Consider the following 57671-nt stretch of genomic DNA (forward strand, 5'->3'; position numbering starts at 1 on the left):
ATTCAGCAGGAGTGCCAAGATTCTCAATGTGTTTCAAGCGAGGTAGGAGACCTGCACCGTTTGCAATTTGGATTGCTAGACCAGGGCGAGCGTTTAGCTCTAGAACCATTGGACCTTCTTCTTTGTCCAATACCATGTCGGTGCCCATGTAACCTAGACCTGTCATTTCCCAAGCACTGGACGCAAGCTCTAACAAGCGCTCCCAATGAGGCACTTGCAGTGTCGACAGGTCTTTACCCGTATCTGGGTGATGAGTCACTGGTTGGTCAAATTGCACCGCGCGAATGGCTTTACCAGTAGCAATGTCGATACCGACACCTACCGCGCCTTGGTGAAGGTTAGCCTTACCATCCGATGCTGCTGTAGAGCAACGCATCATCGCCATAACAGGGTAGCCCTTAAATACGATAATACGTACGTCTGGCACACCTTCGTAACTGAAGCCGTCGAAGCAGTCATCAAACTTAATTAAGTTCTCAACCACAGCTACATCGTTCTTACCACCAAGGGAGAAAAGACCCGCAAGTGCGTTACTGATGTGACGCTCAACTTCTTCTTTATTGCAGGTAGCACCCGATGGCTTTGTATATACGCCATCTTTGTGCGAAGTGATAACCAAGATACCTTTACCACCACTGCCTTGAGCTGGCTTGATTACAAAACCGGGCCAGTTCTCAACCATCTTGTGAATCTTTTTCACTTCAGCTTGGCTGGCGATCACGCCAATAAGAGCAGGCACAGTCGCGCCTGCTGCTTCAGCGATAATTTTGGTTTTGAGCTTGTCATCCACCAAAGGGTATTTAGAACGATCATTGTAACGACCAATGTAACTGTGGTTACGCTTGTTCATCCCCATAATGCCTTTATGGCGGAGTTTTGCTGGCGAAGTAAAACGTTCAAACATCGTTTAGTCCTCCGCTAGTGGTTTAAAGCGACGTAGCTCAGTTAGACGGTAACCCGTGTATGTACCTAGTAGTAGAATACCTGCCAGTACAATGAGCTGTAGGCCGATAAAGTTAAACGTTAGGTGCTGGATGTAGGTGTTGGTCATTGCCAAGTAAACCAGTACCGCGGTCAGTAGTGAGCCACCACCTTGAAGGGCAACTTCTTTCGCGCCTTCTTCTTCCCATAGAATCGACATACGTTCGATCGTCCATGACAAGATGATCATTGGGAAGAAGGTAATGGTTAGACCCTCAGTCAGACCAATCTTGAATGCCACAACGGTAAACACAGAGATGATCATGATTACTGTGATGATAACCGCGGATATCCTTGCGACCAGAAGTAAGTTTAGCCTCGATAAGTAACTTCGGATGATCAGACCCGTACCGACAATCAGTAGGAAGCCGACGATACCTGTTACAAGTTGCGTTTGTACAAAGGCAACCGCAATAAGAACTGGCATGAAGGTACCGGATGTCTTAAGACCGATGATAACGCGCAGGAATACAACAATAAGAGCACCAATTGGAATCAGCATGATGGTCTTAAACATCGCCTGCTCTTCAAGAGGTAGGCTGTGGATAGACAGGTTCAATAGACCGTCAGCTTCCACTTTGTTGTTGGTTGCTTCTTGCGGTGTAAGCTCCTGCTTGATCATAGAGAAGTGAACTTGGCTGTTTTTGCCGCCCACTAGGTCAAGTAGCGAAACATTCGATTCATCCCAAACAAGCAGGTTAGGCTGCGCTGCAGCTTGCTCAGAGTTTGGTGAGAAGAGTACCCACTTATCGCCAGACCAAACTTGAACCATAGGTTGAATCGTTTGACGGCGACGTCCATCTTCCAGCTCGATAACGCCAACGGTCTTACTCTGTACGCCAGCGGTAAGCAGAATTTTGTGCAGAGCATCGGTACGATCAAAGTCATTTAGAATCAGTGCTGCGTTTTGGCTATCTGGATCGTTCAGTGTTTTGATCAGCTCACGAGCGAATGTCTCATTGTCTGCTGAACGGCTCATTGCACGCTCAATCAACGCATTTGCTGCCGCTTGTTGAGGTGCTGAAAGGGTTGGTTTGGCAATTTCACCGGTTGGTGGCTGTTCATCCACTTTTGCTTGTGGATCAACCAAGAATTGGGCTTTGTAGTAAATGGTTTGTGCGCCAGTTGCTTGGCGGATAGACCATTCAGCACGACGACCTGAATCAGAGTTTACGTAAGAAACACCATAACCAGGAGATGACGCCGACTCACCGATTAAGGTGTAGCCTTTTTGTGTATGAGGAGCAGCGAGAGAAGCTTTAACTTCACCGCCATTTGCATTGAACTCAATGCGGGCTTCAACATCCCAAACTTGACGCGTTTCACCTGGAGTCCATGGAACGCCGTAATTCTGATGTCTGAAAACACTCAAAGCGATGCCCGCAACCACCAAAAGGATGATTGACAGGTAAAACGGTATTCTTGACGTCATAATCTACCTTATTATTTTTTATCTTCTTCCGTTTGAATATATTTACGACTCACATCGACGAGTGCGATGTCGCGCATAAATTCTCTTCCTAGTAACACAGGATGGTTCATTTGAGAGCGATCTGCCAACGTAAATTGCGCTTTTTCATGAATTTTTCCAACGCGCACCCAAAGTTCAACTACAGCACGACGCTCTAGTTCTTCATTGGTTGCTTGACGGATTTTCACGTAGCGAATAATTGGTGCTTCAATCCAAATATCTTTCTCTTCATCTGACTTGGTATTATCAGCTAGGTGGAAACGCACCCAGTTTTTGCCATTTCTTTCGAATTCTTCGATATCAACAGCGTTCAGTGAAGATGTTGCCGCGCCGGTATCTACGCGAGCGTCGAACGTTTGTTTGATTGAATCGATCGTCACTCGCTCAATTGAGCCAAGGACAATGTCATGGGTAGGAGTTGCTTGAACGGGAGCAGGAGCTTGAACAATGATAGGTTCTTTAGGCTTTCTCACTTCGTCCATTGCTTCTTTACGGAAGGTATTGAGTTCGCCATTTAACTTATCCACTTGGTCTTCCAAACTTTCGATGTAATCCGACTGGTTACTAAGTTGAAGCTCTAAGTTGGTAACGCGAGTATTGAAATTCGTTTCTGAAGCCTGAATAGCAGCTAACGTTTCTTGGTGGTACTGTTCGCCTTTGGTCAAAGTACATCCAGATAGTAAGGCGATGGCAACAACCGGAGTCAATCGTATAAACATTGAAAACCTTGGGATTGGAGTAAGTTGTTTGTTTTTTAAGAGTTTAGCGTTATCGCCAAAGGCTCACAAGCAAGAATCTGCTTCAGACTCTTACAGAATGAGGAATAGTGACGAAAAGCCAAAAAATTAAGGACGCAAGACGCATCCTTAATTAGATTTGAAGAGAGGTTAATGTCTTAATGGAGGGAGTGAGTTAAGACAATGTCAGAAATCTCAGTTAATTATGGCTTGGTTGCGACAAGCACCGCACGGCGAGGTGCAGGGTAGCCTTCAACGGTTTTGCTTGGGTCGTTTGGATCTAGGTAATCCGGCAGTGAATTGTGCGTCATCCAGTCGGTCGTACGCTGCTCATCTACAGACGTTACGTTCTCATCTACAATACGCACATCTTTAAAGCCAACCAGTTCTAGCCATACTTTCAGTGCTTTCGCTGACGGGAAGAAGTACACGTTACGCATTTGCGCGTAGCGAGACGTCGGAACCAATACAGCGTTCTCATCGCCTTCGATAACGAGTGTCTCTAGAACAAGCTCGCCACCTGATACTAACTGGTCTTTTAGCTGCACCAAGTGATCCAGTGGAGAGCGACGGTGGTAAAGGACGCCCATACTAAATACAGTGTCGAACGCTTCTAACTTTGGTAGTTGTTCAATCCCTAATGGAAGAAGGTGAGCGCGTTGGTCATCGCCCATTAACTTACGAATCGCTTCGAACTGAATTAGGAACAGATGAGATGGGTCGATACCAACCGTTAGGCGTGCTCCTTCACCCAGCATGCGCCACATGTGGTAGCCGTTACCACAACCTACATCGAGCACGCTGCGGTTTTTTAGTGGTGAGATGTGCGGAAGAACGCGATCCCATTTCCAGTCACTGCGCCATTCAGTATCGATATGAATACCGTGCACTGTGTATGGACCTTTACGCCATGGGTGGAATGTACGCAGTAGGCTTTCTAGCTTTTTCAGCTCACCTTCATGGAAAGGCGTATCGTTGCTGATGGTTACTGAGTTTTTGATGTCCACTTGGTTTGGTGCACCTTGTGGGATCTTGTTCAGCGCTTTCAGCCAGCGACCAAAGTCACCGTGCTCAGCGTTTTGCCAATCTGTTAACTGTTGAGGTAATACGTTTAGCCACGGCTGAAGACGAGTGTCTTGAGCGATTAACTGATAAAAATTAGCAAAATTAAACATAGTTTTTCACTGAGTTTATGGAGTCAGCAGACCCTAGGTAAAAGTTAAATGTGTCATTCCCTACAGTGAGGGACGAACGTGATAGGGAATCTCGGTTTTTATCGTTTTTGATAAGAGATCCCCAACTCGCTCGTTCCTCGCTCTTGAGGATGACGTCCTAATGAGAGCGAACTGTGTCGCGAAGCTTATTTAATCGCAAACATCGAGCCGAAGTTAAAGCACTGGAACCAAACGTCGTAGCTTGAGAAACCAATTTCTGCGAAACGCTCTTTATGATCTTTTTTGGAATCAGGGCGCATCACGTTTTCAATCGCGCTGCGCTTTTGGCTGATCTCAAGTTCGCTGTAGCCATTTGCACGTTTAAAGTCGTGGTGAAGGTCAATCAACAGCTCGTTAGAGACTTCATCTTCAAACACAAACTTTTCAGACAGAATCAAAATGCCGCCTGGGCGCAGACCTACATAGATTTTCTCTAGTAGAGCATAGCGGTCTTCTGGAGAAAGGAATTGCAGTGTGAAGTTTAATACCACAACCGACGCGTTCTCGATTTCGATATTACGAATATCCGCTTCTACTACATCAACTGGCGTATCACTGCGGTATGCGTTGACGTGAAGCTTACAGCGTTCAACCATCGCAGGAGAGTTGTCCACTGCAATGATTTGGCAACCTTCTTGTTTGATATGACGACGCATAGACAGCGTAGCAGCACCCAAAGAACAACCTAGGTCGTAGATGTTTGAGTGAGGCTTAACAAAACGCTCTGCCAACATACCAATTGCAGAAATGATGTTGCTGTAACCCGGCACCGATCGCTGAATCATGTCAGGGAAAACTTCCGCCACGCGTTCATCGAACGTGAAATCCCCAATTTTATCGATTGGAGCCGAAAAAATAGTATCTGGATTGCTCTTAGGGTTCATAACCAAATCTCTGCATACAAGCCGCCTGAAATGTCAGGCATCAAAAAAGGCGCGTATTTTATGGGAAATTCGCGCCTCTGTCATTTGCTTAATTATAAGCTTGTCTAAAACATTTGTATTTGCGAGTTGCCATCGTTGGCAGGAAATACAGACAAATTTGGCAGTGAGAGCTTAAGTTGTAGCTGCTTATATAGCTTTTCAGCCAGTTCTGGTGCTAAGACGTTATCTGGTGTGTGAATCATCAAGTACGGTTGAATGCCTTGTTCAATCCACATCGGCAGCTTCTTCAACCAAGGTTCGAAAAAGCGCAGGTTGTCGTCCATGTCTGGATGACCGATAAAACGAATCATCGGGTGTTTGGCGGTTGCGATTGCATGAACCGGAACGCGAGGCTTTTTCTGGTGGGCATCGATTACCGCTTCAGTCGTCGGCTGCGCGGCGAATACAGGGCGGCTGTCCATAATAATTCGGTCAATGCCGCTCTCTAACAGCCACTGATTCAACGCACGTTCTTCTTCACCTTTGGAGAAAAACGCCATGTGACGAACTTCCACCCCAAGCGGGAAATTCGGCGGAAAGCTGGCACAGAACTTCTTTAATCTATCGAGGTGTTCTGGACCAAATGCCGCAGGGAGCTGAATCGTCCATTGTCCAACACGTTCATGAAGCGGTTCCATGATCGTCATAAAGTCACGTAACTGCTCGTCGCAACCTCTGAGCATCTGTTCGTGAGTAATGGCTTTTGGCAACTTAAAGGTGAATTTGAAATCGTCGTGAGTCGCGGCTTTCCAGTTTTGCACCGTGTTGAGCGTCGGTGTGGCGTAAAAGGTGGTGTTGCCTTCTACGGTGTGGAACACCTGCGCGTACTTTTCAAGTCGCTCTGCGGGTTTGGTGCCACTGCCATAAAAGCTTTGCTGCCACTGGTTGTGCGACCACATGGTCAATCCAAGTCGAAGGGGTAAATTATCCATATCTCTGCTTTACGTTTTTTCCTGAGTCCACTTTACGAGAGTTTTGCTGAAATGGGTAATTTCACGCTATAATCCCCACCAATTTTTTCGCTTTGGTGCGCTTTTGAACATTTGTTGTACTAAAAACCACCAATGAATGATAAAACACACTTAATTGTATGTTGAGTAGTCGATTTTCATAGGCTTTCAGCGTATAAATGGATCTTTACTCTGCTCGGCAATGAGGCTGACAGAGCGTAGTTAACAATATTTGAGAGATTGGGAATTTCATTATGCGTACCCATTACTGTGGTCACCTGAACAAGTCCCTTGCAGGACAAACTGTAGAACTTTGCGGCTGGGTTAACCGTCGTCGTGATTTAGGCGGTCTTATTTTTATCGATATGCGAGATCGCGAAGGTATCGTTCAGGTAGTTGTTGATCCAGATATGGCAGATGCGTATGAAGTGGCTAACACACTTCGTAATGAATTCTGTATCAAGCTAACTGGTGAAGTTCGTGTTCGTCCAGAAAGCCAAGTAAACAAAGACATGGCAACAGGTGAAGTTGAGATCCTTGCAACAGGTCTTGAAATCATCAACCGTTCTGACGTTCTGCCTCTAGACTTCAACCAAAAGAACTCTGAAGAGCAACGTCTGAAGTACCGTTACCTAGATCTACGTCGTCCAGAAATGAGCGACCGCATCAAGCTACGAGCTAAAGCGTCTAGCTTTGTTCGTCGTTTCCTAGATGACAACGGCTTCCTAGATATCGAAACACCAGTACTAACAAAAGCGACACCAGAAGGCGCTCGTGACTACCTAGTACCTAGCCGTGTTCACAAAGGCAGCTTCTACGCGCTTCCTCAGTCTCCACAGCTATTCAAACAGCTTCTAATGATGTCTGGTTTTGACCGTTACTACCAAATCGTTAAGTGTTTCCGTGATGAAGACTTGCGTGCTGACCGTCAACCAGAATTCACTCAGATCGATATCGAAACGTCATTCATGACGGCTGATCAAGTTCGTGCAACGACTGAGAAAATGGTTCGTGAAATGTGGCAAGAGCTACTGAACGTTGACCTAGGTGAATTCCCAGTAATGCCGTTCAGCGAAGCGATTCGTCGTTTCGGTTCTGACAAGCCAGACCTACGTAACCCACTAGAGCTAGTAGATGTTGCTGACCTAGTAAAAGACGTTGAGTTCAAAGTATTCTCTGGTCCAGCAAACGACGAGAAAGGTCGCGTTGCAGTTATCCGTGTTCCAGGTGGTGCTGAGCTTACTCGTAAGCAAATCGATGGCTACGCAGAATTCGTAGGTATCTACGGTGCGAAAGGTCTAGCATGGATGAAGGTTAACGACCGTGCAGCAGGCATGGAAGGTATCCAGTCTCCTGTAGCTAAATTCCTAAGCGAAGACGTGATCAACGGTATCCTAGATCGCACTCAAGCGGAATCTGGTGACATCATCCTATTTGGCGCAGACAAAGCTAGCATCGTTGCTGAAGCACTAGGTGCACTTCGTCTTAAGCTTGGTAAAGACCTAGGTCTAACGAAAGAAGGCACTTGGGCTCCGCTATGGGTTGTTGACTTCCCAATGTTCGAAGAAGACGACGAAGGTAACCTACACGCGATGCACCACCCATTCACATCACCTCTAGGTGTGACTGCGGAAGAGCTAAAAGCGAACCCAGCAGTAGCGAACTCAAACGCATACGACATGGTTCTAAACGGCTACGAAGTAGGCGGTGGTTCTGTACGTATCCACAACGCAGAAATGCAAGCAGCGGTATTCGATATTCTAGGTATCGATGCAGAAGAGCAGCAACTGAAATTCGGCTTCCTACTGGACGCTCTGAAATTCGGTACGCCTCCACACGCAGGTCTTGCATTCGGTCTAGACCGTCTAGTGATGCTGCTATGTGGGACAGAGAACATTCGTGATGTTATCGCGTTTCCTAAAACAACTGCGGCGGCGTGTCTACTAACAGACGCACCAAGCCTTGCAAACCCAGCGGCTCTAGAAGAGCTAGCGATTGCAGTAACAGTTGCGAAAGAAAAAGACGCAGAATAAGCGCACAACAATTAAAGAAAAAACTCCCGCACCTGCGGGAGTTTTTGTTTTAATGGCAACTATTCTCATACTTACAGTGAGTTATTGATTAGGACTTTTCATGTCAATTATTTTGGGTATTGACCCAGGCTCTCGTATTACCGGTTACGGCGTGATTCGCCAGCAAGGTCGTCATTTGCAATATCTAGGCAGCGGCTGTATTCGCACTTCTGAAAAAGAGTTGCCAGGTCGTCTCAAGCAAATCTACGCAGGCGTGACGGAAATCATCACCCAGTTTCAACCTGATGTGTTTGCCATCGAACAAGTGTTTATGGCGAAGAACGCTGATTCTGCACTAAAGCTAGGGCAGGCGCGTGGTAGTGCAATTGTGGCGGCTGTGAATGCGGATCTTCCGGTGCATGAGTACGCGGCTCGTCTCATTAAACAAGCGGTAACAGGCACTGGTGGCGCAGACAAAGTTCAGGTTCAACATATGGTTCAACACATGCTTAAATTGCCAGCCAAGCCTCAAGCCGATGCCGCCGATGCGTTGGGTGTTGCCATTTGTCACGCTAACACCAATAAGACACTAGTGGCGCTCGCAGGTAAAGCAACCAGTGCAAGAAAAGGTCGTTACCGTTAGGCGTATTCTCGTATTAAAAATGAGACATCTCAGACAGATTTATGGATTGGATTTGTTGATAAAATGTTACAAAATTATAGTGGTCAGAAGTCTAATAAGGAATCAATCAAGGAAGATTGAACATGAATCCAGCCACGCTGTGGCGCAGTGCATTTATGCCGCGCCAAACTCAATGGACAAGAACACAACAACGTCAAGCAGACATCCTCTCTCTATTTACCTTCATCGCTTTCCTCGTCGGTATCTACAGCCTGATCAAATGGTCCAAACATGGATATGAAAGCCTAATTTTCACCTCAGTACTCTTAATCGCACTCGAACTAATATCCGCCTTTAGCCTGAGGTGGTTCAAACAACCAGCATTGTCGCTCAATCTTGGTTTTGTTGGCATGTCAGTGCATGCACTCAACATCATCTATCAAAGTGGTGGCGTGGTCGATTCTACCCAAACTTACTGGGTGCCTTTGTTAGTCGTCGCTTTCTTTTTATCTGGCACTCGTATTATGGCAATCTCTTGGAGCGCGTTAGTGATAGTGCTTTCTGCGGTAATGACGTATCAGCATGTATCTGGTTTTGGTTTTCCCCAACTCGTGTTGTCAGAATCTGCGCAGCGTGTGGAGATATGGTCAGGTACCGTGTTACCGCTGGTGGTGATTTGTATTGCGCAAGCCTTTACCGCCAAGCAGCGAGACATCGCGATTGAAAGTGCAGAGAAAGCTAAAGCAGAAAGTGAGTTGGTGGCACAAAAGGCGACAGAAGGGGAGCTACGTTTAGCAGAGGTGCTAGAACAGGCGAATCAAAACTCAAGTGAGTTGAAACAAGTCTCCCAAGTGTTGGATGAACAATCATCGCAATTGGATGCTCAAGTGAACGCCCTTAATGTAAACAGTGAATCCCAAGCCAGTGCAGCCGAGCAAATGAGTCAGCAAGTGCATCACATGACGACTGGGATTGAAGAGTCCAGCAAGTTTGTCGAAGAGCTGCGCGAGAAGAGTGAGGGCGTTCATCAACAAGCTGAGAAAAGCTCGGAATTATTGGAGGACTCTACCCAAGCGATCAGCCAGATCATTACCAGTCATGAAGACATCATGAAAGTGGCGGACTTGATTACGTCGGTTGCGGAACAAACCAACTTGCTCGCTCTGAATGCTGCTATTGAAGCGGCGAGAGCGGGTGAGCAGGGCAGAGGTTTTGCGGTCGTTGCGGACCAAGTTCGAGAGCTTTCGGCTAAGAGTAGTCAGTCGGCAGTGGAAATTCGTAACTTGCTTGATCGCAGTGAGCAAGAAGTGAAGCATGGTCAAAGCGTTGTGACGTCGAGTACAGAGCGAATGAACACCATTATTCAGCAAGTTACCACCATCTCTCACGATGTGCAGAGTTTGTCTGGCATCATGGCGACGCAAATGACGGCTTTAAAAGAGTTAGATGAAGCCAGCAGTGAAGTTGCTAACGGCGTAGTGAACACCAAAACCATTGCCGAAACTGTCGCGCAATACGGCAACGAGCTGAACGGGCAAGTGGTCGCGGTGCGCAATCTGACTCAACAGCTTGATCAAGTTGTCTCAAAAATTTAACCCCACCGAATAAAGGACTGGATGTCTATCCAGTTCTTTATTATCCTGTCGCAAATTCATTTCCAAAGAGTATTTATAGTGATTGGACGTCTTCGCGGCACTCTGCTTGAAAAGCAACCACCTGAAGTTTTAATTGAAGTTAATGGCATTGGTTATGAAGTTCAGATGCCAATGAGCTGTTTCTACGAACTGCCAAATGTCGGCGAAGAAGCCATTATTTATACTCACTTTGTTGTGCGTGAAGACGCGCAATTGCTTTACGGTTTCAACACAGTAAAAGAACGTGCGCTTTTCCGTGAAGTGATCAAAGCGAACGGTGTTGGTCCTAAGCTAGGTTTAGGTATTCTTTCTGGTATGACAGCGAGCCAATTCGTTTCTTGCGTTGAGCGGGAAGACATTTCAACGCTTGTGAAGCTACCGGGTGTTGGTAAGAAGACCGCTGAACGCCTCGTCGTAGAAATGAAAGACCGTCTGAAAGGGTGGGGCGCTGGCGATCTGTTTACGCCATTTACGGATGCAGCACCTGCGGACTCTGGCTCTGCGGGTTCTAACAACGCAGAAGAAGAGGCAATCAGTGCGCTTCTTGCTCTGGGCTACAAACCGACTCAAGCGTCGAAAGTGGTTTCTCAGATCGCTAAACCGGATATGACCAGTGAGCAACTGATCCGTGAAGCACTAAAATCAATGGTGTAACGGAAAGCCCAAGGGAACAATATGATTGAAGCCGATCGTTTAATCGCTCCAGAAAATCCTTCGTTTCGTGATGAAGATGTTATCGACCGTGCGATTCGTCCTAAGAAACTGGCAGATTACCAAGGTCAGGATCACGTTCGTGATCAGATGGAGATTTTCATCAAAGCCGCTCAATTGCGAAATGAAGCGCTTGACCACCTTTTGATTTTTGGTCCTCCGGGCTTGGGTAAAACCACGCTTGCGAATATCGTCGCCAATGAGATGGAAGTGAACATTCGAACCACTTCTGGCCCAGTGCTTGAGAAAGCAGGAGACTTGGCGGCGCTGCTGACTAACTTAGAAGAAAACGATGTGCTGTTCATTGATGAGATTCACCGCTTAAGCCCGATGGTTGAAGAGGTGTTGTATCCAGCAATGGAGGATTATCAGTTGGACATCATGATTGGTGAAGGTCCTGCAGCACGCTCTATCAAAATTGATTTGCCACCTTTCACTTTGATCGGTGCAACGACGCGTGCAGGTTCTCTGACTTCGCCACTTCGTGACCGTTTCGGTATTACGCAGCGTCTTGAGTACTATAAAGTAAAAGACCTGCAAGATATCGTTCAGCGCAGTGCCGATTGCTTGGGCTTGTCGATGGAATCAGAAGGTGCATTGGAAGTTGCTCGCCGTGCTCGTGGTACACCACGTATTGCTAACCGACTATTGCGCCGTGTTCGTGACTATGCCGAAGTGAAAGGTAATGGTCATATATGTGCTGATACAGCAGACAAAGCGCTGAACATGCTTGATGTGGATGCAGAAGGCTTTGATTACATGGACCGTAAGCTGTTGCTTGCGATCATGGAGAAATTTGGTGGTGGACCTGTCGGTTTAGACAACATGGCAGCCGCGATTGGTGAAGAGAAAGACACCATTGAAGACGTTCTTGAGCCATATCTAATCCAACAAGGCTACTTGCAACGCACTCCTCGTGGTAGAATTGCCACAGATCGCGCTTATCTGCATTTCGGAATTGAAAAGTAAGATTCCATCGCTGGGCGCTTAGCGCTCAGCGTTTCACCAATGTTGACCAACCTCTCATTTATTAAATCTCTTCTAATACTAAATAGGTAATAGAAACTTATAGATTGTTAACTCTATGTTCTTGCCTAACTGATTATTTTCTCTCCTGATTACTCTCTATTAACATACTCATCGAATATCGATTGACCTGGATCAATGTGATGGATTTTTGTGCAAAATCAGCGCATAAAGATTGATGTATATCAAAGCGGTTTCCCGCCATAAACCTTTTGAAACAAACTGTTTTTACAAGTAATATTAGACCCAGCTATATTAGCTGATGCTTAACAATTAACTAACCAATGAAGCACATTTTTGCAACAAAGCGTTGTGATAATTCAACATTTTTCAAGTGTGAATAACACTTGTGTATGGATTGCAATATGTAGAGAGTGTCATTCAGCCGACACATAGGAGTTACCATGATTGACGTAGTTGATCTGTCGCGGTTGCAGTTTGCACTGACAGCGATGTATCACTTCCTATTCGTACCATTGACTCTTGGTATGGCCTTCCTTTTGGCCATTATGGAATCGATGTACGTAATGACGAACAAGCAAATCTACAAGGACATGACCAAGTTCTGGGGTAAGCTGTTCGGTATTAACTTTGCACTTGGTGTGGCTACCGGCCTTACCATGGAGTTCCAGTTTGGTACGAACTGGTCTTACTACTCCCACTATGTAGGTGACATCTTCGGTGCACCACTGGCGATCGAAGCACTGGTTGCTTTCTTCCTGGAGTCAACTTTTGTTGGTCTATTCTTCTTCGGGTGGGATCGTCTATCTAAACGTCAACACTTAGCGGTAACCTGGTTGGTTGCTCTGGGTTCTAACTTCTCTGCACTTTGGATTCTTATTGCGAACGGCTGGATGCAAAACCCAGTTGGCGCTGAGTTCAACTTTGAAACCATGCGTATGGAAATGGTGAGCTTCGCAGACGTTGTTCTAAACCCTGTAGCGCAAGTTAAATTTGTACACACAGTAGCGTCTGGTTACACATGTGGTGCAATGTTTGTTCTAGGCATCAGTTCTTACTACTTATTGAAAGGTCGTGATGTGGCGTTCGCTCGTCGTTCGTTTGCTATCGCAGCTTCTTTCGGTATGGCAGCAATCCTGTCTACTATCGTGCTAGGTGATGAATCTGGTTACGAGCTTGGTGAAGTTCAAAAAGTGAAGCTTGCAGCAGTCGAAGCTGAGTGGCACACAGAACCAGCACCAGCGGCGTTCACACTGTTCGGTTTACCAAACCAAGAAACAATGAACACCGATTACGCAATTAAGATCCCTTACGTTATGGGTATCATCGCGACACGTTCATTTGATGAGCAAGTAACAGGTCTGCACGACTTACGTGAAGAGCACGTTGACCGTATCCGTACTGGTATGTACGCATATGAATTGCTTGAAAAACTGCGTGCAGGCGACAAGTCTGAAGCAAACATGACTGCGTTTGACGAAGTGAAGGGTGACCTAGGTTATGGTCTACTTCTAAAACGTTACACAGAAAACGTTGTTGACGCGACAGAAGACCAAATCCAAGCTGCTGCAGATGATTCAATCCCAACAGTATGGCCGCTATTCTGGTCATTCCGTATCATGGTTGCGTGTGGCTTCATCATGCTATTCGTATTTGGTGCATCATTTATCCAAACATGTCGTCAGAAGATCGAACAGAAACCATGGATTCTTAAAGCTGCATTGTTCAGCATTCCACTTCCATGGATTGCGATCGAAGCAGGTTGGTTTGTTGCTGAGTACGGCCGTCAACCGTGGGCAGTAGGTGAAATCCTACCGGTACACGTTGCGGCTTCAGCACTAACAGCAGGTGAAATCTGGACTTCACTATTTGCAATCCTAGCGCTGTACACTGCATTCCTAATTGCAGAAGTATACCTAATGGTGAAATTCGCTCGTAAAGGTCCAAGCAGCCTGAAAACTGGTCGCTACCACTTCGAGCAAAACGCTGACTCTGTTGAAGACAAAGTTAGCCGCCAAGTAGAAGCGTAAGGTAAGGAGACAACAAGATGTTTGATTACGAAATCTTGCGATTCATCTGGTGGGTACTGATCGGTGTTCTACTAGTTGGTTTCGCTATTACTGACGGTTTCGATATGGGTGTAGGCGCGCTTGTACCTGTTATCGGTAAAAACGACACACAACGTCGTGTAATGATTAACTCAATCGCTCCGCACTGGGATGGTAACCAAGTTTGGCTTATCACTGCTGGTGGTGCATTGTTCGCAGCATGGCCTTTGGTTTACGCGACATCGTTTTCTGGTTTCTACCTAGCGATGATCCTAACTCTAGCGGCACTTTGGCTACGTCCGATTGGTCTTGATTACCGCTCAAAAATCGAAGATCCAAAATGGCGTAACACTTGGGATATCTGTATCTCAATCAGTGGCTTCGTTCCACCAATCATCTTTGGTGTAGCGTTTGGTAACCTTCTACAAGGTGTTCCATTCCAGTTGAACGAATTCCTAATGCCAACGTACCACGGTTCATTCTTTGGTCTACTAAACCCATTTGCTCTACTATGTGGTCTAGTAAGTTTGTTCATGATCCTGATGCAAGGTGCAACTTGGCTTCAAATGAAGACAACTGGCGAAGTACATACTCGTGCTCGTAATGTGGCTCAGCTAACAGGTCTACTAACTGTTATTGCATTTGTGGTTGCTGGTTTCTGGATCCAAAGCATCGAAGGCTACGTTATCGTAGGTGGCATCGACACTGCAGCGGCTTCTAACCCTCTAAACAAAGAGGTTATCCGTGAAGCTGGTGCGTGGATGAACAACTTTGAAGCTTACCCACTACTATGGGCTGCACCTGTACTGGGTGTTGCTATGCCGCTACTAGCTGTATTGGCATCTCGCCTAGAGAAGTGTGGTATCGCGTTCCTAACGTCAAGCCTTGGCAACGCTGGTGTTATCTTTACTGCTGGTATCGCAATGTTCCCATTCGTAATGCCTTCAGACCTAATGCCAAGCCAAAGTCTGACAATGTGGGATGCAACTTCATCTGAACTGACTCTGAACCTAATGACAGGCGTAGCGTTTGTTATGGTTCCTATCATCCTTGCTTACACGTCTTGGACTTACTACAAGATGTTTGGCCGCTTGGATGACCAGTTCATCGAAGAAAACAAAAACTCACTATACTAAGGAGCTATTACTATGTGGTATTTCGCATGGATTCTAGGTGTACTACTTGCTTGTGCATTCGGTATCATCAACGCTCTTTGGTTAGAGCACTCAGAAATGATGGATAAAGACAGTGAGTAATCTCGCTGACAAGGTAGCGAAACTTCACGCACCAATGGACAAGACTCTGCTAAGAGTCTTGGCCTTAATCCTTGGCTTTATGCATGTAGGGTTGGTGATGTGGGATCCGAACGCATACCATCGAGAAATTGGTGGCTTTAATGCGTTTATCGCACCAGCGCTGATTTGGGCAGTGTGCTCAAGCATGGTATATGGTGTGGGCTTCAAGCCAAGAAATTGGTACTGGCAGGTGCTGTTCAGTCCTTATTTCTCGCTCGCTATCTTAATTTATCTAACTGCACTGTATTTCATGTAAGCGTTACAGACTGAAATAAAGTCGGTTACTAAATCATCGAATAAAAGCCAGACTCATAGTCTGGCTTTTATTTTTTCTACAAATTTCAAAAATATTCCCTTAGCTCAGTACCAATTGCTGTCGCTTCAGTTATAGTAATTGCTTTAAAGAATTGAATATATTGGTACTCCCTTGCAAGGCACATCAAATTCCTTCCGCTGGCCAATCACGGTGTATTACGAAGACACTGATGCGGGCGGCGTCGTCTATCACTCAAATTATTTAAAATTCTTTGAACGTGCGCGTACTGAGTTATTGCGTGCAAAAGGCATTTCTCAAAATCTGTTGTTGGAACAAAATATAGGTTTCGTTGTCCGACACATGGATATCGATTTCAACCAAGGGGCTAGATTGGACGAGCATTTGACCGTTCTTACCCGAGTGTCAGAAATAAAACGTGCGTCTCTGCAATTCTGTCAAGAGTTAGTCAATGATGAAGGCAAAACATTGTGCAAGACAATTGTTAAGGTAGCATGTATCGATAATAAGAAAATGAAACCAATAGCTATCCCATCTTTTATCAATTCGGAGCTAACAAATAGTGACTGCTGATATTTCCATTTTAGATCTCTTTCTTCAGGCCAGTCTGTTGGTAAAGCTTGTGATGCTGACACTACTCGGTATGTCTGTCGCATCTTGGGCAATGATCATCAAGCGCAGCAAAGTGTTGTCTCAAGCATCGAAAGATGCCGAGTCATTTGAAGACAAATTCTGGTCAGGTACTGATCTTTCTCAGCTTTACCAAAAGGTAAAAGCCCGTAAAGATGACATTACTGGCACAGAAGAAATCTTCTACGCAGGTTTTACAGAGTTTGCACGTCTACGCAAAAGCAATGCGAATTCTCCAGCTTACATCATGGAAGGTACGGGTCGTGCGATGCGTGTCTCCGTTGCTCGTGAAGTCGATGAACTGGAAACGAGCCTACCATTTCTTGCCACAGTTGGTTCAATTAGCCCGTACATTGGTCTATTTGGTACTGTTTGGGGCATCATGCACGCCTTTATTGCACTAGGTGAAGTGAAGCAGGCGACACTTTCTATGGTGGCTCCTGGTATCGCAGAAGCACTGATTGCAACTGCTATGGGTCTATTTGCCGCTATTCCAGCAGTAATGGCTTACAACCGTCTAAGCAACAAAGTAAGTAAGTTAGAGCACACTTACGCGACTTTCTCTGAAGAATTCCACAGCATCCTGCACCGTCAAGCGATGGCGGGTAGAGACAGCGCAAGTAAGGAATAAGGCATGGCGGGTTACCAACCTAAAAAGCGTAAAATGACAGCAGAGATCAACGTCGTGCCATATATCGACGTCATGCTCGTATTGCTGATCATTTTTATGGCAACCGCTCCATTTGTCACCCAAGGTGTTGATGTAGATCTTCCACAAACATCGACAGCTGAATCGATGCAAGATATAGCGGGTGATACAGACAGCAGCTTTATCATCATTGAAATTGATCGCGACGGGAATTTAGGTCTGAGCGTGAATGACGAAGAGGTTCAGCGCGGTCTATCACTACAAGACGTGATTGTACGAGTGAAAGCAGAACGCTCTATCAAGCCAGATTCACCTGTTGCGGTGGGCGGCGATGCGGCGACGCCATATGCTGACGTTGTACTTTTGCTTGACGAGTTAAGTCGTGCAGGCATCCCAAAAGTGGGTCTGATGACCGATATCAAGGAATAGACATCGTACATCTATGAAAGACAACAAGAAGAAACGCAAAGAATACACCAAGCCGATAGCGATATCGGTTGGTTTGCATGCGCTGTTAGTCGTTGCTCTACTTTGGGGTACAGATTTCACAATGTCTAAGCCGGAACCTACGGGGCAAATGGTGCAGGCAGTGGTCATTGACCCTAAACTTGTTCAACAGCAAGCGAAAGAGATTCGTCAGCAACGCGAAAAAGCGGCAAAGAAAGAGCAAGACCGTCTTGATAAGTTGAGACGTGAAGCTGAGCAGCTTGAGAAAAATCGCAAAGCAGAAGAAGAACAGATTCGTAAACTGAAAGAGCAACAGGCGAAAGATGCCAAAGCCGCTCGCGAAGCCGAAGCTGCTCGTAAGAAGAAAGAGCAAGAGCGTAAGGCAGAGGAAGAACGCACTCGTAAAGAAAAAGAACGTGCAGCAAAAGCAGAAAAAGAACGTAAAGCCAAAGAAGAGGCTGTACGTAAAGCTGAGCAGCAACGTATTGCTAAAGAAGCTGCCGCAGCAAAAGCGGAACAAGAGCGTGTAGCGCGCGAGAAAGCTGCGAAAGAAGCAGAAGAGAAAGCGCGTCGTGAACGTGAGGCCGCAGCAAAAGCAGAGCAAGAACGTATTGCGAAAGAAAAAGCCGCGAAAGAGGCCGCTGAAAAAGCGCGCAAAGAAAAAGAGCGTCTTGAGCGATTAGAGCGTGAGCGTAAAGAGCAAGAAGCAGCGTTGGATGACATCTTTGCTGGATTGGAAAGTGAAACAAGCGCAAACCAGCAGGCTCAAGGGCAATTTGTTGCTGATGAAGTCTCTCGTTATAGCTCTATCTATACTCAGCTTATTCAAAGCAAACTGCTAAAGGACGATTACCTATTGGGAAAGGAGTGTAGAGTTAACATTAAGCTGATTCCTACGGGTGCTGACATGATCGTTTCGTCAGTCAATGTGCTTTCTGGTGACTCTAGAGTATGCGCGGCTGCAAAGAGCGCAATCGCACAAGTGCCGAGTTTTCCAATATCTACTGATTCAACAGTTAACCAAAGGCTGAAGGACATTAACCTTACGGTCGCACTACAACAATAAGGGATAAGCCGTGATTAAACGCCTTTTACTAGGAATGTTTGTACTGCTTGGCAGTCTAACGAGTGTGGCTCATGCTGCACTAGAGCTGGTGATTACTGATGGTATTGATTCAGCACGACCAATTGCTGTTGTTCCATTCAAATGGGAAGGCAGTAAACCTCTTCCAACTGATATTTCAGCTGTGATTGCTTCTGATTTGCAACGCAGTGGTAAATTCAGCCCTGTACCAACGAGCAAAATGCCACAAACTCCATTCAATGAATCAGAGGTGAACTTTGATGCGTGGACTGGCCTTGGCGTTGATGCTCTGCTAACTGGTTCAATTAAGCAAAACGAGCAAGGCAACTATGTGGTTAACTACCAATTAGTGGACGTTGTTCGTGGTCAACTAACGGGCGGTCAGAGTAAAGCTCTTGGTGGTGATGGTGAGCTGGTACTTTCTAAAGATCATGTTCTTTTCAATAAAGTAGCAACGGTTGAAGCTCCACGCATGCGTGAATACGCGCACCGCATTTCTGACCTTGTTTACGAGCAACTTACTGGCGAACGGGGTGCATTTATGACGCGTATTGCTTACGTTGTTGTAAATGACAAAGATCGCTTCCCATACCAACTTCGCGTTGCGGATTACGATGGTTACAACGAACGTTTGGTACTTCGTTCTAAGCAACCGCTTATGTCTCCTGCATGGTCACCAGATGGCCAGAAGCTAGCATACGTGAGCTTCCAAAATGGTCAGGCTGAAATCTTCATCATGAACATCTATACCGGTGAGCGTGAGAAGGTAACGTCATACCCTCGTCATAATGGTGCGCCAAGATTCTCGCCGGATGGCAGTAAACTTGCTTTGGTACTGTCTAAGACAGGTTCACTTCAGGTTTACACCTTGGATCTAAAAACACGTAAGCTGACACAAATTACGCGTGGCAGATCAAATAATACAGAACCGTTCTGGCACCCCGATGGCAAATCACTGATTTTCACATCAGACAGGGGTGGTAAACCTCAGATTTATCAAGTAAATTTGGGCAGCGGTTCAACTAACCGCTTGACTTGGCAAGGCAGTCAGAACTTGGGTGGACAAATCACTCCTGACGGTCGATTCCTTGTCATGGTGAATCGCAGTGATTCGGGCTTCAACTTGGCTAAACAAGATTTGGAAACAGGTGCTCTTCAGGTGCTAACAAAAACGTTGCTTGATGAGTCTCCGAGCATTGCCCCAAATGGTGGCATGGTTATCTATAGCTCGATTTACAACAAGAAAAACGTACTATCGATGGTGTCAATTGATGGTCGATTTAAAGCTAGATTACCGGCAACAAATGGGCGTGTAAGAGCTCCCGCATGGTCACCGTTTTTGTAGTAAGAAAAAATTGATTAATAAAGGAAAATAAGATGCAACTGAACAAGGTTCTAAAAGGGCTACTAATCGCGATTCCTGTGATGGCTATGACAGCATGTAGTTCAAGCGATGACGCTGCTTCTAACACTGGTGCAGAAACAAACACTGGTGCTGCAGAAACAACAGTAGTTACTCCGATCGATCAAAACGGTCAGCTAACGGAGCAAGAGCTAAAAGAGCAAGCGCTACGTGAAACTCAAACTATCTACTTCGCATTTGACAACTCAACAATTGCAGGTGATTACGAAGAAATGCTAGCAGCTCACGCTTCTTACCTAAGCAAGAACCCTGCTCTAAAAGTAACTATCGAAGGTCACGCTGATGAGCGTGGTACTCCTGAGTACAACATCGCACTAGGCGAGCGTCGTGCAGAAGCAGTATCAAACTACCTACAAGCACTAGGTGTACAAGCTGACCAAATCTCTATCGTTAGCTACGGTGAAGAGAAGCCACTTCTTCTAGGTCAATCTGAAGAAGTTTACGCTAAGAACCGTCGTGCGGTTCTAGTATACTAATTCGAGGTAAACCTCATGTTCAGTAACACTAAGCGCGCTGTTACGCTTACGTTACTGGCAAGTGCAGCGAACTTCGCGTTCGCTGCACCAGCTCCAGTATCAGATCTCAACAGCACGTCATCAGTATCTACTCGATCTTCTTCAGAAACCGACATCGAGCGTTTAGAGCGCTTGCTGCAAAATCGCAACCGCGTTCAGCTTCAAATGCAAGAGCAAATTGACCAAATGTCACAAGAGATCAGTGATCTACGTGGTCAGTTAGAGCGTAATAGCTACGAGATGCAGCAAATGCTGAAACGTCAGCGTGAGCTGTTTGTTGAGCTTGATCGAGTGCGTGGCGAAATGAAAGCCGCACCTGTTAAAGAAACGAAACCAGCAGAGACGGGTGGTAAGTACACATCGAATGCCGATGAACAAACGGCTTACCAAGACGCGGTGGATTTGATCCTTAAAAAACGCGACTACACCGGTGCTATCGCTGCATTCCAACAGTTCCAAAAGGACTATCCTGATTCAACATATTCTGCGAACTCACATTACTGGCTAGGTCAGTTGTACTTCGCGAAGAAACAGGATAAAGAAGCTGTGAAGAGCTTTGCAGCCGTGGTTTCTTACAAAGATTCCAACAAGCGTGCAGATGCATTAGTCAAGCTAGGCGATATTGCTGAGCGTAACAACAATGCAGCGCAAGCGAAGAAATACTATCAGCAAGTGGTGGATGAGTACCCAGGCAGTGCATCGGCGAAAGTCGCTAGCTCTAAGCTGAAGTAAAACAACAAAAGGGAGCTCAGGCTCCCTTTTCTATTTCTGGTACTAGTAAAATCCCGTCAAAGCTTGGATTTACTAATAGATCCCTGCCTTTTGGATCGTATGCTGGTTAATTACTCCTACAAATACTCCGTCTTCGGTTAATACGGGGAGAGCAGTAATGGCGTTTTCACTCATCAACGCCAAGGCGTCAACGCAAAGGCTGGAATGCTGGACCGTGATTGCTCCCGGTTTCACCAAACTCTTAATAGCAGTACTTGGTGTTACACCTTTTGCGAACGCTCGTCGCAAATCACCATCCGTGAAGACTCCTCTTAAATTCCCTTGTTCAGCTATTGCAATTAACCCATAACCTGTTTGGCACATTACACTTACTGCGTCTTGTAATGTCGCATTGGGTGAGCAATGTGCGCTTTTGTGTTGGTCGTCTAACAGTTGTCCTACATTGGTTAATAGCCTGCTACCAAGTGATCCCGCAGGGTGAGATAGTGCAAAGTCATTCTGATCAAATTCTCGCATCGTCATCACTGTAATGCCGATAGCGTCGCCCAATAACAAGGTGTTGGTGGCGCTTGCGGTAGGTGCTAGACCAAGAGGGCATGCTTCCTTCTTAGCGGCGATGTCTAAGGTGATATCGCATTCTTTCGCTAAAAAACTATTGAGATTTGCGGTGACGCCAATAGTGGTAATTTTTTGGCGCTTTAGAAGCGGTACCATCATTTTAAATTCATTGGCTTCACCGGAGTTAGAAATCAGAATAACTACGTCGCCTTGGCGAGCCATCCCTAGGTCACCGTGTAGTGCTTCTGCTGGGTGAACAAAGAAAGCCGGTGAGCCCGTTGAAGCAAAGGTCGCTGCGATTTTTTTGCCGATATGACCAGACTTACCGATGCCCGTAATGATGACCTTACCTTCGCAATTGAGAATAGCTTTGCAAGCCTCTGCGAATGAAGTGGTCAGAGAGTCGAGTAGCAACCGAGCTTGGTCTAGCTCTTGTTCAATAACGCCGCGTCCTAATTGGCAAATATCTTCCGTGGAGTGCTGCTTATGCATATTGATTTCCTAACGTATTAAACATTTCATGCTGAGAAGGAGAAGAATAATAAAACTCTTGATGGTTTTCTGTTAAGAAAGTCATTTAGCCTAAGAAGGATTCAAGAGTTTCTATCACCAACAAATGGTCTTCGTACTGCGGTAACCCGGATACGGAAATACTACCAACAACACCGACGTTTCTTATAGAGAGAGGAAAGCTTCCTCCGAACGGCGCAAATTGTTTTGGATCCACAAGAGAAGCTTCTTCTATGCTTTTCCCCTTAGTTTTAAAGTACTGACCCATATACCAAGAGCTGTGTTGGTATCTGACCACAACATTACGCTTTCGAGCTATCCATTCTTGGTTGTCGATAGAGGTACCAGGCATCGCATATGAAAATAGGCAATGTCCGTTCAAGGTGATATCAATCGCAACGCTTGCCCCTTTATTTTCTGCATTTTGTTTAATTAGATTGCCTAGCTGCCATGCGATATTTGGGTTGAACTCGGTGAACTGAAGCCTGTCTTCTTGTGCGAGTAGTAAGTCTAAGTCTGTGATCATGCTACACCTCAGTAAGTTTGATTGTCCGTTGCTGTTGTGAGCTTGAGTAAGCTGCTTCTATGATACGAATTACGTCTAGTGCTTGCTCTAGTGATACAGGTAAATCGTCACCTTTTCGAATCGACTTCGCAAGTTGTTGATAGAAAGCTTCATAGCCACCTATCTGAGTCTCTATTGTGGAAACCTGCCCTTGATGACTGGTGATAGTGGCGAAGTACTCTGGTCGATCTTTACCCCAACCATATGTTTCTGGACCTTGTTTATTCCGCAAAAAGTCTTCTTGGGTGCCCATCCCATATTTAATCAGGCTCGTATCTTTAGCAAAGATTTGGAACCTTGGTCCTTCGGTTGTACTTAAACAGTTTCCATGCAAAATGACCTCGTGCGTGGGGTAATTGAGAATCAAATGGAAATGGTCAACAGCTTGGGAACCTGACCGTTGATTTCTCAATACTGCAGTGACGCTTTCTGGTTTGCCAAATAGGCACAATGCTTGATCAATGAGGTGAGCTCCTAGGTCGTAGAGAATGCCGGAGCCAGGTAAAGCTTGTTCGCGCCAACGGTCTTTGACTTCAGGACGAAAGCGATTGTAGCTTGAGTAAAAGGTATGAATGCCTGGAAGTTTTCCTTGCTCAATGAGTGCTTGAATAGTCTTGAAATCCCCATCGTAACGTCGGCTTTGGTAGACTGATACTCGTTGATCTGATTGTTTAGCAAGTGCGATTAGTTCTTTGCCTTCTTGGACTGAAACGCAGAAAGGCTTCTCGATAACTACATGTTTTCCCGCCGATAATGCAAGCTTGGCTTGAGGGACATGAAGGTTATTGGGTGTTGAGATAATGACTAACTCGATACTTTCATCAGCAAGCATTTCGTTAATCTCAGAATAAACTTTTACATCTGTTAGTTGAGTATGAACTTTTTGTGCATTACTTGAGACAACGGCAACAAGATCTAACTCTTTACAGAAATTGATGATAGGAGCTTGGAAACATTGACCTGAAATGCCAAAACCAACAATGGCGGTTTTAATTGGAGTCATGGGCAATCCTAAAAAAGGCAGCACCACCGGAGAAGTTGATACTGCCAAAATGCAAAATGGGGGAAGGCTTAGTTCAGTTCAAGTTCTTGTTTTAGCAAAGCCTCAATCTGATATGAGGTTTCTGCTGTCATGAGCTGATCTCGGAAATCAGCGTGCATTATCTTTCTCGCGAGTTTGGAAAAAATCTTCATATGCTGATCGCCTGCAGCATGTTTGTTGAGAGTGAGCATAATGACAAATTGTGCTTCTTCATCCCCCCATTCAATCGATTTTGCAAGTCGGCATACGCTGATCGCAGATTGCTCGATATGTTCACTCTTAGTGTGCGGAATCGCAAAGCCAAAGCCAAGTCCAGTAGAAAAGACATCTTCTCGAGCCCATAAGTCATCCGCCAGTTTATTTGGGTATCGGCAGCGACCGGTTAAGAACAAATTGTCTGACAGTGTTTTGATCACTTCCTCTTTGTTTCGTAGATCTCTATCCAGGCTAATACAATCGGCAGAAACCATTGGCGCTTCAGACTGAGTCATACGGAACTGAGCAAGCACATGCTCAACCTCTTGGATCGTTCGACATTGCATCGCTTTGTTGAGCAGTTGACGACATTCGCGGCTATCAAGTTTCGCAATGCGCTCTTTGGTTGCGGGAATACTTGGTGAGCTCATGCTTATTTCGTCGAGACCTAGACCAACAAGTAGAGGGAGTACCGAGCCTTTGGCACCAAGTTCGCCACATAGCCCAATCCATTTGCCGTGTCGATGAACTTCGCGAACCACATGATCCAGAGTGCGCAAAAAAGCAGGGTTGAGGCTGTTGTAACTAGCCGCCACTTTAGCGTTATCGCGATCCACTGCCATTAGGTATTGAGTTAAGTCGTTGGATCCAATGGAGAAAAAGTCTATTTCCTCGCAGCATTGATCAATGATGAAAGCGACAGATGGAACTTCTAACATGATGCCTAACGGAACTTTTTCAGCAAAAGGAAGGGCTTCTTTACGTAGCTCTTGGCGCACTTCAGCGAGAATATCTTTTACCCACAATATTTCTTCTAAAGAGGAAATCATAGGGATCATAATTTTTAGGTTTCCATGAGCAGAAGCTCGTAAGATGGCGCGCAATTGAGTTTTGAACATCTCAATAAACTCGGGGTAGATCCGTACCGCACGGTAGCCTAGGAATGGATTGTTTTCTGCTGGAATATTCAAGTAATCAACAGGCTTATCACCACCGATATCAATAGTTCGAACGATGATGGATTTTCCATTTGCAGCGTCACACGCTTGACAGAAAATGTTGTACAACTCATCTTCATCTGGCGCGCAGGTTCGATCCATATAAAGCATTTCTGTGCGGAACAAACCGACGGCTTCTGCGCCGTTTGCGAAGGCGGCTTTCGCTTCTACTGAGTGAGCAATATTGGCTGCAACTTCAAGAACTTTTCCGTCGAATGTTTGTGCTGCTACATCACGAAATTGTGCTTGTCGGCTAGAGACAATTTCTTTCACTTTACTTTCTTGAACATAGTAACGTTCCACAGATTCAGCTATCTCTGTCACCACAATTCCGAGAGTCCCATCAACAACCACTTCCTCGTCTAGAAGATCAGTTAGGCGAGAACCTTCAACCCCCACAATCGTCGGAATTGCGAAAGAGCGCGCTAAAATTACGGTGTGTGAAGTATTTCCTCCATGAGAGAGGATTAAACCTTTCAAGAGAGACTTATCTAACTCAAGAAACTGACTAGGGGTAAGATCGTCAGCTAAGCAAACAGTAGGCTGTGTGAGCTTGTTTTGACTGCCAAAACGTTCATCACCATAAATGCTTTGCAGTAGCTGGTAGCACACATCACGAATGTCTAATTCACGTTCACGCATATAAGCACTCGATGAGTTCTTCATAACTTCACCAAAGTGTTTAGCAGTGGCAATAATCGCGTCTGCACTGCCTCGTCCTTCAACCAGGTTGCTCGCGATGGTTTGTCTAAACTCTTCATCTTTAGCGATTGATAGGTGTGCTTTGAGCACTTCGCCTTCAGTGTGTTCAGAAGAGTTCAACTGAATCGTCAGAGATTTAACGACAGCCTCCAAGCCCGAATTGAGTTGTGAACGCTCTTCATTAAGAGATTTTGCTGGTGGTAAGTCAGTGAATGCATCAAAGTTAATCGCTCCTATTGCCTTTAATACGCCTTGACCAAAACCTTCGCTGACACTGCGACCTCGAATATGAGCCACATTTAAATTCGAAAAGTTCCTTGGAAGAGGATCAAGGTTTTCATCTTCTTGAGGCGTTGTAGCAAGTGGGGCGTCGCAATGAGGAAACTCGTTAGTAATAAACTGTTTTAGTTGCGTCAACGCATTGTCTTCATCTTGACCTTCGATAGTAATCAAGCACTCATCACCTAACAGCGTATCGGTACTAATTAGAGAGAGTACGCTTTTCGCATTTCCACTCATCCCTGTACGTTGGTTTTGCCATGTAATAGAAGAATCAAAGCTATTACAAACCGCTTCAACATGACTCGCTGGGCGAGCGTGAACTCCATTTGGAAGTTCGCAAGAGAAAGAAAAAGATTTCATTTCATATTGTCCTTTTACTTTGGCAATGGTCACTGCCTTTCGTTATGCATTCACAATATCAAAATAGACAGTACAAACTATGGGACAAAACTACGAAAAACTGGATTTTTGTTAGGTTGAAAATTAACTGTGATATATCTCAAATTTATAGTTAAAAATGTGACCTTAAACATGGGTTAGGTTTGATTTTTACTTTTTGTGTAACATAAGTGTATGTATTTGAAGGTTTTAATTGTTCTTGTTTCATTCTGGGTATTTTTCGAGATACAGATCAACTTTTCTTTTTAATCGAACAAAAATCCAGTAAATAGAACTTTTGTCCTCTAACTGAATAGTACTATTGCTCACTATATTAGATACCAAAGCACGGCCGGCTGAAGTTTTAACCCTTTACGTGAAACAGTTTAAAAAACTTATCCAAGGAGAAGTCTATGAAAGACTTAATCTCAATACTTAAGGACACTCGCCAACACTTGATGACTGGTGTCTCTCACATGATCCCATTTGTGGTTGCTGGCGGTATTTTGCTCGCAATGTCGGTCATGCTTTACGGAGAAGGTGCCGTTCCAGAAGAGGGCTCGTGGTTACACGATCTGTTCTTCATTGGTGTTGCTGGTTTCCAATTGATGGTGCCGATTCTAGCCGCTTACATTGGTTACTCAATCGCTGATCGCTCTGCCTTAGCACCCTCTGCGATAGCGGCTTTCATCGGCGCAAATATGTATAACACGGGCTTTTTTGGGGCAATTTTTGCCGGTCTGTTAGGTGGTATCGTGGTGTTCTACCTGAAGAAAATCAAAGTTCCATCTTACGCTCGCTCTGTAATGCCGATCTTCGTGATTCCAATCATTGGTACTTTCATCACCGCTGGTGCCATTGTATGGGGGATTGGTGAGCCAATCGGTGCAGCGACTGCAGCTCTGACGGATTTTCTTAAAGGTATGCAAAACGAGAGCATCGTTCTTCTCGCTGTCATCATGGGTCTTATGATCGCCTTTGATATGGGTGGTCCTGTCAACAAAGTTGCGTATGCGTTCGTCATTATGTGTGTTGGTGAAGGTATCTATAACGTAGCTGGTATCTCCTCCGTTGCTGTGGCAGTGCCTTCTATCGGTATGGGTCTAGCAACATTCCTCAATAAAAAGCTTTACGACTACAGCGAGCAAGAAGCAGGACGAGCTTCGATTCTAATGGGCACGATGGGTATTACGGAGGGGGCTATTCCTTTCGCAGCTGCTGATCCATTGCGTGTGCTGCCGTCCATCATGATTGGTACAGCAATTGGCTCTGCAACAGCAGCGGTGCTTGGTGTGAAAAGTTATGCAGCTTGGGGTGGCTTAATTGTACTTCCTGTGGTTGAAGGTCGCTTTAGTTTCATTATCGCACTTGCTGTTGGCTCATTGGCGACTGCTTTGTTGGTCAACTTCTTGAAAGCACGTCGCCCTGTCACGCAAGAAAAAGAAGAAGAGTCCGATGATTTAGATCTTGATATCGAGATTGGTTAATCCGCAGAACAGGCTTATAGCTTGGTGAGCTGAATGACCGCCAAGGTAAATACAAAACAACGAAAAATTAAGAGTTCTCCAAAACAATATAGGAAACAAAATTATGACTTCTATCGTAGCAGTAACAGCATGCCCTTCAGGTGTTGCACATACATACATGGCTGCTGAGGCCATCGAAGCAGCAGCAAAAGCCAAAGGTTGGTCTTGCCAAGTGGAAACACAAGGTTCAATTGGTATCGAAAACGAGTTAGATGAAAGCACGATCAAAACCGCTGATGTCGTCATTCTTACCAAAGATATCGATATCAAAAATGCTGAGCGCTTTACAGGTAAAACCATTGTACGCATCGGTGTCAGTGATGCTGTAAAACGTGCATCTGCCGTGATGGATAAGATTGAAAAGCATCTTGAATCAGTAGCAGCTTAGCCTCCCACTAAATTACAGAGCAGAGAAATTTTGGTCTCTCTGCTCTGTATAGCTCAGTGACTCTCGTTAGGGTTTCTTAGCTATACAAAACCATTAAATCGCTCAACAACTAGGTATTCTCAGGAGTCTATATATGAGTACCCCACGCATAGAACGTCTTAAGTCCGCACTGTTTGCCGCAAAACGCGAAATCTCATTGGAACGTGCACTGTTGTACACAGAAAGTCATAAGCAAACAGAAGGAGAACCGACATTAATTCGTCGTGCAAAAGCAACTGCCTATGTGATGGACAATGTTGAAATCTCTATTCGTGAAGATGAGCTAATTGCTGGTAATCGAACGGTACAACCAAGAGCGGGTATTGCTTCTCCTGAAATGGACCCTTATTGGATTGAGAAAGAGTTAGATATTTTCGAATCTCGCCCTCAAGATAAATTCTTTGTTTCTGAGCAAGACAAAACAACCTACCGTGAGCAATTACTACCTTACTGGGCTGAACGGTCGATGAAAGACTTCATCAATGCTCAAATTCCGCTAGAGGTAAAATCTGCTGTTGGTCAAAAGATCTTTAGTGTTAACCAAACAGACAAAGGTCAAGGTCACATTATTATCGACTTTGATCGTCTGCTAGATAACGGTTTAGGTTCGCTTCTCGATGAGCTGCAAAGCTTGAGTTTTAGCCAGCCAGAGAACGAATTCTTCAAGTCAGTTGTGATCTTGTTGGAAGCGTCGATTCGTCATATTCATCGTTATGCCGAATTAGCCGAGAACATGTCGCAAGCCACTGATAACGAACAGCGTAAGCAAGAGCTGATTCAGATTGCGGCTATTTCTCGCAAAATTGCAACAGAAGCTCCAGATGGTTTTTATGAAGCATGCCAATTGTTCTGGTACATGAACATTATTCTGCAATACGAATCGAATGCGAGTTCTTTATCGCTGGGTCGCTTTGATCAATATATGTTGCCATTTTACGAGCAATCGTTAGCACGAGGTGAGTCTCCTGATTATCTTCGTGAGTTGTTGGAAAGTTTGTGGATCAAGACCAATGATATTGTTCTGTTACGTTCTTCAGGTAGCGCCAAGTTTTTTGCGGGTTTCCCTACGGGTTACACGATTCTATTAGGTGGTTTGAGCGAAGTAGGGCGCAGCGCTGTTAATGCACTATCCACATTATGTTTGGATGCCTACCAAAGTGTGCAGCTGCCTCAACCTAACTTGGGTGTGCGCGTAAACGAGTTCATGGATCGTGGCTTCTTAATGAAAACCGCAGAAACGATTCGTTTGGGGACGGGGATTCCTCAAATCTTTAATGACGAAGTGGTCGTGCCTGCCTTCCTAAATCGTGGTGTGTCGCTAGAGGATGCACGTGATTATTCGGTGGTTGGTTGTGTGGAGCTGTCGATCCCAGGCAAGACTTATGGCTTGCACGACATCGCTATGTTTAACCTCCTGAAGGTCATGGAACTCGCGATGCAACGTCATGCAAACAACCCAGATATTACCTTTGACAGCTTGATGAGTGATATTCATCAAGACATTAAGCACTACGTCAAGTTGATGATTGAAGGCTCTAACATCTGCGATGTTGGTCACCGTGATTGGGCTCCAGTGCCGCTTCTTTCATCATTTATCAGCGATTGTATCGAGAATGGTAAAGACATCACATACGGTGGAGGGCGTTACAACTTTTCTGGTGTTCAAGGAATTGGTATCGCTAATCTGTCTGATTCTCTCCATGCACTTAAGCGTTATGTATTCGAAGAAAAACGCTGCACGTTCAAAGAATTTATCGCCACATTAGATAGCAACTTTGAGGTGCCAAACGGTGAAAAAGTCCGCGCTCGTTTGATGAATAAGTACGAAAAGTACGGCAACGACATTGATGAGGTGGACGCTCTGGGCTCTGAGTTATTGCGTTTATTCTGTAAAGAGGTAGAGAAATACGATAACCCTAGAGGCGGAAAGTTCACCCCGGGCTCCTACACCGTATCTGCTCACGTGCCGCTCGGTGCTGTTGTGGGCGCTACTGCTGATGGACGTTTGTCAGGAGAACAGCTTGCTGATGGTGGTTTGTCACCAATGTTAGGAAAAGATCAATTAGGTCCGACAGCCGTTCTAAAATCAGTGAGTAAATTAGATAACTACTTGCTGTCCAATGGCAGTCTTCTCAATGTGAAATTCACACCTGCAACGTTAGAGGGGGATCAAGGTTTAAGCAAACTGTCCGATTTCATCCGCGCATTTATGAAGCTCAAGTTACAACATATTCAATTTAATGTGTTGAACGCTGAGACACTGAAAAAAGCGCAAGAAAAGCCAGAGGACTACTCAGGGTTGGTCGTTCGAGTAGCTGGCTACAGTGCTTTCTTTGTCGAGTTATCGAAAGAAATTCAAGATGACATCATTCGAAGAACTGCCCATGAGCTGTGATCAAGCTAATGGAAGCAAAAGTAGCGCGCGGATATTCAATATTCAGCGCTACTCACTCCATGACGGGACAGGGATTAGGACTGTGGTGTTCTTCAAAGGTTGTCCTTTGAGTTGTCCGTGGTGTGCCAACCCAGAGTCACGTTCACACAAAATCACTTATATGCGTCGTAAAGCACTATGCCTTGAGTGTGATGAATGTGAAATGGATGTTGAAGAGTGCCCAAGTGGAGCGTACGAGCAAGTGGGCACGGACATGACTTTGGATGAAGTGATAGCACAAGTTGCAAAAGATGATGTGTTTTTTAATACCTCAAATGGCGGTATCACGCTTTCTGGTGGAGAAATCCTTACCCAAGCGCATTTTGCCATCGAGCTTCTGACCAAACTAAAGCAACTTGGTTATCGCACCGCTGTTGAAACTTCTGGTCATGGTAATAGCACGCAATTGAGTCGTATTGGAGAGTTGTGTGATGAAGTGTTGTTCGATTTTAAAATCATGGATGCACAAAAAGCTAAAAGCGTGATTGGGCTCAACGTGGAGAAAGTACTTGGAAACTTCAAGATGTTGGTTGAGCAGAAATGTAACGTAATTCCACGTTTACCACTTATCCCCGGTTATACCTTGGACTTAATCAATATTGAAAGTGTTTTGCGCTTTTTAAAACCTTTCAATATCAGAGAAATTCATCTGTTGCCGTTCCATCAATACGGCGCAAACAAATATGAGACTTTAGGGATGGAGTATCTAATGAAAGACATTCCCGTTCCTACTCAATCTGAAGTGGAAGCCATCCGCAGCCATATACAGGCTAGTGGATACCAAGTAGTCATTGGAGGCTAATATGAAAAAGAAAATACTGATCACTGGTGCGAGAGGCTTCTTTGGGACGCGTTTTATCAACCGTTATCGCAATGAGTTCGATATTTTGGGGTTAGACGTTGAGCAACTTGATATCACCAATAAGAGTGCGGTCGATACAACATTCGCTGAATTTAAACCTGATTTCGTGATTCACGCTGCGGCAATTGCAGTCACGGATTTTTGTAACCAACACCCAGACATTGCGCACAAGGTGAATGTTCAAGGGGCAATTAATGTAGCGAACGCATGTAAAGCAAATGGTTCAAAACTCGTGTTCATCTCTACTGAACAAGTCTTCAATGGGAATATCGAAGCAGGACCATATAGTGAGCAAGATACGCCAGTACCAGACACTGTATATGGTCAAAATAAGCTAGAAGCAGAAGGTGAGTTGCGTTCTATTTTGGAAGACATGTGGATTTTGCGTTTTACCTGGCTATTTGGGTTACCTGAGCGAAATACCACCATTAATCCAAATGTGGTTTGGAATGCGATGCAAGCTTTAACAAACGGTGAAGTGATGCAAGAGCGCAGAAATGAGTTCCGTGGATTAACTTATGTTCATGAACTTATAGAGCAGTTTCCAAAAATCTTCACCATTCCATACGGCACTTACCATACGGGGGCAAATAACCCGGCAAGTCGTTATGAGATTGCTGAGCATATTTTGACCGAGTTGGGGCAACAAAGTCGCCTCGATCATCTACTTCAAGTGAATGACGCGCGCAAAACTCGAGATGTCAGACTCAACACCAATAAGTTGGCTGGGCAAGGAGTCGTGTTTACAGAGAGCAAAGCCGCAATCACTAAATGCTTACAAGAATTTCATTACATTTCTGCCTAATGGGCGGGAATGTAAACGATTTATAGACATTATTCTTCAAGAAAAAGATTCAGGCGAGTACTCCAAACAATTGAGTGGTCGCTGTTAAATTAGGAGTAGTACCATGATATTCATGCTAGATACGGCAAACATTGCTGCGATCAAAAAAGCAGTAGACCTTTATCCGATCGAAGGTGTAACGACCAATCCGTCAATTATTGCGAAAGAAAAACGCCCACTGAAAGAAATCTTATTAGATATCCGTGAGATAATTGGTGATGAGCGTATGTTACACGCGCAAGTTATGGGTAAAGATGCGGAAACTATGCTGAAAGAAGCCAGAGCACTGCGTTCAATTGATCCAGAGATCATCATCAAAGTGCCGGTAACGCCGCAAGGTATTAAAGCAATGAAGTTGATTCATGAAGAAGGCTACCGCATAACAGCCACTGCGATCCTGACTCCGCAACAAGCGCTTATGGCAGCGAAAGCAGGAGCGGAATTCCTTGCTCCTTATGTGAATCGTTTAGATAACATTTGTGGTGATGGTGTCGCTGTTGCGGCGGAAATGGCACAAATCATCGATAACTACCACCTTGATGCGAAAGTGCTTGGTGCTTCATTTAAAAATGTTCAACAAGTCCATCAATTGGCGCTGGCTGGCATTCACTCTGTGACCATTGCCCCGGATGTTTTTGACCACCTGCTTGTGCATCCATTAACTGACTCGGGGGTATCGGGGTTTGTTTCAGATTGGGAAACGGTTTACGGCGAGGGCACTAACGTTCTTGATGTTCTTTAATGTGATCCAGTACACGCTCTAATAGTTTGTAGACTTGGTTGTAACGTAAAAGCTGACCAAGATTAATAATGACCATGCTTAATGAGATTAAACTCATTTATAAGCTTGGTCATTTTTGTTTTTATATTATGGAAATAGTTGGTGTAACCGCATGTATTAGCGGTGTAGCGCATACTTATATGGCAGCTGAAGCGCTCGAAAAATTAGGGCGTAAGCTCGGTCACAAGGTGACAGTAGAAACCCAAGGCGCTTTGGGTAGCGAAAATCAGTTAACGCAAGATCTGATTGATGGTGCAGATGTCGCAGTGATCGTTTCTGATATTAACATTGAGGGCGCGGAACGATTTGAAAACAGTCGAGTTGTGCGTTGTTCTATTGCTCATTTTCTACGTAGTACGGAAGAGGTGATGAGCGCTATCGATAAAGTTCGTCAAGCGCCCCGAGGTGCTGAAATTAGTTTTTGAACATTAATCTTCTTCAACATGAGCGCTGAGGTATTGCGCTCGATACTCTGATGGCGAGCGCTCGGTTTGCGCTCGAAACACACGACAAAAATAGTTACTGTCTTTAAAGCCACAACGGTGCGCGACTTCTTTTACCTTCATATTGTATTCGACCAACAAAAACTTAGCGCGCTCTAAGCGAATGTGATTCAAATATTCATTGAACTTAATCTGTCCTTCCTTTTGGAACAGTTGTGAAAGGTAGTTCGGTGACACATAGAAGTGCTCGGCAACCGATTCACGAGTCAAAGGCTCTTGATAATGTTGTTCTAGGTAATCTCTCACCGATTCAAATAGCGCATGACTTTTTGAAGGCGTTTCAAGTGGTTGTTCGATAAGATCCACGATGTGGCTAAACAGCGAACTAACCAATAGTTTCATTGTTGCTTGTGACTCTATCTGTCGAGTCAATTCTTCTAGGGCATTAAGAATAAACGTGCCGACACGAGGTCCCCGACGTAAAACCGTTTCTTTGATCGCGGAGTCGAACTTCTCACCATCCCAACTTAACAAACTTAAGCCAAAACTTTGCTTACCAGCCATCACAGTCATAGTGACAACGGGTTTGCTTCCCCAGCTTGGTTGGTTCCAACTTTCTGCTGGTAAGTAAATCACGTCACCTTGCTTGAATACTCTTTTTTGTTCTACGCCGGTTTGGCTCCCTAGCTCCATCTCTAGCTCACCGAATAACACCATTTCAATACGAGGAAAATGGACTTGAAAGGCGAGTTGAGGTGGCTTAGGCAAGTTGCCTGCGCAAACCACATTACTGATTTCCCCACTGAGGTCTTTGTAATGATGAAGAGATTCAAGCAGGTAGTTTTTGTCGAGCATCAAGAGTAACCGAGTGAGCAAATAACAACATCAGTGTATGTCATTCAAGTGTGTCGCTGCTAGATACAATTTTCTCTATTTGTGAAGCGATACTGCTTTGAAATAACAAGAGGTAATAATAAGTGGCTTTATATAACCTCATTAATTTTTAATAACTTAGGTGGTTATTTGTATCGCCATCACAATTTGACTTTCTAAAGACAAATCTCCAGTTAGACGAACAAATATGCTATGTGATGAAGAGGTTTTGCTTGCTATTTTGAGGTAATTCCAAGTCGAGATGTGCTCTCGAATACAGCAAAAATTAAATCAGTTATCTAGGAGTTACCATGCTAACAACAACTATATTTCCAGGTCGTTATGTTCAAGGTAAAGATGCTCGAAAACAACTCGGAGCAGAACTCAATCGCTTTGGCAAAAAAGGTCTGATGATCTGTGACCCATTTGTTTATGACACATTACTTTCTGAGTTTGAACCTTATCTCGAGACCGTTGAAGTTGAGGTGGTCCGGTTTGCTGGTGAATGCTGTGACGAAGAAATAACACGTCTGACAACCATGTTGAAAAGCTTTGAGGGTGAGTTTGTGGTTGGCTTAGGTGGCGGTAAAACCATTGATACCGCGAAAGCAACATCCTATGAAGCGAGAGTTCCTGTGGCTATTGTACCGACATTGGCGGCGAGCGATGCGCCATGCAGTGCGCTATCCGTTATTTACACTCAAGAAGGAGAGTTTAAGCGTTACCTTATCCTTCCTCAAAACCCGAATCTTGTCTTGGTCGACACACAAATCATTGCCAAGGCACCTGTTCGACTACTCATCGCTGGGATCGGTGATGCGCTAGCAACATGGTTTGAAGCAGAATCATGCCAGCAAAGTTTTGCCTCGAATATGACAGGTCACGTCGGTTCTTTATCTGCATACGCCTTAGCGCATTTATGTTACGACACTTTGCTTGAATACGGCGTAATGGCTAAAACATCGAACGAACAAGGTGTGGTCACTCCTGCGCTCGAACGCGTTGTTGAAGCAAATACGTTGCTTAGTGGATTAGGTTTCGAAAGTGGTGGTCTTGCTGCCTCTCATGCGATTCATAATGGCTTAACAGTATTGGAACCAACACATGCGTTCTTGCATGGTGAAAAAGTCGCATTTGGTGTGCTCTCTTCTCTATTCCTTACTGACAAATCGGCTCAGACCATCGCAACTGTTTATGACTTCTGCGAAAAAGTAGGCTTGCCCACGACTCTGTCTCAAATCGGTTTAGAAAATGTATCCGATGAAGATTTATTGGCAGTAGCTGAAGCCGCATGTGCAGAAGGGGAGACTATTCACAACGAACCTCGAGCTGTCACTCCAGATATGGTGTTTGCAGCGATGAAAGCGGCAAATGCAGAAGGGTTACGTCGCAAGATCTAGCACTGCTTATCATTACATTCAGCCCCGCTTTTTCCTGCAAATCAGTGGGGCTGATTACTATTGGAGAACATAAATGATCACGATTCCTTTTGCGGGTTTATTGTTTGATCTAGATGGTACGCTAGTGAATTCTATTCCCTCAGTAACCCGATCTTGGACGACTTGGGCGATCAAAAAAGGCTTGGAGCCTGATTACGTTCTGTCTCGTATTCATGGACGTCCTGCTATCGATTCTATCTCTGAACTTTTGCCGAATGCATCTAGACAAGAAATTCAAAATGAAGTGATTTGGTTAGAAGAGTTGGAAGCTAGAGATACGACGGGCATTGAAGTGATTACTGGCGCTCAAGAGTTGCTTCATCAACTTAACGAATTTGAGGTGCCTTGGGCTATTGTGACATCAGGAACCATTCCTGTTGCCAGTGCTCGCATCAAAGCCGGAAAGCTGCCGATGCCCAACGTACTCATAACGCCGGAGCGTATTAGCAAAGGCAAGCCAGATCCAGAGCCTTATTTAAAAGGAGCCGAGGAGCTCGACTTAAACATTGAAAACTGTATTTGTTTTGAAGATGCCAGTGCGGGTATTCATTCTGGAAAAACAGCAAAAGCAAAGGTTGTCGGTATGTTTAGTCATGGTGAAAAGGATGCACTCATTGAAGCGGATTACATCGTCGACAATTGGCGTGATGTAAGCGTTATTAAAAATGAACTTGGCGAGTTTCAGATGATCTTAAGTCGGATGTTATGACGCCAAAACAATCCAAGTGTTTATGAAGTGAGGTCGTTTATGTCGATTTCAAAGCTCGATACTGTTATTCAAAACTATCAGTGGGGGAGTTTATCTTCTATTAACCGTATGTTCGGAATCGCAAATCCCAACGTAGAGCCTCAAGCAGAAATGTGGATGGGCGCACACCCGAGTGGTTGCTCTAAGATAAAAGATACAGGAGAGTTGCTCTCTCACGTTATCGGCGAAAATAGGACCGCAATACTAGGTGATTACACCAGTGCTCGGTTTGGAGAACTTCCTTTTTTACTTAAAGTTCTTGCCGCAGAGACACCGCTTTCTATTCAAGTTCATCCTAACAATGCAAAGGCCCAAGCTGGTTATAGAAGAGAGAACGAGCTAGGCATTCCGATTGCTGCTGATACTCGAAATTACAAAGACCCAAATCATAAACCTGAGTTGGTATACGCACTCACTTTTTATGAAGCGATGAACGGTTTCAGGCCCATTGAGCAGATCATCGCATTATTTAGGGCTGCACAGCTTTCAGCGCTTGATAAAGAGTTGAAACATTTGGAACGCTGCCAAAACGCAGAAGGACTTAAGGCATTCTTTAGTGCTATTTTGTCGTTAAGTGGAGATAAGAAGCAGCAAGCTCTGCGTGAATTGTATGTCGCACATGAAGCAACTCAGATAACGGCTCTTAGTCGACAAGCAATACATTACAGTCGGTCATTTAAACAATACTATCCCGATGATGTTGGGTTGTTTGCGCCATTAATGCTTAATCTTATTGAGCTTGCACCTGGTGATGCGATGTTTCTTCATGCTGAGGTACCACACGCCTATATCCGAGGGACGGCGTTGGAGATCATGGCAAATTCGGACAATGTACTAAGAGCTGGTTTAACGTCGAAACACGTCGATATTCCAGAGCTGATTGATAACACAAACTTTGTTCCGACTTCTTCGGAAAATTTACTTATAACACCACTGTGCAAAGAGAATCGAATAACTTATCCCGTGCCAGTTGATGATTTCAGCTTTGACATTATATCAGTCGATATAGAAGCCTCTCCCCAATATTTAAGAAGTGCAGAAATCCTCTTTTGCATAGAGGGTGAGGTAACTATTTGGTCGGATAAAGAAAGTATCCAGCTCCGAGTTGGTGAATCGATGTTCATTAGTCATGATACCAAGAGTTATCAATATAAAGGAAAGGGGAAATTGGCTCGCGCATATAATTAATCAAAAGGCTCCAAGATTTTGTTACAAATGATTTAGCCTAAATCCTCACTATAAACACGGCAGAAAATCATGATCGGCTCGCTTGCCGATCATTGATGTAATGAATGCTTCGCTGCAACAATCAGAATTGTCACTCACAACAAAGATATACGGCTAGACTGCTATAAATTCCGGTTACGGGTTGGTTTTTGAAAATCAACAAGGTTACAATACTCGGATTAAAGGAAGTTGCGTAGAGCAAGAGCAATGAGCCACATATTAGATAAAATCGACACAGTTTACCCATTCCCACCAAAACCAATCCCATTAAGCCAACAAGAAAAAGCCGATTACATCGAGCGAATCAAAAAGCTGCTTAAAGAAAAAGACGCGGTACTTATCGCCCACTATTACACTGATCCTGAAATCCAAGCTCTGGCTGAAGAGACCGGCGGTTTTGTTGGTGATTCGCTAGAAATGGCAAAATTTGGTAACCGTCATCCAGCAAGTACACTGATCATTGGTGGGGTTCGCTTTATGGGTGAATCTGCAAAGATCCTGACACCAGAAAAGCGCATTCTAATGCCAACGCTAGAAGCAGAATGTTCACTGGATCTTGGTTGCCCGGCGGACAAGTTTAGCGAGTTCTGTGACGCTCACCCTGACCACACGGTGGTGGTATACGCAAACACATCTGCGGCAGTAAAAGCACGTGCTGATTGGGTTGTGACTTCTAGTATCGCGCTTGAAATCGTCGAGCATCTAGACGCAGAAGATAAGCCAATCATCTGGGGGCCGGATCGCCACTTAGGTTCTTACATTGCAAACAAAACTGGTGCAGACATGTTGCTATGGCAAGGTGAGTGCGTAGTTCACGACGAGTTTTCTGCAGATGCGCTACGCAAGATGAAGAACGTATACTCGGATGCGGCAATCCTAGTGCACCCAGAATCACCTGCAAGTGTTGTAGAGCTAGCCGATGCAGTAGGCTCGACAAGTCAGCTAATCAAAGCAGCGAAAGAGCTGCCTCAAAAGCAAATGATCGTCGCAACAGACAAAGGCATCTTCTTTAAGATGCAACAGTTAGTGCCTGAAAAAGAACTGATTGAAGCACCGACAGCAGGGGCTGGTGCGACATGTCGCAGCTGTGCACACTGCCCTTGGATGGCGATGAACGGTCTTAAAGCAATTGAGCAAGCGCTGCGTGAAGGTGGTGAAGAGCACGAAATCTTTGTTGATGAAGCACTACGTGTGAAGTCACTGATTCCGCTCAACCGCATGCTAGATTTTGCCGAGCAGTTAAACATGCAAGTCAAAGGCAACGCATAGTCATTCCGTCTACTTAGACTGTAGTTTGTTAATATAAATCTCAAAAACCAGCCGAATGTGGCTGGTTTTTTTATTTCTTACAATCAATAGGTTAGTATTTAGTTATAGCAATCAGAAAGGAATCGGAAACTTATGGCTGTATGGCTAGTACTGAAAAAGTGGCTAAGCATCCATCTTTTCAAATTAAGCAACCGAAACCTTCTCGTCATTAGTGGCGCATACATTGCCATCTCGTGGTTATTGTTGGCTCTTGCAGGAGAGCATGCACTGACCGAAAACTTCTCTAACTTTATTTACTACCTCATGGTGACTGCTTCAACGGTTGGCTATGGTGACTTATCACCCTCAAGTGATATGGGTAAGTGGGTTGTGGTTCTGTTTATTATCCCTGGTGGTTTGAGTTTATTTGCTGCCATTTTGGGGCGAGTGGCTGGTGGCGCAATTGACTATTGGCGAGCAGGCATACTGGGTAAACGGAGAGTAAGAGTGGATAACCATATCGTATTATTGGGTTGGAATGGCGCACGAACCATGCACCTTATCCGCATGTTGCAGCATGAAGAAGAGGGCAAACGCCCAATTGTGTTATGCAGTCGTTCAGACATTGAAAACCCATTACCAGGTGAAATTGGTTTTATCAAGGTGAACAGTTACACCGATGCGCAAGAGATGAAAAACGCCAACATCACCGATGCTAACTGTATTATTGTCGATAATCTTAGCGATGATATTACTCTCTCTGCCGCCTTGTATTGTGCCTCAGTGAATCCTGATGCACACTTGCTGGCTTATTTTAAAGATGAAGCGCTAGGTCGACTGTTGAGTGAGCACTGTCCAAAAGCGGAATGCATTCCAGCCGTTGGCGCGGAGATGCTTGCGAAAGCGGCAGTAGATCCGGGTTCGAGCGCACTTCATCAGGAGCTACTTGCTTCAACTCGGGGTATGACACAGTACTCGGTGATTTACCCACAAGATCAACCGACAACCAGCGTGGAAAAGATCTTCGGATTTATCAAGAAGCATCACCAAGCTACGTTGATCGCGTTCGATCTTGGTGACGGGATTGAACTCAACCCAGATTTAAATGCTCAAGTGCCACCAAGCACTAAGCTGTTTTACATTGCCGACGAGCGAATTGATGACTTCGCTTGGACAGACATGAACAAGGACAAATAATGCATATGATTGCCGACCTGTTGGCAGGTTTTCCCAATTTTCTTCTCTACTTTTCTGTTTCGATCGTTTTCGTGCTGGCGTTTAAGTTCGTCTACGTCAGATTGACACCTTATGACGAATGGCATCTGATCAAGGAAGAGAAAAATACCGCTGCGGCAGTTGCGTTAAGTGGTGCTTTTCTTGGTTACTGTCTGGCTATTGCCGGCGCTGCGACTAACTCAGTCAATATTGTGGATTTCATGGTATGGGGCGTTGTAGCGATGCTGGCACAGATCATTGCGTTTGGTATTGTACGTTTTATTCTGCTGCCAAAAGTATCGGAGCGTATTGAAAATGATGAAGTGCCAGCGGGCATTGTTTTAGCGGCTGTCTCTGTGTCTGTCGGTGTGCTTAACGCAGCCTGCATGACATACTAGGAGGAACGATGAAACGCAGTTCCAATGTAAAACGCTCCTCAATGGACAAGAGTTTTAAAATCGGACGAATCATTCCATTCGTTGCTTTTGGTGGGATTTTTTTCCTCGCAACTCAAGAATCAGAAACGGAAGGCTATATCTACGTCGATGCTGACGAGTGTAAATCTGCCGCGCCTGAATTCAGTGAGCAGTGTGACATCGCCTACCAAGAAGCGATGGCGCGTGCAGAAGAAAATGCGCCGCGCTACAACAACAAATATGAGTGCGAAAATGACTTTTACGAGGATGATTGTTACTACAGTTCTCGTCATCACTCATATGTCCCATTTGTTGGTGGTTACTTCTTCAGTCGCGCGGTGAGTGGGCTTAAGGGCTACAACAAAAGTTATTACTCAGAGCCGATGTATCGTTATAAATCGAAGTATTACAACGGTGCAGGACAGTTTTACGGCTCTTATCGCAATCAATCCACTAAGGTTGCTACCAGTAACCTAAATAAGCGCGGTGGCGGTACGATTGGTCGTGCGATGTCTCGTGGTGGCTTTGGTAAAGCTGTGTCAGTCAGCCGCGGTGGTTAACTGAAATGTTTCGACGAGAAATACAAGAAAGAGAAAACTGGCGTGAATTGGCACGCCAGTTTGGTTTTGGCTTCCATTCTATGTACGACCAACCGTATTGGGATGAGAGTGCTTACTATCAATTTACCCTTGAGCAGATAGAGAAAGACATTGAAGACCCAACGGAAGAGCTTCATCAAATGTGTCTTGAAATCGTCGATCAGGTTGTACGAAGTGAGCAGTTACTGACACAGTGTGCGATTCCCGAAGCAATGTGGTCACAAGTCGCTTCCTCTTGGCAACGAAGAGAGCCTTCTCTCTATTCGAGGATGGACTTTGCTTACAACGGCTCCTCTCCTGCAAAGTTATTAGAAAACAACGCAGACACACCAACGTCATTGTTTGAGACTGGCTTTTGGCAGTGGGTGTGGTTAGAGGATGTTGTCAATAAAGGTCGCATTCACCAAAGTGCGGATCAGTTTAATATTCTGCAAGACTTTCTGATTCAACGCTTTGCCGATATTGCCAAATTGCAGCCGGGTCAAACGCTGCATTTTAGTTGTTGCAAATACACCGAAGAAGATAAAGGCACAGTGCAATACCTCGAAGACTGTGCGCGAGAAGCTGGGTTAGCAACCGCCTTTGTTTTTGTCGAAGATATTGGCGTGACGCAAGATGGGCAATTTGTGGATTCCGATGGCAGAGCGATTCGCTGGATGTTCAAACTCTACCCTTGGGAGTTCATGTTCGAAGAGGAATACAGCCAGTACTTGGCAACTGCGAGTGTGAATTGGTTAGAGCCGATGTGGAAATCGATTCTGTCTAATAAAGCGTTGTTACCCTTGCTTTGGGAGAGGTTTCCAAATCATCCGAATCTTTTGCCCGCGTATTTTGCCAATGATCCAAAAGCGGCTAGCTTAAAAGACTATGTCATTAAACCTCTGTTTTCTCGCGAAGGTGCCAACATTGAGATTGTCAAAAATGGTCAGCGATTGGTGAAAACACCGGGTCCGTATGAATCGAGCCAAAACATCATTCAACAATATCATCCGCTACCTAAGTTTGGCTCAAGCCATACGTTGATTGGCAGTTGGTTAGTGAATGATAAAGCAGCCGGGATCTCCATTCGAGAAGACAGCAGTTTAGTTACCCAAGATATGGCGCGATATATCCCTCATGTTATTCTAGATTGATCAAAAAAGCTCTCCGGATTGGAGAGCTTTTTCATTCTGTCTTATGTCTCTCACAGGGTGGTGAGTTTATTCTTGCTCAGCTAGCATTACGCCACGTTGAGTCAGCCCGCAAAGCATCATCGGCATTGCGTTGAAGATCTCTTCAAACTGCTCTAGACCTTCCATACCTTGCTCTGCAAGTGTCGTGATTGTCGTTTCTGGATCGTAAAGCATAGTTAGAGAAAGCAGTACGCCACCAAGCAATGCACTGTCTTCACTGTCATCAGGCATCAACGTTTCCCAATCGTCACGAGACAATTGCCAGCCTTGAAGCACACCTTCACAGAAATCACGCGTGTTTGCAGATACGATATCTTGATCATCCAGCTCGCATCCTTCAGGCCAAAGCCATGCACCTTCCAGAAGCGCTGGGCGTGTTTGGTTCCACATTTGAATGATCTCATCGATGTACTGTTCCAGTTGCTCACCATCAGAGAAAGGTGCTGTTTCTTCACCGCCCCATAGGAATGGTAGCCACTCTTGAGGATTCAACACGTTTGGCGCACATGCCATAGACGTAACAAAGCCTTGAGTTTTCGCTAGGTTTAGTAGTTTTCCATCAAGTTCTGGAAGAGAAAGGATGTCTTGTAGTTTCAAAATAGAATACCATTTGTTAATGGGCTGGTTGGTTGGCTAATCTTACCAATCAATCAGTGATAAATCGATATTAGGGAATGATTCGTCTACATCTATGGAAATTCGTTCGTCACTCAGAAACAAAAGCATTCTCGCCCTGACACTTTATTTGTGTTTCTTCATCGCGACCATTGGTTCTGTTGTTTACCTTGTTGTTGAGCCACCAGTGCGTGAAAAGCTTGAGCGTAATTTGGATTTGCGAACTCAATTGCTCGCCTCACAGATTGAAGGACCGCTAACCAGTTCCGTTGGTTTGCTCAATAGCCTTGTAGGGTTAGGGCAGACGCCAACACCAAGTATTTCACTTCAAGATACGATTCCCCAGTTACTCGCGGTGAGCGACGACATCATCGTCAGTGGCGGATTATGGCCAAAACCAACATTGGAAGATGAACGTTGGCAATATACAAGCTTATTCTTCAATAAGAATGACAACGGCAGCTTGGATCAAATCCATTCCTACAATAATCCAGAGTCTGGTGGTTACGATAACGAACCTTGGTACCAGTCTGTTGCAAACAAACCTGCAGGGGCAGTGAGTTGGTCTGGCGTGTATATCGATACCTTCACGCAAGTTCAGATGATCACGGCTTCAGCTCCTTACTACAAAGAGGGTGTTTTTGCCGGAGTGGCAACCGTAGACTTGTCTTTGGAAGCGTTATTCCAGTTCATTCGTGAACATACAAATCAATACTCATTAGGTGTTGTGATTCGTGATGCCGATGACCAAGTTGTGATTGAGCACAACTTTCAGCTTACTAAGAACATATACATCAGCCAGCTCGGGTTTGGTGGCTTTAATTGGCGCATGGATGTGGTGAATGCCAAGGTCAAAGTATCGGATCAAGTCTTTAATCAAGTAATGAGCGTTGAGACTGGTGTTATCCCATTTCTACTGCTCTGCGTGTTGGTGGGTTACTACCTATTAAACCGATACATTGTAGAACCGATTGTTCGAATTGCTAAGAAAGTGGATGACTCCAAAACGGGCGGCATTATCGATATCGCCTATGAGAGTGAAGATGAAATCGGGCACTTAATCACCAAGTTCAATGAAAAGACGGTTTACCTTGAGCGTGAACGGGTTAAGGCGCAGGCATCTACAAACGCAAAAACAGCCTTCTTAGCAACCTTGTCTCATGAAATCCGAACGCCGATGAATGGGGTGTTGGGAACCGCACAAATACTGCTGAAAACTCATCTAACTGACGAACAAAGAAAGCACTTAAATACCTTGTATGATTCTGGCGATCACATGATGACGCTACTGAATGAAATTCTCGATTACTCGAAAATTGAGCAAGGACACATTGAGCTCGACAACACGCCTTTCCCAATCGAATCGATTCTCGGTAGTATCAACAGTGTGTATCACACTTTATGTGCCGAAAAGGGGCTGCAATTTAGAGTTATTTCTAATGTTACATTTGGACGTTGGTACAACAATGACAAAGCACGCCTGCGCCAGGTGTTATTTAACCTCCTCAATAACGCAGTGAAGTTCACGGATCGTGGCTTTGTTGAAGTCGAACTGACCGAGCATGTGAAAGATGGCATAACCAAACTAACCATTAGTGTAAAAGACACAGGGATTGGTATCAGCCCTGATGCGCAGAAACGCATTTTCCGACCATTCGAACAAGCCGAATCGTCGACAACACGTCGATATGGCGGCACGGGTCTTGGGTTGGCGATAGTGAAGCAGATTTCAGAGCATATGGGCGGGAGTATTACTGTTCAAAGCCAAGAGTGTATTGGCACCAAGTTTATTGTCGAACTTGAGCTCAACCCTTGTGAGGCTGGGGTGTTAGAAGCATCTAATACACATAAACTTGATTGCCAAGGCTTACGTGCGCTTATCGTGGAAGACAACCGTACGAACACCATCATTATGGAGACCTTCTTGCGCTCTAAAGGGTTTGTATGCGTTTGTGTCGAGAATGGGCAGCAAGCAGTAGAGCAGGTGTCGAAGCATGAATTTGATTTGGTGTTGATGGATAACCACATGCCAGTACTTGATGGCGTAGGAGCGATTGCTGTTATTCGCTCTATGGATGCACCAGCTCGCTCGGTTTTGATCTTCGGCTGTACTGCAGACGTCTTCAAAGAAACGCAGGAGCGTATGTTAGATGTCGGAGCAAACCATATCATCGCTAAACCGATTGTTGAATCAGAACTCGATGATGCTTTGTATCGTCATGCGTCGATACTTTATCAATACCAAGACAAGCAAAGCGGAGAACAACCTAAACCTCAAAACGCCGAGGCATTGTTGCTGAACTTCTATATGGCATTAGATGATGGAAACTTGGAACAAGCAATGACGACACTTTCTCACATTTTCGAAAGTGCCAAACCAAATGTCTCTGATGAACTGAATAAAGTGATCCAACGCATCGAAGACTATTTGAGTAAAGCGCTTACCCCTGAGCAAGAGGACATCGACCAACTGACGGTATTGTTAGCAGAACACTAACTCCGTGCATTCACTAAGTAGTGTAGGGTACTTCCTACATTACTTATACCCAAGTGATTTCAAGATGCAGGACTCAGAGCGTTGTCATTTCTTGATTTAGAGTAACTAGATCTTTAAATCGCCGCTGCGCCTACAAACCAAGTCATCCTTGCTGAACCTAGCATCTCGATGTTACTTGGGTATAACCTCCATCTTCACTTCCCATTCTATAAACTTCGTGTTTACTCTGAATTTGCTTGATCCAATAGCATAAGACGATCTTTTTGAAATTCATTTGCCAGATATTTCTCTAGTTTTCTGTGTTTTTTCGCGAGCTAACTGGCTTAAAAGTAAATAAATTACGTTTTAAAACTCCATTTTGAAGTGTTTTATGGGGCTTTTTACTGATTTTGGTGAAAGCTGCTACTTTTGCTTTGAAAGTTAGTTATTAATTTACAACTCATATTTTAAAACGGAATCATAAACTGAAAATAATGTGATTTAATAGTGCCATTAACTGCTATGTGGTTTTAAATGCAGTAAATGATTTTATAGATGTCGTTTTTATTAGTATTTGATTTTAGAGGTTGTAAATGAAGTCTCGTGGACCATTTTGTATTCGCAATGCCGCAGCGGATACTTTTGCTATGGTGGTTTTTTGTTTTATTACAGGGATGATTATCGAGATCTTGATTTCGGGTATGACGTTTGAGCAGTCTTTAGCATCACGCACATTGTCTATCCCAGTAAACATCGCGATTGCATGGCCTTACGGTATGTTCCGTGATTGGGTATTACGCCAAGGTAACAAACTATCACCCTCTTCGTTTATGAAGAACGTGTCTGACTTGGTGGCGTACGTATTGTTCCAATCTCCAGTCTATGCGGGCATTTTGCTGGCAGTAGGCGCGTCAACTGACCAAATCATCACGGCAGTAGCAAGTAATGCAGTTGTGTCATGTGGCATGGGTGTCCTTTACGGTTACTTCTTAGATCAGTGTCGCCGTTGGTTCCGAGTGCCAGGTTACTATCAAGAAGCCTAATTGCCCCAGTTTTGCGCAATTTAGCTAGATAGTGAGCAAACAAACGCAAAAGGGCGCTTTTTTTCGTGTTTAGCCTTGACCATCAGGAACATAATCATTAAATTAGCGCCTCGTTAGCCAATGATGCTAACCACAATTTGATTCGGTGAGTTGTCCGAGTGGCTGAAGGAGCACGCCTGGAAAGTGTGTATACGGCAACGTATCGAGAGTTCGAATCTCTCACTCACCGCCACATTCTTGAAGAAAGACGTCCTAGGACGTCTTTTTTTGTATCTGCAGTTTAGAAACAACAAAAGCCCCAAGAGTTCGGGGCTTTTCGTTTTTGGCGAAGCGAGTGCTTGTTTAAAGTCGACCTTATTGAGGTTGACTGAGCACTTGAACCTTTCTATTCAACAAAGCTTGTACCGCATTGGAATCTTTCTCGAAGCTTAAGATTGAGTTGCAAATATCGACGTTTGCAAGCATCGACAGAGACTCACTTAACTCTAGCTTGGAGTTAGCTCGGTTCACCTCTCGCTCTTTAGGGCTTATCTGCACAACGGTTCGACCTAGAAACGAGCCTTGCTTTACAGAGGCTGTTTGCTCGGTATGTTCTAACCGGTCGATAGACAAGTTCTTTGGTGTTGGTTGGATGTCATTGGACATAGGGTACCTAAACTCTTAAGTCCGAGCTCTGAAGCATAGATGGTGAAACTTCCATTGCGATATGGGCAGACAACAATGACTCCCAAGATTCGCTCTGTGTGAGCAGTTCAGCAAGTGCACTCTCAAACAACTCATAGTCGAGCTGCTCGGTCTGAAGCAACCTGTTTAAACAAAGCTTGTGCCTGTGATTATCTAGGCTAAAAAACAGTTGATGCTCAGACCAATGATAGTTGAATGCCAAAAAAGAACGATAAAGATCAGAATTAACAATTTGTAGGTCGACAATCTCTGCTTCTAGTTGAAGCGTTTCTGTATCTGGGTGGAAAATGAAATGCACTCTTAAGTTATCGTCAAAAGCTAAACCCAGTTCGTCTTCAGTCAAATGTAATTCAGGCAAACCTATTTGATGAGCAAACTTAAGCAAAACCTCATCTACGATTTGGCGCGCTGACATAGAAGCAGTCCTTTTTAGAATTTTATCATCGAAATTATGGAAAGTTAAAACTGATGTTTATCAATATTGGTTGGAATTTTTTATATAAGCGTTTTTTCTATGCGGATAATAAAAACTTATCAACTATGTTGCTTATGTCTCAAGTGTTGTACCACTTACCTTTGCAGAAAGTTTGAGCATTTATTTGGAAGCAGTATCAACTATAAAATAAAGGCAATAAAAATTCCTTATCAAATAATAATGAGTCTTACTTTTGAGAATCTATATTGTCCGAATGGTGTATAAAATAATAGTTGATCTTTTATATATTTGTGTACCAAAATTGCGCCTGCTCATTTTTATTTAAAACATATTCAGTCAAATAGAATCCATAATGAAATGTAATACGTATATTCCGATACTAAGTGCATTGCTTCTCAGCGCTTGTGCTACCACAAATACGGTATCAGATGGGTTTTCTAATCATATTCAAGGAACGCTATTTGGTTGGATAACGTTTGATGATTACGTCGCTCCAGTGAGTACTTCTGTAAACGTCGAAGTATGTCAGGTTTCAGATAATCAATGCTTTACAGTTGTACAGCAAGACTATCAAGGGGTTCAGTTACCTGTTCAGTACTCGGTTGTTATTGCTCCAATACAAGCCGGAAATGGCGAAATGAAAGTGCGCGCTATATTGCGTTCTCAAGGTGAAATTATCGCAAAAAAAGAAGAGCAGTATATTTTTACGCAAGGCAGTGTACATAAGGACTTAAAGCTAGAAGCTTATAAGAATTACTAAAAAAGTAATCGTTTTCATTTGTCTTTATTATTTAAAAAAATTAAGACAATTGAAAGTAATATCTCCAGACCTAGGTCTCTATTAATCAATCAACTTAGGTCATCGGGTCAGTTTGTCTTTATATGAATATCGGTTGCGCCCATCATAATTTTTATGGTTATATCCACCGCCTTGGATACGTTGGCTAGGTAGAATGGTTTAAAAATAAACAGCTCAAAGTTGTTAGAAATATCAATATAAATGAAGTGGACTTTAACATTAGTACTTTCATTTATTCTAATATAAAAAGAGTTTTTGCTGTTTTAGTATCACTAGTTATAAGTTGAACTTTAGCAAAAGCTTATTAATTCCCGAAAACAATACATAACAATATCGGGAAGGTTTCTTTGCCAAGATTATTTTGCTACCAAAGGTAGCGCTTGAGCTATTCGTTATTATTCGGGGGGTATGGGAGTGTTATGCGCTTCTATGCTCTTTTCTTTGCTTCTTTAATTGAAATTGTCCTGCGTTTGTCTTCGCACTGCGGGACTTTGACAGTTTCTCTGATGGGGATTAGAGAAATTAAAATTATGAAGGGTAGAAAATGGATGTGTTAGGCCAACTAAACACAGAAAGGGTCGACTCGCGCTTGCGAAAAATCCATAGTGCTTGCTGCTATGAAAAACACGATGAAGTATTTCATTCTAGTCAATCTCACATTGTTGTCGTTCACAATGGTCAACTGAGAGTCCAAACAGGGGATTGCACGCTAGACGTTGTTGCTGGTTGTGGAATTTATCTATCTCAAGGGGATTACTTACTAGAATACACACCGATAGATGGTCAATATACGGCTTCTGTTATCGAGTTTGACAACGAACTGGTGAGTCAACTATTGCAAAAGCATAGTGATCTTTTGATGTCGTTGCCAAAGGTTGAGAATGTTCAGTCTGGATTATTCCCTTTTACTCTCAACTTATTGATAGAACAGACACTATCAGGGATGAAGACGCTAGAAGAACAGTCTTTTCCTGATGCTATTATGCGCTTAAAGTATGAGGAAATGCTCATCTTATTGTTGCATGGGGACCAAGGTGAACACCTCTACGCGTTGTTATCACAACTGACAAACCGAACCTCAGATCGACTGCGTCGCTTTATGGAGCTTCATTACCTTAAAGAGTGGAAACTGACCGACTACGCCCAAGAATTTGGTGCGAGTTTGACTACGTTTAAAGAGCTCTTTAATGAATATTATGGTATTTCTCCTAGAGCGTGGATCAGTGAACGTCGTTTATTGCATGCTCACAAGCTATTGCTCACAAGCAAAATGAGCATCGTCGACGTTGCGATGGAAGCGGGGTTCTCAAGCCAATCTTACTTTACACAAAGTTATCGCCGCCGCTTCGGAACGACACCAAGTAAGGTTCGTTCTGGAGATGAACAAGTAGCAATTGCTAAGTGAAATGTCTGACGACTAAAATTTTCTGACTAATTTTGAAAGGCATTAACTGACGTAAACTCTATTATGCTCAGCGTAACAACGAACAAAACTATTACCTCTACTTCCTTCTGGATTGTTCGAAGTAGATGCGGAGAAGAACACAAATGAAAAAGCAGCATTGGCGACGCCGTTCGCTTTTTCCTAACAACATTGTGACGCAAAGGAAGGTCACTGTATTACAGCGAGGCGCACGATACGAAGGTTTATCCCAATCATCGCAAGAGCCCAATGTTGTTAATGTCAATCACCGACAGCTACTCAGTGAAGGCGTTCTGAGTTACGACCAATTGTCTTTACTCCAGCGCTTGCTTGATCGCAATGTCGTCGATTGTTTATGTGCTAGTCAGCTGATTAAGACATATCAAAAGCTTGGTACGTCTCTAGATCGATTTGCTATGCGCCTCTTTTTAGAGGTGGGTGGGCAACTCAGTGACAATCGTGCGTTGAGCACTTTTGAACAAAGACTGGATTACATTAATCACCGATTAGGTTACCGCTTCAATCTAGCGTCACCTAAAACGCTGATCCTTTCGATGTACTTGACTCTAAATGAGTGGGTTAATCAGCAGACGGATCAGACGGTGTTGCATGATTCCATCAAGCTTGAACAGTTAATCAATCAACTGAGTATTCAGAAAGAGTATTGGTTGAGATTGTCTGGAGAAGAGAGCAGTGCGATTTTTGCAGAGCAACAACTGGAACTGATTAAGAGCCAGCAGAGTGAATTGCATGAGCAGCTAAGTGTTCTCAATGAGCAGCAAAACCAAGTGGTTGAATCTCATCGAGCATTGGTTGAAGAGTGGAAACCAACTCTAGAAAAACTCAAGGGCTTATCTGAGTACAGCAGAACGTCGGATAAGTTTATCTCTGAATGGAAAATATGGTGTAGCGAAGCGCGAGTACAAGCGCCTGAGCTAAACGATGTTTGGGATGCGTGTGATCTTGTATACAGCGACCTAAATGCCGTCGCGAAAATTTGGCAATGGTTTCAAGACATGCAAACCGTTGGCAGCGTAGATCATTACTACTTTGACATTCAGAGCAACCAGTGCGGTCAAGCTTGTAACCATCTCAGCCAGATTTAAATAGGGCTAAATATGTTAGATCAAATGATGAAATCTCTAGCGGCAACGCTAGGGGTTGGGGATTTTATTGCCTCAAATAATGGTTCCTATGACATCGAAGTCGACCAGATGCTGCTTAACATTCGGCAGCAATCATCATGGGTCTTGTGGGAAACCGTTCTCCCATTTCAGTTTGAACAGCACCTTGATTATCAAAAAGAACAGGCGCTAAAGCACTGTATGCAGCTCTCTTTGAAAACGTTGCGAGATACGCGTTGCACGTTAACGGTGAACGACAAAGCGCAGTTGATTGTGCAAGGCAAAATGAATATGGAAAGCGCAACGACAGAAGCGCTTTGTACGCAACTTTCTCAACACGTGAATTTGGTGGAGCAGTTCAGCGATTTGCTCGAGCACCAGCGTGTTAATCATACCGTTAGCCACAGTGTTTGGATTCCATAATGCTTGCAGTTTTAAAGACACAAATGCGCAGACTCGTGTTATCAGCGGTGTGTGCTTCAAGCTTGATGATGGCACTTCCTTCTCATGCTTCTGAGCTTAATTGGTCTGATCAACCGTTTCGTTACTACGCGGACAATGATTCGCTAAAAGAATTACTGAACAACTTTGGCGCAAACTACCGCGTTTCTGTATCGGTGAGCGACAAAGTAAATGACCGTGTCAGTGGTCGATTTACACCAGAAGACCCAGCCGAGTTTCTCGACTATCTGGCGCAAGTTTACAACTTGATGTGGTACTTCGATGGCGCGGTACTTCATGTATACAAAGCGACGGAAACTCGTTCGCGATTGCTACAGCTAGAACTGCTAACGGCTCGTGAACTGCGTAGCACGCTGATTTCAACCGGGATCTGGGATTCTCGTTACGGTTGGCGCGCAGCAGAAAATAAAGGTCTGGTTTACTTGGCTGGTCCTCCGAGGTACGTCGATCTGGTTGTGCAAACGGCAGAAGCGCTGGAAAGCCGACTGGTACAAAAATCCAACTCTACGGATGAATTGTTTGTTGACATTATTCCGTTGAAGTACGCCTCTGCGACGGATAGAGAGATCACTTATCGTGACCAAGGGGTGACGGTGCCAGGTATTGCTTCGGTATTGAGCCGAGTTCTATCCGGTGTTCAAACTCAAGTTAAGGTGGCGAATGAGAGCGACGAAGCAGGAGCGAGTAAGTCTGCAACAGTGACTAAAAAAGCTTCTGTCCATAGCGGCGCATCGGTAGAAGCTGAACCAGGGTTAAATGCGATCATTGTGCGCGATACGCAAGCTCGATTGCCGCTGTATCGCAAGTTGATTGCTCAGTTGGATCAGCCGCAGTCAAGAATCGAAGTGGCGCTTTCAATTGTTGATATCAGCGCGAACGATTTGAGTCAGCTTGGTGTTGACTGGCGAGCTGGTGTTGCGGTTGGTAACAACAGCATTCTGGATCTCAAAACAACGGGTGACGTCGGTGATGGCGATGTCGAGCTTGGCAGCGGACAAACCTTTAAGTCTTTGCTTGACGCAACGAACTTGAATTACCTATTGGCTCAAATCCGTTTGCTTGAATCTAGAGGCAGCGCGCAGGTAGTTTCAAGACCAACCTTGCTAACACAAGAAAACGTGGAAGCCGTACTCAATAACAGCAGCACCTTTTACGTCAAGTTGATCGGTAAAGAGACGGCAGCATTAGAGCAAGTGACGTACGGTACGTTATTGAAAATCGTGCCTCGTATCGTCGGCGATCGATTTGTGGAAAGACCAGAAATCAACCTGAGTCTGCACTTAGAAGATGGTGCGCAAATCTCTGATGGTGACATCGACGGTGTGCCTTCAATTCGCAAGACAGAAATCAGCACACTGGCGACAGTGAAACAGGGACAAAGCCTGCTCATCGGTGGTGTATACCGTGACGAAATCAGCAACAAGCTGCGAAAAGTCCCTTTGCTAGGAGACATTCCATACCTTGGTGCTTTGTTTAGAAGTACGGAAAACACCACAAGAAGAACGGTACGTATGTTCATTATCGAGCCAAGAATCGTTGTGGATGGTATTGGCGACAACGTTCTCATCGGCAATGAATATGATTTAAGACCAAAGATTGGCACGTTAAACAACATTTCAAACAACAGTGCAGACCTTAAATCAGCGCTTGCCTTGTACAGCTGTACTACTCAAGTGCAAGCCGAGCGTTACCAGCAAGATTTGTTGTCACAAGGAAAGTCATCGTTGCTAGCAGAATGCGAGCTTCCTACGGGACAAAAAGGATGGCGAGTACAAATTAAAGAGTGTAATGGCTCAGAGAATCATTGCGTTCGACCATTAGAGGAGCAGTAGCCTCAATGCAGCAATGGAAAATTCGTATCCTCTCCGGTGTCCATTCCGGAGTGGAAGTCACCTTACCCAATGATTCATTGGTATTAGGTAGTGATGATTTTACTGCAGATTTGGTGTTAACCGACTCTGGCATCAAAGCAAGTCACCTTGTTTTGGTTTGCGATGGCGAAACAGTTTTACTGCGCGATTGTGAAGAGGTCTCCATCAACAATGAGAGTGTCACCGTGGATGCTGGTGGCATTGAGCTGGCGCGAAACGCGCTGGTCTCTGTGGGTCGTTTAACCTTTGCAGTCGGTTATCTAGAAGACGATTTGGTTATCGATGTGGCAAGCGATGCATCAGACAAGCAAGCTGCCCCCGTCAGCCATAAACCATCGTCAGGTTGGAAGAGAACACTGCTCATTGGATTGATGTGTAGCTTGATTCCAAGCGTGATATTTGCAGGCGTTTGGTACAGTCAAATTCGTGCCAGTGACAAAGACGCCATTACCGCAGCAGAACCGATTGTCTTGGTGCGCAACATTCTTAGCGAGCTCAAACTTGACGATGTTCGTGTTGAATGGAACGCAAGTGCTCGACAGGCGGTACTTGAAGGTTACGTCGAAGACAGAACACAGAAACTCCAACTACTGGGTCGGATTGATGCCTTAGGTATCAACTACAAAAGTGACCTGAGAACGATGGAAGAGATACGCCGTGGTGTGCGCTTTATCTTGCGCAACCTCGGTTATCACCAAGTCAAAGTCGAAAATGGTGATGAGACAGGCACGCTGCTGCTTACGGGCTATATCGATGACGCAAGTCGTTGGAGCCAAGTTGAGCAGATATTAGAACGCGATGTCCCTGGACTTGTTGCTTGGAAGGTCGAGCTACAAAGAGCGGGTGCGTACATGGATACGCTTAAAGAACTGTTAGAAAAAGCGGAGCTCTTGAAAAAAGTTCAGCTTGTGACTAGCGGTGACCGCATCGAAGTTCGTGGTGAGCTTGATGACATTGAGACCACTCGATTTTATGGCGTAACGAGAGATTTCCGTGAGCAGTATGGCGAGAAACCTTATTTGGTTTTGAAGTCCATTCCTAAGGTAAGCAAAGGAACCAACATCGATTTTCCGTTTCGTAGCGTGAACTTTGGTCGAGTCCCTTACGTCATCCTCACAGACAATATTCGTTACATGGTAGGTGCCCGCACTCCTCAAGGATATCGCATTTCTAGCGTTACTCCTGCAGGGATTGAACTCGTAAAAGGCGGGCGAGTGATCACTATTGATCTAGGGTACGAAGGTGAAAATACCAATGACAAATCTTGAGCAGTTATTACAAGGCGATTCAGGACAGCAAGAAAAAGAGGCGATCATCCTCAAGTTCAAGCAAGCGCAGTCAGCAGTAAAGCGTCAGCTCGATCTTGGTTGTTCACCACAAGAATATCAATTGCTACTCAAACAGCATGAGGCGTATCAAGCAGCCTTAACTGTAATTGAAACTTTCAAAGACAATAAATAAAAAGAGGCGATACCTATGTCATTTTATGATTCGAGTAAAAGTGTTTATCTCGACGACGTTAAGGCGAAACTAGAAGCACAAGCTCAAAAAGCGAACGAAGACGTAAACACGGCAATCAAAAACCTAGAAACGAACGCAGACGATCCGTCGAAGCTTGCAGAGCTGCAGCACACAATCAACAAATGGTCTGTGGTTTACAACATCAACGCGACCACAACTCGTGCAATCAAAGACGTGATGCAGTCGATTCTGCAGAAGGTGTAAGTTATGGATAAAGACATGCGTTTGCTGCTGGCTGAAACAGCGTTGATGGCAACCGGTCTGCATCGTCATGAAGAGGCAAATACCATCGCGGAATGCCTTGAGTCACAAGGTGGTGCAGAAGAAGTCGTCGCTATGATTCGTTCAATGAGTTTGATGAATCGTGGCTTGTACGAAGACGCTCATCGTCTACTTGAACCGCTTTGTATGACGTACCCAGACTTAATCAGTCTGGCAGCGTTAGCAGCAGGAAAAGCTGGGCTATCAAGCAAAGCGGAGTCTTGGCTAGATATGGCATCAAAAGGCAGTGAAGAAAACCAAGCCTTTGCCATGAGTTTCTCTAAGGACATCAGGAACCTTTAATGAAGGTTGAAAACAACGCATTCAACTACACGCTCGGTCATGTGCAGCAACCTTCTAGAGTTGATGCACATGATGCGAACAAGATGAGCCGGTTAATGAGTAATAGCTCATCAGATAAGAGCACATCGTCGACGCAAAAGAGCACGGACAGCGTCACACAAGCCGAAGCCAAAACAACGGCGATAAAGGAATGGTACGAGACGCTAAAACGTACTGGAAATTTCAGTGCTACCACGCTCAACAGTACGCTTGAAGGTGCGTTTTCCTCGCCTAGCGAGAAGAAAGAAGCGTTATGGTACGCCTTTAGTCAGGAGAGAAGTGCAAAGGGCACCGATAAAGCGTCACCAGAATTGTTGGCATCATTAGAGCAAGAGTTGTTGGGCAGTTTTTCGGGGCGCTTATTAGCGGAACCCCCTAAAGACCGCCAAGAGTTGAAAGCGTTGCTTTCTGAGCATTTCCCGCTTGGCGCGCAAAAAGAACAAGCGCTTTGGCACAGTTGGGCAGAGTTGAAAGACATCCCCGATCAAGCCCCAGTGTTGGACATGGTCCGAAAAGAGCTGAGCTTTGTTATACAAAAGAATGCCATGGTCAAGAACATGTTGACTTACAGCCACAAACTAGACCTCTCATAGGAACGGATATGATCAATACGCAGTACACAGAAGTAATGCAAACCAACCTCGAGCAAGTGCAAGACGCACAAGCTGAAGAGGGGCTTAGTGAGCGTTTCGAGCAAGCGATGCTAGCGCCGGAGGGAAACCACGGTTTAGAAGGTGGCTTGTTAGAAAACATCAGCGAACTGAAAAATACCATCGACAATGCAAAAACCAGTTTAACCGACAGCATGAAAATGGTCGGTGACGATCCCGCTCAACTTTTGCAGATGCAGTGGGCGTTGACTCGAATTACCTTTCAAGAAGAGCTGATTGCTAAGACGGTAGGTAAAACGACACAGAACGTAGAAACACTGTTGAAGGCCCAATAGTCATGATGAAGACAATGCGTGCCGCGTGCATGTTACTCGTTTTATTTTTAGTCGGTTGTCAGACGGAGCTATACACTGGAGTAAGCCAGAAAGAAGGCAATGAAATGCTGTCTATTCTGCTTTCTGAGGGCGTAGTGGCAACGAAAGAGCCAGATAAAGACAACACCGTTAAATTGATGGTCGATAACGCCCAGATTGCGTTTGCGGTTGATGCACTGAAACGTAAAGGTTATCCGAGAGAGCAATTTTCAACCCTGAAAGAAGTGTTCCCGAAAGACGACCTGATCTCGTCTCCGCTTGCTGAAAGAGCGAGACTTATCTACGCGAAATCGCAAGAGCTGTCTTCAACCTTGTCACAAATTGATGGTGTGCTAGTGGCTCGCGTTCACGTTGTACTTGAAGATCAAAACCTTCGTCCAGGTGAGCGTCCGACGCCAGCATCGGCATCTGTGTTTATCAAACACGCAGCGGATGTCGCTCTGGATTCATACGTCCCTCAAATCAAGCTGTTGGTGAACAACAGTATCGAAGGGCTGAATTATGATCGTATTAGCGTGGTTATGGTGCCATCTTCAGAAGTTCGAGTGACGGCTCAGGGCAACCAATTTGAAAGTATTTTGTCGATTCAAGTAACCAAAGACACGGCAAGCCATTTGATTGCAATCCTCGTATTCTTAGTGCTACTCGTCATTGGTTCTAACGCGGCGACGTTTGCATGGTGCCGCAGGAATGCAAAACGTGGTTAATTCTGATACGCCGGTTTCTCAGATTCAGCATCAGTTTAACTATTGTCCTTGCAGCTATATTGATGAGAGCTGGGTAAGCGAAAAACAGCCTTGGTTGTT

60 protein-coding genes and 1 tRNA gene (2 of these 61 running past the window's edge) are annotated in these 57671 nt (G+C 44.7%); 47 read left to right on the plus strand and 14 right to left on the minus strand.

From position 1 onward, the window contains the following. The 6 genes from VHA02S_RS01580 to VHA02S_RS01605 all read right to left on the minus strand — a co-directional run. On the minus strand, nt 1-904 hold the 5' portion of the coding sequence (locus VHA02S_RS01580; protein ID WP_005450342.1) for an alpha-L-glutamate ligase-like protein. 65 nt of this gene lie to the left of the window's left edge; only the first 904 of its 969 coding nucleotides appear in the window; the start codon lies at nt 902-904; the stop codon falls past the left edge of the window. Between the two features lie 3 nt (nt 905-907). After that, complete coding sequence (locus VHA02S_RS01585; protein ID WP_005450341.1) at nt 908-2413, minus strand: inactive transglutaminase family protein; 1506 nt, start codon at nt 2411-2413, stop codon at nt 908-910. 11 nt (nt 2414-2424) lie between these two features. Continuing rightward, nucleotides 2425-3171: an ATP-dependent zinc protease family protein gene (locus tag VHA02S_RS01590; RefSeq protein WP_005450340.1), complete on the minus strand. Its 747-nt coding sequence runs from the start codon at nt 3169-3171 to the stop codon at nt 2425-2427. Between the two features lie 221 nt (nt 3172-3392). Next, on the minus strand, nt 3393-4364 hold the full coding sequence (gene cmoB, locus VHA02S_RS01595) for a tRNA 5-methoxyuridine(34)/uridine 5-oxyacetic acid(34) synthase CmoB (protein ID WP_005450339.1): 972 nt from the start codon (nt 4362-4364) through the stop codon (nt 3393-3395). 185 nt (nt 4365-4549) lie between these two features. Further along, the gene (cmoA, locus tag VHA02S_RS01600) at nt 4550-5287 is read right to left on the minus strand and encodes a carboxy-S-adenosyl-L-methionine synthase CmoA (protein ID WP_009698282.1); all 738 of its coding nucleotides are present in this window, start codon (nt 5285-5287) and stop codon (nt 4550-4552) included. Between the two features lie 104 nt (nt 5288-5391). Next, complete coding sequence (locus VHA02S_RS01605) at nt 5392-6258, minus strand: DUF72 domain-containing protein (protein ID WP_029789010.1); 867 nt, start codon at nt 6256-6258, stop codon at nt 5392-5394. A 272-nt stretch (nt 6259-6530) separates the two neighbouring features. On the opposite strand from VHA02S_RS01605, the gene aspS reads away from it, so the two are divergent. The 16 genes from aspS to ybgF all read left to right on the plus strand — a co-directional run bounded on the left by aspS (nt 6531) and on the right by ybgF (nt 21339). Further along, the gene (gene aspS / locus VHA02S_RS01610; protein WP_038898160.1) at nt 6531-8309 is read left to right on the plus strand and encodes an aspartate--tRNA ligase; all 1779 of its coding nucleotides are present in this window, start codon (nt 6531-6533) and stop codon (nt 8307-8309) included. Between the two features lie 100 nt (nt 8310-8409). After that, entirely contained in the window at nt 8410-8931 is a 522-nt protein-coding gene (gene ruvC, locus VHA02S_RS01615) for a crossover junction endodeoxyribonuclease RuvC (RefSeq protein ID WP_005426231.1), read from the plus strand. A 122-nt stretch (nt 8932-9053) separates the two neighbouring features. Then, complete coding sequence (locus VHA02S_RS01620) at nt 9054-10505, plus strand: methyl-accepting chemotaxis protein (protein WP_038898159.1); 1452 nt, start codon at nt 9054-9056, stop codon at nt 10503-10505. A 78-nt stretch (nt 10506-10583) separates the two neighbouring features. Next, nucleotides 10584-11198 (plus strand): Holliday junction branch migration protein RuvA, encoded by a 615-nt coding sequence (gene ruvA / locus VHA02S_RS01625; protein ID WP_009698278.1) that lies wholly within the window; start codon nt 10584-10586, stop codon nt 11196-11198. Between the two features lie 21 nt (nt 11199-11219). Then, a complete protein-coding gene (gene ruvB, locus VHA02S_RS01630; RefSeq protein ID WP_009698277.1) occupies nt 11220-12224 on the plus strand; it encodes a Holliday junction branch migration DNA helicase RuvB in 1005 nt (334 codons plus the stop codon). Between the two features lie 461 nt (nt 12225-12685). Then, on the plus strand, nt 12686-14272 hold the full coding sequence (cydA, locus tag VHA02S_RS01635; RefSeq protein WP_005450312.1) for a cytochrome ubiquinol oxidase subunit I: 1587 nt from the start codon (nt 12686-12688) through the stop codon (nt 14270-14272). A gap of 17 nt (nt 14273-14289) precedes the next feature. Further along, complete coding sequence (cydB, locus tag VHA02S_RS01640; protein WP_005450311.1) at nt 14290-15426, plus strand: cytochrome d ubiquinol oxidase subunit II; 1137 nt, start codon at nt 14290-14292, stop codon at nt 15424-15426. A 12-nt stretch (nt 15427-15438) separates the two neighbouring features. Then, nucleotides 15439-15546, plus strand: a complete 108-nt coding sequence (gene cydX / locus VHA02S_RS01645; RefSeq protein ID WP_000270284.1) for a cytochrome bd-I oxidase subunit CydX — start codon at nt 15439-15441, stop codon at nt 15544-15546. Next, nucleotides 15539-15841: a cyd operon protein YbgE gene (gene ybgE / locus VHA02S_RS01650; RefSeq protein ID WP_017188312.1), complete on the plus strand. Its 303-nt coding sequence runs from the start codon at nt 15539-15541 to the stop codon at nt 15839-15841. Before cydX ends, ybgE begins: the two co-directional genes overlap by 8 nt. Before the next feature lie 171 nt (nt 15842-16012). Then, nucleotides 16013-16432 carry a tol-pal system-associated acyl-CoA thioesterase gene (gene ybgC, locus VHA02S_RS01655; RefSeq protein ID WP_005450307.1) on the plus strand — a complete coding sequence of 140 codons (420 nt, stop codon included), beginning with the start codon at nt 16013-16015 and terminating at the stop codon, nt 16430-16432. Further along, nucleotides 16422-17120 carry a protein TolQ gene (tolQ, locus tag VHA02S_RS01660; RefSeq protein ID WP_005450306.1) on the plus strand — a complete coding sequence of 233 codons (699 nt, stop codon included), beginning with the start codon at nt 16422-16424 and terminating at the stop codon, nt 17118-17120. The genes ybgC and tolQ overlap by 11 nt, the downstream gene beginning before the upstream one ends. A 3-nt stretch (nt 17121-17123) precedes the next feature. Next, nucleotides 17124-17567 (plus strand): ExbD/TolR family protein, encoded by a 444-nt coding sequence (locus tag VHA02S_RS01665; RefSeq protein ID WP_005450302.1) that lies wholly within the window; start codon nt 17124-17126, stop codon nt 17565-17567. A 13-nt stretch (nt 17568-17580) separates the two neighbouring features. Beyond that, the gene (tolA, locus tag VHA02S_RS01670) at nt 17581-18651 is read left to right on the plus strand and encodes a cell envelope integrity protein TolA (protein WP_005450300.1); all 1071 of its coding nucleotides are present in this window, start codon (nt 17581-17583) and stop codon (nt 18649-18651) included. 10 nt (nt 18652-18661) lie between these two features. Further along, nucleotides 18662-20014, plus strand: coding sequence for a Tol-Pal system beta propeller repeat protein TolB (tolB, locus tag VHA02S_RS01675; protein ID WP_009698274.1), 1353 nt, complete (start codon nt 18662-18664; stop codon nt 20012-20014). Between the two features lie 32 nt (nt 20015-20046). After that, entirely contained in the window at nt 20047-20568 is a 522-nt protein-coding gene (gene pal / locus VHA02S_RS01680; RefSeq protein WP_005450296.1) for a peptidoglycan-associated lipoprotein Pal, read from the plus strand. 15 nt (nt 20569-20583) lie between these two features. Beyond that, nucleotides 20584-21339 carry a tol-pal system protein YbgF gene (gene ybgF / locus VHA02S_RS01685; protein ID WP_005450293.1) on the plus strand — a complete coding sequence of 252 codons (756 nt, stop codon included), beginning with the start codon at nt 20584-20586 and terminating at the stop codon, nt 21337-21339. Nucleotides 21340-21411: 72 nt separating this feature from the next. Here ybgF and VHA02S_RS01690 read toward each other — a convergent pair whose 3' ends face one another. From VHA02S_RS01690 to ptsP, 4 genes are all read right to left on the minus strand, one after another. Next, complete coding sequence (locus VHA02S_RS01690) at nt 21412-22389, minus strand: KpsF/GutQ family sugar-phosphate isomerase (protein WP_017819044.1); 978 nt, start codon at nt 22387-22389, stop codon at nt 21412-21414. An 85-nt stretch (nt 22390-22474) separates the two neighbouring features. Continuing rightward, a complete protein-coding gene (locus VHA02S_RS01695; protein WP_017819045.1) occupies nt 22475-22933 on the minus strand; it encodes a heme-degrading domain-containing protein in 459 nt (152 codons plus the stop codon). A 1-nt stretch (nt 22934) separates the two neighbouring features. Continuing rightward, nucleotides 22935-23975 carry an oxidoreductase gene (locus tag VHA02S_RS01700; RefSeq protein WP_038898158.1) on the minus strand — a complete coding sequence of 347 codons (1041 nt, stop codon included), beginning with the start codon at nt 23973-23975 and terminating at the stop codon, nt 22935-22937. 68 nt (nt 23976-24043) lie between these two features. Further along, nucleotides 24044-26551, minus strand: coding sequence for a phosphoenolpyruvate--protein phosphotransferase (gene ptsP, locus VHA02S_RS01705; protein WP_038898157.1), 2508 nt, complete (start codon nt 26549-26551; stop codon nt 24044-24046). Between the two features lie 431 nt (nt 26552-26982). On the opposite strand from ptsP, the gene VHA02S_RS01710 reads away from it, so the two are divergent. The 7 genes from VHA02S_RS01710 to VHA02S_RS01740 all read left to right on the plus strand — a co-directional run bounded on the left by VHA02S_RS01710 (nt 26983) and on the right by VHA02S_RS01740 (nt 33868). Next, a complete protein-coding gene (locus tag VHA02S_RS01710) occupies nt 26983-28056 on the plus strand; it encodes a PTS fructose transporter subunit EIIC (protein WP_038898156.1) in 1074 nt (357 codons plus the stop codon). Between the two features lie 103 nt (nt 28057-28159). Further along, nucleotides 28160-28483: a PTS fructose-like transporter subunit IIB gene (locus VHA02S_RS01715; protein ID WP_038898155.1), complete on the plus strand. Its 324-nt coding sequence runs from the start codon at nt 28160-28162 to the stop codon at nt 28481-28483. Between the two features lie 133 nt (nt 28484-28616). Further along, nucleotides 28617-30917: a formate C-acetyltransferase gene (locus tag VHA02S_RS01720; RefSeq protein WP_017819048.1), complete on the plus strand. Its 2301-nt coding sequence runs from the start codon at nt 28617-28619 to the stop codon at nt 30915-30917. Next, nucleotides 30883-31758: a [formate-C-acetyltransferase]-activating enzyme gene (locus VHA02S_RS01725; RefSeq protein WP_038898154.1), complete on the plus strand. Its 876-nt coding sequence runs from the start codon at nt 30883-30885 to the stop codon at nt 31756-31758. The genes VHA02S_RS01720 and VHA02S_RS01725 overlap by 35 nt, the downstream gene beginning before the upstream one ends. Before the next feature lies 1 nt (nt 31759). Then, the gene (locus tag VHA02S_RS01730; RefSeq protein ID WP_029789023.1) at nt 31760-32623 is read left to right on the plus strand and encodes an SDR family oxidoreductase; all 864 of its coding nucleotides are present in this window, start codon (nt 31760-31762) and stop codon (nt 32621-32623) included. 103 nt (nt 32624-32726) lie between these two features. Then, complete coding sequence (locus VHA02S_RS01735; RefSeq protein WP_017819051.1) at nt 32727-33404, plus strand: fructose-6-phosphate aldolase; 678 nt, start codon at nt 32727-32729, stop codon at nt 33402-33404. 68 nt (nt 33405-33472) lie between these two features. Then, a complete protein-coding gene (locus VHA02S_RS01740) occupies nt 33473-33868 on the plus strand; it encodes a PTS fructose transporter subunit IIB (RefSeq protein WP_102949571.1) in 396 nt (131 codons plus the stop codon). Nucleotides 33869-33871: 3 nt separating this feature from the next. On the opposite strand, the gene VHA02S_RS01745 is transcribed toward VHA02S_RS01740, so the two are convergent. Continuing rightward, nucleotides 33872-34741: an AraC family transcriptional regulator gene (locus VHA02S_RS01745; RefSeq protein ID WP_038898152.1), complete on the minus strand. Its 870-nt coding sequence runs from the start codon at nt 34739-34741 to the stop codon at nt 33872-33874. A 329-nt stretch (nt 34742-35070) separates the two neighbouring features. Between VHA02S_RS01745 and VHA02S_RS01750 the strand changes: the two genes are divergently transcribed. From VHA02S_RS01750 to VHA02S_RS01785, 8 genes are all read left to right on the plus strand, one after another. After that, the gene (locus VHA02S_RS01750; RefSeq protein WP_038898151.1) at nt 35071-36159 is read left to right on the plus strand and encodes a glycerol dehydrogenase; all 1089 of its coding nucleotides are present in this window, start codon (nt 35071-35073) and stop codon (nt 36157-36159) included. Nucleotides 36160-36232: 73 nt separating this feature from the next. Then, nucleotides 36233-36907: an HAD-IA family hydrolase gene (locus VHA02S_RS01755; RefSeq protein ID WP_029789028.1), complete on the plus strand. Its 675-nt coding sequence runs from the start codon at nt 36233-36235 to the stop codon at nt 36905-36907. Nucleotides 36908-36946: 39 nt separating this feature from the next. After that, on the plus strand, nt 36947-38134 hold the full coding sequence (gene manA / locus VHA02S_RS01760; protein WP_038898150.1) for a mannose-6-phosphate isomerase, class I: 1188 nt from the start codon (nt 36947-36949) through the stop codon (nt 38132-38134). Between the two features lie 246 nt (nt 38135-38380). Further along, nucleotides 38381-39442 (plus strand): quinolinate synthase NadA, encoded by a 1062-nt coding sequence (gene nadA, locus VHA02S_RS01765; protein ID WP_005450292.1) that lies wholly within the window; start codon nt 38381-38383, stop codon nt 39440-39442. Nucleotides 39443-39574: 132 nt separating this feature from the next. Continuing rightward, entirely contained in the window at nt 39575-40618 is a 1044-nt protein-coding gene (locus tag VHA02S_RS01770) for a potassium channel family protein (RefSeq protein ID WP_038898149.1), read from the plus strand. Beyond that, nucleotides 40618-41034, plus strand: coding sequence for a DUF350 domain-containing protein (locus tag VHA02S_RS01775; protein WP_005450290.1), 417 nt, complete (start codon nt 40618-40620; stop codon nt 41032-41034). The genes VHA02S_RS01770 and VHA02S_RS01775 overlap by 1 nt, the downstream gene beginning before the upstream one ends. Before the next feature lie 8 nt (nt 41035-41042). Beyond that, the gene (locus VHA02S_RS01780) at nt 41043-41612 is read left to right on the plus strand and encodes a DUF1190 domain-containing protein (protein ID WP_038898148.1); all 570 of its coding nucleotides are present in this window, start codon (nt 41043-41045) and stop codon (nt 41610-41612) included. Nucleotides 41613-41617: 5 nt separating this feature from the next. After that, the gene (locus VHA02S_RS01785) at nt 41618-42784 is read left to right on the plus strand and encodes a glutathionylspermidine synthase family protein (protein WP_017188307.1); all 1167 of its coding nucleotides are present in this window, start codon (nt 41618-41620) and stop codon (nt 42782-42784) included. A gap of 66 nt (nt 42785-42850) precedes the next feature. Here VHA02S_RS01785 and VHA02S_RS01790 read toward each other — a convergent pair whose 3' ends face one another. Next, on the minus strand, nt 42851-43420 hold the full coding sequence (locus VHA02S_RS01790) for a YecA/YgfB family protein (RefSeq protein ID WP_005450287.1): 570 nt from the start codon (nt 43418-43420) through the stop codon (nt 42851-42853). A gap of 94 nt (nt 43421-43514) precedes the next feature. On the opposite strand from VHA02S_RS01790, the gene VHA02S_RS01795 reads away from it, so the two are divergent. The 3 genes from VHA02S_RS01795 (at nt 43515) to VHA02S_RS01805 (ending at nt 47189) form a co-directional block, all read left to right on the plus strand. Further along, nucleotides 43515-45935, plus strand: a complete 2421-nt coding sequence (locus tag VHA02S_RS01795; RefSeq protein WP_038898147.1) for a hybrid sensor histidine kinase/response regulator — start codon at nt 43515-43517, stop codon at nt 45933-45935. Between the two features lie 572 nt (nt 45936-46507). After that, nucleotides 46508-46957, plus strand: coding sequence for an L-alanine exporter AlaE (locus tag VHA02S_RS01800; protein WP_005441741.1), 450 nt, complete (start codon nt 46508-46510; stop codon nt 46955-46957). Between the two features lie 144 nt (nt 46958-47101). Next, nucleotides 47102-47189, plus strand: a tRNA-Ser gene (locus tag VHA02S_RS01805). Nucleotides 47190-47311: 122 nt separating this feature from the next. Here the strand turns inward: VHA02S_RS01805 and exsE2 are convergent. Both exsE2 and VHA02S_RS01815 read right to left on the minus strand, forming a co-directional pair. Continuing rightward, on the minus strand, nt 47312-47602 hold the full coding sequence (gene exsE2, locus VHA02S_RS01810) for a T3SS regulon translocated regulator ExsE2 (RefSeq protein ID WP_005450284.1): 291 nt from the start codon (nt 47600-47602) through the stop codon (nt 47312-47314). Between the two features lie 7 nt (nt 47603-47609). After that, the gene (locus tag VHA02S_RS01815) at nt 47610-48056 is read right to left on the minus strand and encodes a type III secretion system chaperone (protein WP_005450282.1); all 447 of its coding nucleotides are present in this window, start codon (nt 48054-48056) and stop codon (nt 47610-47612) included. A 373-nt stretch (nt 48057-48429) separates the two neighbouring features. Between VHA02S_RS01815 and VHA02S_RS01820 the strand changes: the two genes are divergently transcribed. The 13 genes from VHA02S_RS01820 to vscK form a co-directional block, all read left to right on the plus strand. Beyond that, on the plus strand, nt 48430-48837 hold the full coding sequence (locus tag VHA02S_RS01820) for a YscW family type III secretion system pilotin (protein ID WP_005450280.1): 408 nt from the start codon (nt 48430-48432) through the stop codon (nt 48835-48837). Between the two features lie 583 nt (nt 48838-49420). Further along, nucleotides 49421-50281, plus strand: a complete 861-nt coding sequence (locus VHA02S_RS01825; protein WP_005450279.1) for a helix-turn-helix transcriptional regulator — start codon at nt 49421-49423, stop codon at nt 50279-50281. A gap of 143 nt (nt 50282-50424) precedes the next feature. Continuing rightward, nucleotides 50425-51405 carry a T3SS regulon anti-activator ExsD domain-containing protein gene (locus VHA02S_RS01830; RefSeq protein WP_005450278.1) on the plus strand — a complete coding sequence of 327 codons (981 nt, stop codon included), beginning with the start codon at nt 50425-50427 and terminating at the stop codon, nt 51403-51405. 12 nt (nt 51406-51417) lie between these two features. Further along, nucleotides 51418-51846, plus strand: a complete 429-nt coding sequence (locus VHA02S_RS01835) for a YscB family type III secretion system chaperone (protein ID WP_005450277.1) — start codon at nt 51418-51420, stop codon at nt 51844-51846. Nucleotides 51847-51911: 65 nt separating this feature from the next. Beyond that, a complete protein-coding gene (gene sctC, locus VHA02S_RS01840; protein ID WP_223295722.1) occupies nt 51912-53717 on the plus strand; it encodes a type III secretion system outer membrane ring subunit SctC in 1806 nt (601 codons plus the stop codon). Nucleotides 53718-53722: 5 nt separating this feature from the next. Continuing rightward, entirely contained in the window at nt 53723-55024 is a 1302-nt protein-coding gene (gene sctD / locus VHA02S_RS01845) for a type III secretion system inner membrane ring subunit SctD (RefSeq protein ID WP_038898146.1), read from the plus strand. Beyond that, nucleotides 55011-55217 carry an EscE/YscE/SsaE family type III secretion system needle protein co-chaperone gene (locus VHA02S_RS01850; RefSeq protein WP_005450274.1) on the plus strand — a complete coding sequence of 69 codons (207 nt, stop codon included), beginning with the start codon at nt 55011-55013 and terminating at the stop codon, nt 55215-55217. Before sctD ends, VHA02S_RS01850 begins: the two co-directional genes overlap by 14 nt. 15 nt (nt 55218-55232) lie before the next feature. Continuing rightward, a complete protein-coding gene (gene sctF, locus VHA02S_RS01855; protein ID WP_009698265.1) occupies nt 55233-55481 on the plus strand; it encodes a type III secretion system needle filament subunit SctF in 249 nt (82 codons plus the stop codon). 3 nt (nt 55482-55484) lie between these two features. Next, nucleotides 55485-55841, plus strand: a complete 357-nt coding sequence (locus VHA02S_RS01860; protein WP_005441753.1) for a YscG family type III secretion system chaperone — start codon at nt 55485-55487, stop codon at nt 55839-55841. Continuing rightward, entirely contained in the window at nt 55841-56473 is a 633-nt protein-coding gene (locus VHA02S_RS01865) for a YopR family T3SS polymerization control protein (RefSeq protein WP_038898145.1), read from the plus strand. Before VHA02S_RS01860 ends, VHA02S_RS01865 begins: the two co-directional genes overlap by 1 nt. Before the next feature lie 8 nt (nt 56474-56481). Continuing rightward, on the plus strand, nt 56482-56826 hold the full coding sequence (gene sctI / locus VHA02S_RS01870) for a type III secretion system inner rod subunit SctI (RefSeq protein ID WP_005450269.1): 345 nt from the start codon (nt 56482-56484) through the stop codon (nt 56824-56826). 2 nt (nt 56827-56828) lie between these two features. After that, complete coding sequence (gene sctJ / locus VHA02S_RS01875; protein ID WP_005441767.1) at nt 56829-57572, plus strand: type III secretion system inner membrane ring lipoprotein SctJ; 744 nt, start codon at nt 56829-56831, stop codon at nt 57570-57572. Continuing rightward, on the plus strand, nt 57565-57671 hold the beginning of the coding sequence (gene vscK / locus VHA02S_RS01880) for a SctK family type III secretion system sorting platform protein VscK (protein ID WP_009698262.1). It continues 559 nt past the right edge of the window; 107 of the gene's 666 nt are visible here — the first part of the coding sequence; its start codon is at nt 57565-57567; its stop codon lies off the right edge, out of view. Before sctJ ends, vscK begins: the two co-directional genes overlap by 8 nt.

Origin of the sequence: Vibrio harveyi NBRC 15634 = ATCC 14126 = KCTC 12724 (genome assembly GCF_001591145.1) — a bacterium.
In the GTDB taxonomy this organism is placed as follows: domain Bacteria; phylum Pseudomonadota; class Gammaproteobacteria; order Enterobacterales; family Vibrionaceae; genus Vibrio; species Vibrio harveyi.

Coding starts and splice junctions, on each gene's coding strand:
- VHA02S_RS01585 (WP_005450341.1), bottom strand. CDS start 2,413: ATGACGTCAAGAATACCGTTTTACCTGTCAATCATCCTTTTGGTGGTT.
- VHA02S_RS01590 (WP_005450340.1), bottom strand. CDS start 3,171: ATGTTTATACGATTGACTCCGGTTGTTGCCATCGCCTTACTATCTGGA.
- cmoB (WP_005450339.1), bottom strand. CDS start 4,364: ATGTTTAATTTTGCTAATTTTTATCAGTTAATCGCTCAAGACACTCGT.
- cmoA (WP_009698282.1), bottom strand. CDS start 5,287: ATGAACCCTAAGAGCAATCCAGATACTATTTTTTCGGCTCCAATCGAT.
- VHA02S_RS01605 (WP_029789010.1), bottom strand. CDS start 6,258: ATGGATAATTTACCCCTTCGACTTGGATTGACCATGTGGTCGCACAAC.
- aspS (WP_038898160.1), top strand. CDS start 6,531: ATGCGTACCCATTACTGTGGTCACCTGAACAAGTCCCTTGCAGGACAA.
- ruvC (WP_005426231.1), top strand. CDS start 8,410: ATGTCAATTATTTTGGGTATTGACCCAGGCTCTCGTATTACCGGTTAC.
- VHA02S_RS01620 (WP_038898159.1), top strand. CDS start 9,054: ATGAATCCAGCCACGCTGTGGCGCAGTGCATTTATGCCGCGCCAAACT.
- ruvB (WP_009698277.1), top strand. CDS start 11,220: ATGATTGAAGCCGATCGTTTAATCGCTCCAGAAAATCCTTCGTTTCGT.
- cydA (WP_005450312.1), top strand. CDS start 12,686: ATGATTGACGTAGTTGATCTGTCGCGGTTGCAGTTTGCACTGACAGCG.
- cydB (WP_005450311.1), top strand. CDS start 14,290: ATGTTTGATTACGAAATCTTGCGATTCATCTGGTGGGTACTGATCGGT.
- cydX (WP_000270284.1), top strand. CDS start 15,439: ATGTGGTATTTCGCATGGATTCTAGGTGTACTACTTGCTTGTGCATTC.
- VHA02S_RS01665 (WP_005450302.1), top strand. CDS start 17,124: ATGGCGGGTTACCAACCTAAAAAGCGTAAAATGACAGCAGAGATCAAC.
- tolA (WP_005450300.1), top strand. CDS start 17,581: ATGAAAGACAACAAGAAGAAACGCAAAGAATACACCAAGCCGATAGCG.
- pal (WP_005450296.1), top strand. CDS start 20,047: ATGCAACTGAACAAGGTTCTAAAAGGGCTACTAATCGCGATTCCTGTG.
- ybgF (WP_005450293.1), top strand. CDS start 20,584: ATGTTCAGTAACACTAAGCGCGCTGTTACGCTTACGTTACTGGCAAGT.
- VHA02S_RS01690 (WP_017819044.1), bottom strand. CDS start 22,389: ATGCATAAGCAGCACTCCACGGAAGATATTTGCCAATTAGGACGCGGC.
- VHA02S_RS01695 (WP_017819045.1), bottom strand. CDS start 22,933: ATGATCACAGACTTAGACTTACTACTCGCACAAGAAGACAGGCTTCAG.
- VHA02S_RS01700 (WP_038898158.1), bottom strand. CDS start 23,975: ATGACTCCAATTAAAACCGCCATTGTTGGTTTTGGCATTTCAGGTCAA.
- ptsP (WP_038898157.1), bottom strand. CDS start 26,551: ATGAAATCTTTTTCTTTCTCTTGCGAACTTCCAAATGGAGTTCACGCT.
- VHA02S_RS01710 (WP_038898156.1), top strand. CDS start 26,983: ATGAAAGACTTAATCTCAATACTTAAGGACACTCGCCAACACTTGATG.
- VHA02S_RS01715 (WP_038898155.1), top strand. CDS start 28,160: ATGACTTCTATCGTAGCAGTAACAGCATGCCCTTCAGGTGTTGCACAT.
- VHA02S_RS01720 (WP_017819048.1), top strand. CDS start 28,617: ATGAGTACCCCACGCATAGAACGTCTTAAGTCCGCACTGTTTGCCGCA.
- VHA02S_RS01725 (WP_038898154.1), top strand. CDS start 30,883: ATGACATCATTCGAAGAACTGCCCATGAGCTGTGATCAAGCTAATGGA.
- VHA02S_RS01730 (WP_029789023.1), top strand. CDS start 31,760: ATGAAAAAGAAAATACTGATCACTGGTGCGAGAGGCTTCTTTGGGACG.
- VHA02S_RS01735 (WP_017819051.1), top strand. CDS start 32,727: ATGATATTCATGCTAGATACGGCAAACATTGCTGCGATCAAAAAAGCA.
- VHA02S_RS01740 (WP_102949571.1), top strand. CDS start 33,473: ATGACCATGCTTAATGAGATTAAACTCATTTATAAGCTTGGTCATTTT.
- VHA02S_RS01745 (WP_038898152.1), bottom strand. CDS start 34,741: ATGCTCGACAAAAACTACCTGCTTGAATCTCTTCATCATTACAAAGAC.
- VHA02S_RS01750 (WP_038898151.1), top strand. CDS start 35,071: ATGCTAACAACAACTATATTTCCAGGTCGTTATGTTCAAGGTAAAGAT.
- VHA02S_RS01755 (WP_029789028.1), top strand. CDS start 36,233: ATGATCACGATTCCTTTTGCGGGTTTATTGTTTGATCTAGATGGTACG.
- manA (WP_038898150.1), top strand. CDS start 36,947: ATGTCGATTTCAAAGCTCGATACTGTTATTCAAAACTATCAGTGGGGG.
- nadA (WP_005450292.1), top strand. CDS start 38,381: ATGAGCCACATATTAGATAAAATCGACACAGTTTACCCATTCCCACCA.
- VHA02S_RS01770 (WP_038898149.1), top strand. CDS start 39,575: ATGGCTGTATGGCTAGTACTGAAAAAGTGGCTAAGCATCCATCTTTTC.
- VHA02S_RS01775 (WP_005450290.1), top strand. CDS start 40,618: ATGCATATGATTGCCGACCTGTTGGCAGGTTTTCCCAATTTTCTTCTC.
- VHA02S_RS01780 (WP_038898148.1), top strand. CDS start 41,043: ATGAAACGCAGTTCCAATGTAAAACGCTCCTCAATGGACAAGAGTTTT.
- VHA02S_RS01785 (WP_017188307.1), top strand. CDS start 41,618: ATGTTTCGACGAGAAATACAAGAAAGAGAAAACTGGCGTGAATTGGCA.
- VHA02S_RS01795 (WP_038898147.1), top strand. CDS start 43,515: ATGGAAATTCGTTCGTCACTCAGAAACAAAAGCATTCTCGCCCTGACA.
- VHA02S_RS01800 (WP_005441741.1), top strand. CDS start 46,508: ATGAAGTCTCGTGGACCATTTTGTATTCGCAATGCCGCAGCGGATACT.
- exsE2 (WP_005450284.1), bottom strand. CDS start 47,602: ATGTCCAATGACATCCAACCAACACCAAAGAACTTGTCTATCGACCGG.
- VHA02S_RS01815 (WP_005450282.1), bottom strand. CDS start 48,056: ATGTCAGCGCGCCAAATCGTAGATGAGGTTTTGCTTAAGTTTGCTCAT.
- VHA02S_RS01820 (WP_005450280.1), top strand. CDS start 48,430: ATGAAATGTAATACGTATATTCCGATACTAAGTGCATTGCTTCTCAGC.
- VHA02S_RS01825 (WP_005450279.1), top strand. CDS start 49,421: ATGGATGTGTTAGGCCAACTAAACACAGAAAGGGTCGACTCGCGCTTG.
- VHA02S_RS01830 (WP_005450278.1), top strand. CDS start 50,425: ATGAAAAAGCAGCATTGGCGACGCCGTTCGCTTTTTCCTAACAACATT.
- VHA02S_RS01835 (WP_005450277.1), top strand. CDS start 51,418: ATGTTAGATCAAATGATGAAATCTCTAGCGGCAACGCTAGGGGTTGGG.
- sctC (WP_223295722.1), top strand. CDS start 51,912: ATGATGGCACTTCCTTCTCATGCTTCTGAGCTTAATTGGTCTGATCAA.
- sctD (WP_038898146.1), top strand. CDS start 53,723: ATGCAGCAATGGAAAATTCGTATCCTCTCCGGTGTCCATTCCGGAGTG.
- VHA02S_RS01850 (WP_005450274.1), top strand. CDS start 55,011: ATGACAAATCTTGAGCAGTTATTACAAGGCGATTCAGGACAGCAAGAA.
- sctF (WP_009698265.1), top strand. CDS start 55,233: ATGTCATTTTATGATTCGAGTAAAAGTGTTTATCTCGACGACGTTAAG.
- VHA02S_RS01860 (WP_005441753.1), top strand. CDS start 55,485: ATGGATAAAGACATGCGTTTGCTGCTGGCTGAAACAGCGTTGATGGCA.
- VHA02S_RS01865 (WP_038898145.1), top strand. CDS start 55,841: ATGAAGGTTGAAAACAACGCATTCAACTACACGCTCGGTCATGTGCAG.
- sctI (WP_005450269.1), top strand. CDS start 56,482: ATGATCAATACGCAGTACACAGAAGTAATGCAAACCAACCTCGAGCAA.
- sctJ (WP_005441767.1), top strand. CDS start 56,829: ATGATGAAGACAATGCGTGCCGCGTGCATGTTACTCGTTTTATTTTTA.